This is a genomic window from Tardiphaga sp. vice154 (assembly GCF_007018645.1).
Lineage (GTDB): Bacteria > Pseudomonadota > Alphaproteobacteria > Rhizobiales > Xanthobacteraceae > Tardiphaga.
Genome location: NZ_CP041399.1, coordinates 4,056,885 through 4,114,555, shown reverse-complemented (window position 1 = coordinate 4,114,555; position 57,671 = coordinate 4,056,885). Strand labels below are relative to the sequence as shown.

At 60.7% G+C, this 57,671-nt stretch carries 48 protein-coding genes and 1 pseudogene (2 of these 49 cut by a window edge); 36 read left to right on the top strand and 13 right to left on the bottom strand.

Features of this window, described 5'->3' with window-relative positions:
- The 9 genes and pseudogenes from FIU28_RS19240 to FIU28_RS19200 form a co-directional block, all read left to right on the top strand.
- Positions 1-266, top strand: a pseudogene (locus FIU28_RS19240) (2-hydroxy-3-oxopropionate reductase) (it extends 625 nt beyond the left edge of the window).
- A 20-nt stretch (positions 267-286) separates the two neighbouring features.
- A complete protein-coding gene (locus FIU28_RS19235; protein ID WP_143574775.1) occupies positions 287-1,564 on the top strand; it encodes a glycerate kinase type-2 family protein in 1,278 nt (425 codons plus the stop codon).
- 99 nt (positions 1,565-1,663) lie between these two features.
- Positions 1,664-3,211 carry a galactarate dehydratase gene (gene garD / locus FIU28_RS19230; RefSeq protein WP_143574774.1) on the top strand — a complete coding sequence of 516 codons (1,548 nt, stop codon included), beginning with the start codon at positions 1,664-1,666 and terminating at the stop codon, positions 3,209-3,211.
- Positions 3,212-3,839: 628 nt separating this feature from the next.
- Positions 3,840-4,040 (top strand): hypothetical protein, encoded by a 201-nt coding sequence (locus tag FIU28_RS19225; protein ID WP_143574773.1) that lies wholly within the window; start codon positions 3,840-3,842, stop codon positions 4,038-4,040.
- A 78-nt stretch (positions 4,041-4,118) separates the two neighbouring features.
- Positions 4,119-4,745, top strand: a complete 627-nt coding sequence (gene nthA, locus FIU28_RS19220) for a nitrile hydratase subunit alpha (protein WP_143574772.1) — start codon at positions 4,119-4,121, stop codon at positions 4,743-4,745.
- The gene (nthB, locus tag FIU28_RS19215) at positions 4,745-5,401 is read left to right on the top strand and encodes a nitrile hydratase subunit beta (RefSeq protein WP_143574771.1); all 657 of its coding nucleotides are present in this window, start codon (positions 4,745-4,747) and stop codon (positions 5,399-5,401) included. Before nthA ends, nthB begins: the two co-directional genes overlap by 1 nt.
- The gene (locus tag FIU28_RS19210) at positions 5,401-5,787 is read left to right on the top strand and encodes a nitrile hydratase accessory protein (protein WP_143574770.1); all 387 of its coding nucleotides are present in this window, start codon (positions 5,401-5,403) and stop codon (positions 5,785-5,787) included. Before nthB ends, FIU28_RS19210 begins: the two co-directional genes overlap by 1 nt.
- Before the next feature lie 87 nt (positions 5,788-5,874).
- Entirely contained in the window at positions 5,875-6,108 is a 234-nt protein-coding gene (locus tag FIU28_RS19205; RefSeq protein WP_143574769.1) for a hypothetical protein, read from the top strand.
- A gap of 91 nt (positions 6,109-6,199) precedes the next feature.
- A complete protein-coding gene (locus FIU28_RS19200; RefSeq protein WP_143574768.1) occupies positions 6,200-6,850 on the top strand; it encodes a glutathione S-transferase family protein in 651 nt (216 codons plus the stop codon).
- Between the two features lie 47 nt (positions 6,851-6,897).
- Here the strand turns inward: FIU28_RS19200 and FIU28_RS19195 are convergent, their stop codons facing one another.
- Positions 6,898-7,329 (bottom strand): GlcG/HbpS family heme-binding protein, encoded by a 432-nt coding sequence (locus tag FIU28_RS19195; protein WP_143574767.1) that lies wholly within the window; start codon positions 7,327-7,329, stop codon positions 6,898-6,900.
- A gap of 30 nt (positions 7,330-7,359) precedes the next feature.
- Entirely contained in the window at positions 7,360-10,320 is a 2,961-nt protein-coding gene (locus FIU28_RS19190; protein WP_143574766.1) for an FAD-binding and (Fe-S)-binding domain-containing protein, read from the bottom strand.
- Between the two features lie 226 nt (positions 10,321-10,546).
- Between FIU28_RS19190 and FIU28_RS19185 the strand changes: the two genes are divergently transcribed.
- From FIU28_RS19185 to FIU28_RS19145, 9 genes are all read left to right on the top strand, one after another.
- Positions 10,547-11,743 carry a pyridoxal-phosphate-dependent aminotransferase family protein gene (locus tag FIU28_RS19185; RefSeq protein WP_143574765.1) on the top strand — a complete coding sequence of 399 codons (1,197 nt, stop codon included), beginning with the start codon at positions 10,547-10,549 and terminating at the stop codon, positions 11,741-11,743.
- Positions 11,744-11,829: 86 nt separating this feature from the next.
- Positions 11,830-12,624, top strand: a complete 795-nt coding sequence (locus FIU28_RS19180) for an enoyl-CoA hydratase/isomerase family protein (protein ID WP_143574764.1) — start codon at positions 11,830-11,832, stop codon at positions 12,622-12,624.
- 291 nt (positions 12,625-12,915) lie between these two features.
- Complete coding sequence (locus tag FIU28_RS19175) at positions 12,916-13,911, top strand: tripartite tricarboxylate transporter substrate binding protein (RefSeq protein ID WP_143574763.1); 996 nt, start codon at positions 12,916-12,918, stop codon at positions 13,909-13,911.
- 208 nt (positions 13,912-14,119) lie between these two features.
- The gene (locus FIU28_RS19170; RefSeq protein WP_143574762.1) at positions 14,120-14,659 is read left to right on the top strand and encodes a tripartite tricarboxylate transporter TctB family protein; all 540 of its coding nucleotides are present in this window, start codon (positions 14,120-14,122) and stop codon (positions 14,657-14,659) included.
- Between the two features lie 10 nt (positions 14,660-14,669).
- Entirely contained in the window at positions 14,670-16,187 is a 1,518-nt protein-coding gene (locus FIU28_RS19165) for a tripartite tricarboxylate transporter permease (protein ID WP_143574761.1), read from the top strand.
- Positions 16,188-16,272: 85 nt separating this feature from the next.
- Positions 16,273-17,043: a glucose-1-phosphate cytidylyltransferase gene (gene rfbF / locus FIU28_RS19160; protein ID WP_143574760.1), complete on the top strand. Its 771-nt coding sequence runs from the start codon at positions 16,273-16,275 to the stop codon at positions 17,041-17,043.
- Positions 17,007-18,134 (top strand): CDP-glucose 4,6-dehydratase, encoded by a 1,128-nt coding sequence (rfbG, locus tag FIU28_RS19155; protein WP_210247738.1) that lies wholly within the window; start codon positions 17,007-17,009, stop codon positions 18,132-18,134. The genes rfbF and rfbG overlap by 37 nt, the downstream gene beginning before the upstream one ends.
- Positions 18,134-19,363, top strand: coding sequence for a class I SAM-dependent methyltransferase (locus tag FIU28_RS19150; RefSeq protein WP_143574759.1), 1,230 nt, complete (start codon positions 18,134-18,136; stop codon positions 19,361-19,363). The genes rfbG and FIU28_RS19150 overlap by 1 nt, the downstream gene beginning before the upstream one ends.
- Positions 19,360-20,271 (top strand): hypothetical protein, encoded by a 912-nt coding sequence (locus FIU28_RS19145; protein ID WP_143574758.1) that lies wholly within the window; start codon positions 19,360-19,362, stop codon positions 20,269-20,271. The genes FIU28_RS19150 and FIU28_RS19145 overlap by 4 nt, the downstream gene beginning before the upstream one ends.
- Positions 20,272-20,430: 159 nt before the next feature.
- On the opposite strand, the gene FIU28_RS19140 is transcribed toward FIU28_RS19145, so the two are convergent.
- On the bottom strand, positions 20,431-21,621 hold the full coding sequence (locus FIU28_RS19140; protein WP_143574757.1) for a CaiB/BaiF CoA transferase family protein: 1,191 nt from the start codon (positions 21,619-21,621) through the stop codon (positions 20,431-20,433).
- A gap of 177 nt (positions 21,622-21,798) precedes the next feature.
- Positions 21,799-22,725, bottom strand: coding sequence for a class I SAM-dependent methyltransferase (locus FIU28_RS19135; RefSeq protein WP_143574756.1), 927 nt, complete (start codon positions 22,723-22,725; stop codon positions 21,799-21,801).
- Positions 22,726-23,073: 348 nt separating this feature from the next.
- On the opposite strand from FIU28_RS19135, the gene FIU28_RS19130 reads away from it, so the two are divergent.
- Both FIU28_RS19130 and FIU28_RS19125 read left to right on the top strand, forming a co-directional pair.
- Positions 23,074-23,958, top strand: coding sequence for an NAD-dependent epimerase/dehydratase family protein (locus FIU28_RS19130; RefSeq protein WP_246660735.1), 885 nt, complete (start codon positions 23,074-23,076; stop codon positions 23,956-23,958).
- 90 nt (positions 23,959-24,048) lie between these two features.
- Complete coding sequence (locus FIU28_RS19125; protein ID WP_143574755.1) at positions 24,049-24,978, top strand: glycosyltransferase family 2 protein; 930 nt, start codon at positions 24,049-24,051, stop codon at positions 24,976-24,978.
- A gap of 12 nt (positions 24,979-24,990) precedes the next feature.
- Here the strand turns inward: FIU28_RS19125 and FIU28_RS19120 are convergent, their stop codons facing one another.
- The 4 genes from FIU28_RS19120 to FIU28_RS19105 all read right to left on the bottom strand — a co-directional run bounded on the left by FIU28_RS19120 (position 24,991) and on the right by FIU28_RS19105 (position 29,926).
- On the bottom strand, positions 24,991-25,980 hold the full coding sequence (locus FIU28_RS19120; RefSeq protein ID WP_143574754.1) for a rhamnan synthesis F family protein: 990 nt from the start codon (positions 25,978-25,980) through the stop codon (positions 24,991-24,993).
- 18 nt (positions 25,981-25,998) lie between these two features.
- Positions 25,999-26,784 (bottom strand): ABC transporter ATP-binding protein, encoded by a 786-nt coding sequence (locus tag FIU28_RS19115; RefSeq protein ID WP_168209966.1) that lies wholly within the window; start codon positions 26,782-26,784, stop codon positions 25,999-26,001.
- Between the two features lie 2 nt (positions 26,785-26,786).
- On the bottom strand, positions 26,787-27,560 hold the full coding sequence (locus FIU28_RS19110; RefSeq protein ID WP_143576283.1) for an ABC transporter permease: 774 nt from the start codon (positions 27,558-27,560) through the stop codon (positions 26,787-26,789).
- A 266-nt stretch (positions 27,561-27,826) separates the two neighbouring features.
- Positions 27,827-29,926, bottom strand: coding sequence for a glycosyltransferase family 2 protein (locus FIU28_RS19105; protein ID WP_143574753.1), 2,100 nt, complete (start codon positions 29,924-29,926; stop codon positions 27,827-27,829).
- Positions 29,927-30,302: 376 nt separating this feature from the next.
- Between FIU28_RS19105 and FIU28_RS19100 the strand changes: the two genes are divergently transcribed.
- The 16 genes from FIU28_RS19100 (at position 30,303) to FIU28_RS19025 (ending at position 50,122) form a co-directional block, all read left to right on the top strand.
- A complete protein-coding gene (locus FIU28_RS19100) occupies positions 30,303-31,733 on the top strand; it encodes a UbiA family prenyltransferase (protein WP_143574752.1) in 1,431 nt (476 codons plus the stop codon).
- Positions 31,730-33,058 (top strand): FAD-binding oxidoreductase, encoded by a 1,329-nt coding sequence (locus FIU28_RS19095; protein ID WP_143574751.1) that lies wholly within the window; start codon positions 31,730-31,732, stop codon positions 33,056-33,058. The genes FIU28_RS19100 and FIU28_RS19095 overlap by 4 nt, the downstream gene beginning before the upstream one ends.
- A complete protein-coding gene (locus tag FIU28_RS19090) occupies positions 33,055-33,807 on the top strand; it encodes an SDR family NAD(P)-dependent oxidoreductase (protein ID WP_143574750.1) in 753 nt (250 codons plus the stop codon). Before FIU28_RS19095 ends, FIU28_RS19090 begins: the two co-directional genes overlap by 4 nt.
- Before the next feature lie 4 nt (positions 33,808-33,811).
- The gene (locus tag FIU28_RS19085; RefSeq protein ID WP_143574749.1) at positions 33,812-34,741 is read left to right on the top strand and encodes an NAD-dependent epimerase/dehydratase family protein; all 930 of its coding nucleotides are present in this window, start codon (positions 33,812-33,814) and stop codon (positions 34,739-34,741) included.
- 10 nt (positions 34,742-34,751) lie between these two features.
- The gene (locus FIU28_RS19080; RefSeq protein WP_143574748.1) at positions 34,752-36,065 is read left to right on the top strand and encodes an NAD(P)/FAD-dependent oxidoreductase; all 1,314 of its coding nucleotides are present in this window, start codon (positions 34,752-34,754) and stop codon (positions 36,063-36,065) included.
- Positions 36,062-36,448, top strand: coding sequence for a GtrA family protein (locus tag FIU28_RS19075; RefSeq protein WP_143574747.1), 387 nt, complete (start codon positions 36,062-36,064; stop codon positions 36,446-36,448). The genes FIU28_RS19080 and FIU28_RS19075 overlap by 4 nt, the downstream gene beginning before the upstream one ends.
- A 110-nt stretch (positions 36,449-36,558) precedes the next feature.
- Entirely contained in the window at positions 36,559-38,556 is a 1,998-nt protein-coding gene (locus tag FIU28_RS19070; protein WP_143574746.1) for a hypothetical protein, read from the top strand.
- Positions 38,557-38,618: 62 nt separating this feature from the next.
- Positions 38,619-40,163, top strand: a complete 1,545-nt coding sequence (locus tag FIU28_RS19065) for a hypothetical protein (protein ID WP_143574745.1) — start codon at positions 38,619-38,621, stop codon at positions 40,161-40,163.
- A gap of 163 nt (positions 40,164-40,326) precedes the next feature.
- Positions 40,327-40,896: a dTDP-4-dehydrorhamnose 3,5-epimerase gene (rfbC, locus tag FIU28_RS19060; protein ID WP_143574744.1), complete on the top strand. Its 570-nt coding sequence runs from the start codon at positions 40,327-40,329 to the stop codon at positions 40,894-40,896.
- A 3-nt stretch (positions 40,897-40,899) separates the two neighbouring features.
- Positions 40,900-41,946, top strand: coding sequence for a dTDP-glucose 4,6-dehydratase (gene rfbB / locus FIU28_RS19055; protein ID WP_143574743.1), 1,047 nt, complete (start codon positions 40,900-40,902; stop codon positions 41,944-41,946).
- Between the two features lie 7 nt (positions 41,947-41,953).
- Positions 41,954-42,841 (top strand): dTDP-4-dehydrorhamnose reductase, encoded by an 888-nt coding sequence (gene rfbD / locus FIU28_RS19050; protein WP_143574742.1) that lies wholly within the window; start codon positions 41,954-41,956, stop codon positions 42,839-42,841.
- A 14-nt stretch (positions 42,842-42,855) separates the two neighbouring features.
- On the top strand, positions 42,856-43,725 hold the full coding sequence (rfbA, locus tag FIU28_RS19045) for a glucose-1-phosphate thymidylyltransferase RfbA (protein WP_143574741.1): 870 nt from the start codon (positions 42,856-42,858) through the stop codon (positions 43,723-43,725).
- Positions 43,726-43,755: 30 nt separating this feature from the next.
- Complete coding sequence (locus tag FIU28_RS19040) at positions 43,756-44,703, top strand: glycosyltransferase family 2 protein (protein WP_143574740.1); 948 nt, start codon at positions 43,756-43,758, stop codon at positions 44,701-44,703.
- Between the two features lie 202 nt (positions 44,704-44,905).
- Complete coding sequence (gene gmd, locus FIU28_RS19035; RefSeq protein ID WP_143574739.1) at positions 44,906-45,895, top strand: GDP-mannose 4,6-dehydratase; 990 nt, start codon at positions 44,906-44,908, stop codon at positions 45,893-45,895.
- An 8-nt stretch (positions 45,896-45,903) separates the two neighbouring features.
- Positions 45,904-46,875: an NAD-dependent epimerase/dehydratase family protein gene (locus FIU28_RS19030; RefSeq protein ID WP_246660734.1), complete on the top strand. Its 972-nt coding sequence runs from the start codon at positions 45,904-45,906 to the stop codon at positions 46,873-46,875.
- A gap of 142 nt (positions 46,876-47,017) precedes the next feature.
- Entirely contained in the window at positions 47,018-50,122 is a 3,105-nt protein-coding gene (locus FIU28_RS19025; protein WP_143574738.1) for a class I SAM-dependent methyltransferase, read from the top strand.
- A 72-nt stretch (positions 50,123-50,194) separates the two neighbouring features.
- Here FIU28_RS19025 and FIU28_RS19020 read toward each other — a convergent pair whose 3' ends face one another.
- The 5 genes from FIU28_RS19020 to FIU28_RS19000 form a co-directional block, all read right to left on the bottom strand.
- Complete coding sequence (locus FIU28_RS19020) at positions 50,195-53,095, bottom strand: methyltransferase domain-containing protein (RefSeq protein ID WP_168209965.1); 2,901 nt, start codon at positions 53,093-53,095, stop codon at positions 50,195-50,197.
- 114 nt (positions 53,096-53,209) lie between these two features.
- On the bottom strand, positions 53,210-53,989 hold the full coding sequence (locus FIU28_RS19015; RefSeq protein WP_143574736.1) for a PIG-L family deacetylase: 780 nt from the start codon (positions 53,987-53,989) through the stop codon (positions 53,210-53,212).
- Positions 53,979-54,860 carry a GNAT family N-acetyltransferase gene (locus FIU28_RS19010; RefSeq protein WP_143574735.1) on the bottom strand — a complete coding sequence of 294 codons (882 nt, stop codon included), beginning with the start codon at positions 54,858-54,860 and terminating at the stop codon, positions 53,979-53,981. The genes FIU28_RS19015 and FIU28_RS19010 overlap by 11 nt, the downstream gene beginning before the upstream one ends.
- A gap of 70 nt (positions 54,861-54,930) precedes the next feature.
- Positions 54,931-56,520, bottom strand: a complete 1,590-nt coding sequence (locus FIU28_RS19005) for a 4Fe-4S ferredoxin (RefSeq protein ID WP_143574734.1) — start codon at positions 56,518-56,520, stop codon at positions 54,931-54,933.
- Positions 56,517-57,671, bottom strand: the 3' portion of a protein-coding gene (locus FIU28_RS19000) for an NAD-dependent epimerase/dehydratase family protein (RefSeq protein ID WP_168209963.1). It continues 129 nt past the right edge of the window; the window shows 1,155 of its 1,284 coding nt (coding positions 130-1,284); the start codon falls outside the window, past its right edge; its stop codon occupies positions 56,517-56,519. The genes FIU28_RS19005 and FIU28_RS19000 overlap by 4 nt, the downstream gene beginning before the upstream one ends.

The following is a 57,671-nucleotide window of genomic DNA, read 5'->3' as shown; positions in this document are numbered from 1 at the left end:
TTGCGTCGTCCAAAATTCTTGAAGTACATGGCGATCGCATGGTCAAACGGACCTTCGACCCGGGCTTCCGGATTGCCCGGCACCAAAAGGACCTCAACCTCGCCCTGACCGCCGCACGCCAAATGGGCATTTCGCTGCCCAAACCCGCGACATGTCAGGAACTCTTCAACTCCTGCGCCGCCAACGGTGGCAGTGCCTGGGACCATTCGGGTATGGTCAAGGCGCTCGAATTGCTGGCCAACTTCGAGATCGGCCAGAAAGCCTGATCTCCACGAAAGACGACACCATGAGCTTCGACCCACGTGCCCTGTTGCGACAGATGTTTGATGCGGCGATCGAGGCGGCCCAGCCGTCGCATTGCATCCCGCCTCATCTGCCTAAAACGCCGAAAGGACGATTGATCGTCCTCGGCGCCGGCAAGGCGTCCGCCGCAATGGCGCGTGCGGTCGAAGATCATTGGTCCGGCGAAATGTCCGGGCTGGTCGTCACCCGCTACGGCTATGCCGTCCCGTGCGAGCGGATCGAGATCGTCGAAGCCTCGCATCCGGTTCCCGATGCTGCCGGCCTCGCGGCCGCAAAGCGGATCCGCGACATCGCGGTGGCGGCGGGGCCGGGTGACACCGTGCTGTGTCTGATCTCCGGTGGCGGCTCCTCGCTGCTGGCACTGCCGGCCGAAGGCATCACCCTGGAAGACAAGCAGGCGGTCAACCGCGCGCTGCTGAAGTCGGGCGCGACCATCTCGGAAATGAACTGCGTCCGCCGCCATCTGTCGGACATCAAGGGCGGCCGTCTTGCCGCGTTGGCCTATCCAGCCAAGGTGGTGACGCTGCTGATCTCGGACGTGCCCGGCGACGTCGAGGCCGACATCGCTTCCGGTCCAACTGTCGCCGACGTAACGACCTGCGCCGATGCGCTCGCCATCGTTACGCGTTACGGCATCGACCTGCCGGCCGCCGTTCGCGACACGCTGGAGAGCGGCCGCGGCGAAACGGTGAAGCCGGCCGATCCGCTGATCGCCGGCGTTGAGACCCATCTGATCGCGACGCCGCAGATGGCTTTGGAAGCCGCCGCCGCCGTGGCGCGCGAAGCCGGCATGCCGGTGCATATTCTGGGCGATTCCATCGAAGGCGAAGCAGGGGACGTAGGCACGGTATTGGCCGGCATCGTCAAGCAGGTCGCGAAGCGCGGCCAACCCTTCAAAGCGCCCTGCGTGCTATTGTCCGGCGGCGAGACGACGGTGACGGTCCGCGGCCATGGGCGCGGCGGCCGCAATGTTGAATTTCTGCTGTCGTTTGGCGTGACCCTCGACGGGCTGGCCGACATCTGGGCGCTGGCCGGCGACACCGACGGCGTCGATGGCATCGAAGAAACCGCCGGCGCGATCCTGACGCCGGATACGCTCGCGCGCGCCTCGGCTGCCGGCATCAAGCCGAGGCAGGCGCTCGCCGACAATGACGGTCACGGTTTTTTCGGCGCGCTCGGTGACGCCGTCGTCACCGGGCCGACGCTGACCAATGTCAACGATTTCCGCGCGGTCATCATAGGCCGACCGGACACGAAGTGATGCGTATGTGAGCCAACCGCGCAGGCCGGCCGCTCTCGAAATGTTTCGAGAGTGCGCGAGCAGGGGTGGCGAGCTGAACTGAAGATGGAGGCTATTGATATGACCAAAGCCGTGAATCCAGACGAACTGGCGACGCCCCGCTACATCAGGATCGACCCCCGCGACAACGTGGCGATCGTCGTCAATGATTTCGGCTTGCCGGCGAAGACGCGTTTTCCGGATGGCCTGGAGCTGCGTGATTTCGTTCCACAGGGTCACAAGGTCGCGCTGGTCGACATCGCCGAAGGCGATGCGGTCCGCCGCTACAACGAAATCATCGGCACCGCGATCCGCCCGATTTTCGCCGGCGAATGGGTCGACGAGTCCCGCATCTCCATGCCGGAGGCGCGCGAACTTGATCACCTCGAACTCGCCACCGCGGTGCCCGCGGCGCAGCCGCCGCTCGAGGGCTACACCTTCGAGGGCTTCCGCAATCCCGACGGTTCGGTTGGCACCAAGAACGTGCTGGCGATCAGCATGAGCGTGCAATGCGTTGCCGGCACCGTCGATTATGCGGTCAAGCGGATCAAGGAGGAACTGCTTCCGAAGTATCCGAATGTGGATGATGTCGTCGCACTCTCGCACAATTACGGCTGTGGCGTCGCCATCAATGCGCCGATGGCGATCGTGCCGATCCGTACCCTGCAGAACATCGCGAAGAACGCGAATTTCGGCGGCGAAGCGATGGTCGTCAGCCTCGGCTGCGAGAAGCTGGCGCCGGAGCGCCTGCTACCGCTGGATACGGATGGCAGCATCGTCCGCATGCAGGACGAAGCGTTCGATGGCTTTACTGCCATTGTCGATTCGATCATGGCAATGGCCGAAGCGCGGCTCGAAGTTCTCAACAAGCGCCAACGCGAGACCTGTCCCGCTTCGGATCTGATCGTCGGCCTTCAGTGCGGCGGCTCTGATGCATTTTCCGGCGTCACGGCCAATCCGGCCGTCGGCTTTGCCGCCGATCTGTTGGTGCGCGCCGGCGCCAAAGTGATGTTCTCAGAAGTGACCGAGGTGCGCGATGCAATTCATCTGCTGACGCGCCGCGCCATCGACGAGGAGGTCGGCCGAGCGCTCATCCGCGAGATGAAATGGTATGACGATTACCTGGCAAAGGGGGAGGTCGACCGCAGCGCCAACACGACGCCCGGCAACAAGAAGGGCGGCCTCGCCAACATCGTCGAGAAGTCGCTCGGCTCGATCGTCAAGTCCGGCTCGACCGCCATCGTCGACGTGCTGTCACCCGGCGAGCGCATCCGAAAGGCGGGCATGACCTTCGCGGCGACGCCCGCCAGCGACTTCATCTGCGGCACGCTGCAACTCGCCTCCGGCATGACGCTGCAGGTGTTCACCAGCGGACGCGGCACGCCCTATGGCCTGGCCGCCGCACCGGTGATCAAGGTGGCCACGCGTACCGAGCTGGCCAACCGCTGGAAGGATCTGGTCGATTTCGACGCCGGCCGCATCGCCACCGGCGAGAAGACGATCGAGGAAACCGGTTGGGACCTGTTCAAACTAATTCTCGACGTCGCCAGCGGACGCACGAAAGTCTGGTCCGACAAGTGGGGTATTCACAACAGCCTCACTTTGTTCAATCCCGGCCCGGTGACCTGAGCGGCGCAACCGATCAAGCATGAAGCGGGCGGCCCTTGGGCTGCCCGTTTTGCGTTTAGGCGTCATCGATCCAACGAATGCCGAAGGCAAAGCGGGATTTTCTCGCCCGCGTTTGCAAGGGCGGATCAATAGGCACAAAGCCTGCGTCGTGTAGACATCGGATGACGAGCAGCCGCGACCTCGTGCGAATGGCTCGCTGTCATCGTGCTCCGCGCGGGGCGTTGCTGGTGAGCCTGTTCGTCTGTTTGGTCGAATCTTTCCGCCGGACCGGCCGCATTGGAGCCAGCGCGCATTTTCCACCGCATTTCCGAAACTATCGTTCGCGGCTCCTCTTGGCCGAGAAACTCAACCGTCGCCGGCGCACGACGATGCGCAGAAGGAATTCCTTTATCGCGCAGGTTCTGTTCGAAATATTAGCAAGACGTCTGTCGTATTAATTATGTCGTCAACAATATCACGCCATTTGAACCGACTTTTGCGTCTCAATTCTCGAATTGTAGTTCAGTGATCTAGATCAAGGCAGTATTCGATGCATGTCTTATGACGACTTACGAGACATTCGCGTGCTTCAACTCGATCGTACAGATCGAAGAGGGGACGCCGATTTCGCGAAGACGGCGATTTCCAGATGTCGAGACAGAAGGACTTCTCCGACATGCGACGTCATCGCCGAGCCAAGATCGTTGCCACCGTGGGTCCCGCCAGCGCTTCGCCGGAGATGCTGAAAGCCGGCGAAAAATATCGGCTGGCCGATACGCCTCCGCCCTCGCACGAACTGCTCGCGCGCACCCGCGCCGCCTTCAGCAATCAGGGGCTGATCGTCACCTGAACCCGATTTCCGTGGGCCTAGGTGCTGCACCTTGATGTCCCGGACCGCTGCGCTACAATGCGGGCCGAAGGAGACATCATGTCCGGTCACGATCATCACCACGACCACGAGCATTCCGAACTGTCGGAGACCGAGCTGCGCGTGCGCGCGCTGGAAAGCATTCTGACCGAGAAGGGCTATGTCGATCCCGCCGCACTCGACGAATTGATCCAGACCTACGAGACCAAGGTCGGCCCGCGCAACGGCGCGCGCGTGATCGCGCGGGCCTGGAGCGATCCGGAATATCGCGCGCGGCTGCTGGCCGATGCCACGCCGGCGATCCTCGAATTCGGCTATGCCGGCCGGCAGGGCGAGCACATCGTCGCGGTCGAGAACACGCCGGACCTGCACAACATGGTCGTGTGCACCCTATGCTCGTGTTACCCGTGGCCGGTGCTCGGCCTGCCACCGGTCTGGTACAAGGCCGCACCCTATCGCTCGCGCGCGGTGAAGGATCCGCGCGGCGTGCTGAAGGATTTCGATGTCACGCTGCCCGAAGGCACCAGGATCAAGGTGTGGGATTCCACCGCGGAGATCCGTTACCTCGTGGTGCCGCAGCGCCCTGCCGGCACCGAGGGCATGAGCGAGGAAGAGCTTGTCGGTCTCGTCACCCGCGACAGCATGATCGGCACCGGGCTAGCGCTCTCGCCCGCCGGGGTGGCGTAATGGACGGCGCACATGACATGGGCGGCGTGGCCGGCTTCGGCGCGGTTCAGCTCGAGCCGAACGAGCCGGTGTTTCACGCCGAATGGGAACGCCGCGTCCTGGCGATGACACTGGCGATGGCAAGGCCCGGCCAATGGAACATCGACGCCTCGCGCTTTGCCCGCGAAAACCGTCCGGCCGAGGATTATCTGAGCAAGAGCTATTACCAGATATGGCTGGCCGGCATCGAACGTCTGATGGCCGAGCGCGGTCTGGTGGCGCCGGAGGAGATCGAAGCCGGCGAGCCCTTGCTGCCGCGCAAGGACGTTCCGGTGCTGAAGGCCGACGAGGTGCCCGCCATGTTGCGCAAGGGCGGCCCGACGGTGCGTCCGACACAGGCGCCGGCGCGCTTTGCCGTCGGCGACCGCGTCCGCGCCAGAATGATGCATCCGCCGACCCATACGAGGCTGCCGAACTATGTGCGCGGCCATGTCGGCGTGATCGAGCTGCTGCACGGCGCGCATGTGTTTCCCGATAGCCATGCGATGGGGCAGGGCGAACAGCCGCAGTGGCTCTATACCGTGGCGTTCGACGGTCGCGAGCTGTGGGGCGAGGACGGCGATCCGACGAGCTTGATCTCCGTGGACGCCTGGGAATCCTATCTGGAGCCGTTGTGATGGCGCTCGATCCGCAGGCCGCCGCAGCGGCGGTGATCGCGGTGCCCGGCATTCCGCGCGACCACGACGGCCCGGTGTTTCGCGAGCCGTGGGAGGCGCAGGCCTTCGCGATGGCCGTGGCGCTGCATGCGCGCGGGCTGTTCTCCTGGACCGAATGGGCGGCGACACTCGCCGCCGAGATCAAGCGCGCACAGGCCGCGGGCGATGCCGATACCGGCGAGACCTATTACCGGCACTGGCTGGCGTCGCTAGAAACGCTGGTCGCCGAGAAGGGCGTCGCCAGCGCCGACACGCTGCACCGCTATCGCGACGCCTGGGACCACGCCGCCGACCGCACGCCGCACGGCATGCCGGTTCTGCTGCAGCCGGACGATTTTCACGGCTGAGGCGTGTGGCCGGCGTCGTTGCGCCATATCGCAATGTGTGGGAAGCCGCACTGTCGCCAGCAGGGCGGGGCGGTGCCGGGAGCGGATATGAGCAAGGCCTTCGAAAAACTGATCGACAAATATGCCGAGCGGCGGGATTTCGATCGCCTGACGGCGTTTCACGCCAAGCGCGTGGAGATGCTGCAGCAGCTGCAGAGCGGCACCTATGACAAGCCGCACCTCGTCTCCGAGGAAGATCCCGTGCCGCTGATGGCAGAACTCGCGCGCGAGATCGCCTATCTGGAAAAGGCGCTGGCGACGCGGAGCGACCCCGCGACCTGACCCCGCGCGATCTTGACGTTGCCGCGCGCATGGGTCTCACTGCCCGCCAATGCGGCGAACGTCGCCGCGCGCTGAGGGGATGAACCGCCGCATGATCACGCTCTATCACTGCGCTCGCGCGCGCTCGTTCCGACCGTTGTGGACGCTGGAGGAAATGCAGCTTCCCTATGAGCTGAAGATGCTGCCGTTTCCGCCGCGCGCGCTCGCCAAAGAGTATCTGGCGGTCAATCCGCTCGGCACCATTCCGCTGCTGATCGACGGCGACACGCGGATGACGGAATCGGCGGCGATCACCCAATATCTCGTTTCGAAATATGGTCCGACGCCACTCGCGGTCGGCGTCGATGAGCCGGACTACGGCGCCTTCCTGAACTGGCTGCATTTCGGCGAGGCGACGCTGACCTTTCCGCAGACTTTGGTGCTGCGCTATTCCGAGATGGAGCCGGAAGAGCGCCGGCAGCCGCAGGTCGTGGCCGACTACGCCAAATGGTTTCTCGCCCGGCTGCGCGTCATCGAAACGCTGACCGCGACATCGGAATATTTGTGCGCCGGCCGGTTCACCGCGGCCGATATCTCGGTCGGCTACGCGCTACTGCTGGCGCAGCGGCTCGGCCTGTCCGCGCAGTTCGGCCCGGCCGTGACGGCGTACTGGGCGCGGTTGCAGCAGCGCGACGGTTACCTCCGCGCGGTGGCGGCGGAGAATGCCGCCGGCGACGCGCAGGGCTTGGCGCGTCGCGCGTAAGGCGTTCCGTAAGCAAACTTCCCGGGAATCGCTGACGTCGGGCGGCTTCAGCCGGCGTTTGCTTTCAGGCCGGCCGTTTCGATGCCGGCGATTGCACAGATCTCGTCATTGTCCGAGGTGTCGCCGGAGATGCCGACCGCGCCGAGCAGCGCGCCCGCGGCATCGTGAAACAGCACGCCGCCGGGCACCGGGATCATCGCGCCTTTGGCGAGCGTGTTGGCGGCGGCAATGAAATAAGGCTGCTCCTGCGCGCGCTGGAAGATTGCGCGCGAGCCCATGCCCATTGCGAGGGCGCCATAGGCCTTGCCGTGGGCGATCTCGCCCCGCATCAGGCTGGTGCCGTCCTGGGCGACCGACAGTTTCACGCAGCCGCGCGCGTCGAGAATGGTGATGACCATCGGCTTCAGCTTCTTCTCGACCACCTTGGCGAGAGCGGCGTCGAGGATCTTTTGGGCAACAGCGAGGGTCAGGTCGGCCATGAAGTCAGTTCCTTGTGATTTGGCGACAAACTAGGGGCGGGGGGCGGCGCTGTCGAGGCTCATCGCCAGCACGCGCGCGACGTGCATGGCCTGGCGCGACGCGCCGTCCTTGATCTGATGCCGGCACGAGGTGCCGTCGGCCACGATCAGCGTGGCGGCGTCAGCGCGGCGCACGGCCGGGAGCAGCGACGCCTCGGCCATCTGCATCGAGACCTCATAGGTGTCGGCGCCGTAGCCGAACGCGCCGGCCATGCCGCAGCAGCTCGATTCGATGCTCTCGACTTGAAGGCCGGGAATCAACCGCAGGATCTGTTCGACCGGCTTGAAAGCGCCGAATGATTTTTGGTGGCAATGGCCGTGCAGCAGCGCTTTGTCGGCGATGGCGTGCAGTGGCAGTTGCAGGCGGCCGGCCTCTGCCTCGCTTACCAGAAACTCCTCGAAAAGCAGTGCCTGCGCACTGACGCGCTTCGCCGCATCGTCCGAACGCAGCGACAGCAACTCGTCGCGCAAGGTCAGCAGGCAGCTCGGCTCGAGGCCGACGATCGGTACACCGCGCTCGGCGAACGGCGCGTAGGTCGCGACCAGACGGTCGAGTTCGGCCCGGGCATGATCGACAAGCCCGGCGGACAGAAAGGTCCTGCCGCAGCACAGCGCGCGGCCGTCGTCGGCCGGTTTTGGCAGATGCACGCGGTAACCGCCGGCGACCAGCACCTGGATCGCGGCATCGATGTTCTCGCGCTCATAGGCGCGATTGAACGTATCGGCAAACAGCACGACCTCGCGGCCATCGGCGGGGCCGACGGCTTCTGCCTCGGGGGCGAACACATCGCGCCGCCACGCCGGCAGGTCGCGCTTGGCGCTAATCCCCGCCGTGCGCTCGAGCAGCCGGCGCAGCCACGGGCGCTGGTTGCGTGCATTGGCCAGGGGCGCGATCCTCGCGGCGAGGCCGGCATAATGCGGGAGATAGCCGACCAGACGGTCGCGCAGCGTCAGACCATGCTTCTTAACGCGTGCGGCCAGCACCTCGATCTTCATCTTCGCCATGTCGACGCCGGTCGGGCATTCGTGGCGGCAGGCCTTGCATGACACGCAGAGCTCGAGCGTGTCGGCCATCGCGTCCGAACTCAGCGCATCCGGCCCGAGCTGGCCGGAGATCGCGAGACGCAGCGTGTTGGCCCGGCCGCGGGTGACATCCTTCTCGTCGCGCGTAGCGCGATAGGACGGGCACATCACGCCGCCCTCGAGCTTGCGGCAGGCGCCGTTGTTGTTGCACATCTCGACCGCACCCTGGAAACCGCCGCCGGCGCCCGGCCAGGCCGACCAGTCCAGTTCGGTCTGCAAGCCGTCGATGCGATAGCCCGGCGGATAGCGGAACAGCGAACGGTCGTCCATTTTCGGGGGATCGACGATCTTGCCGGGATTGAGAATGTTGCGGGGATCGAAGCGCCGCTTCACTTCGGCGAAGTCGTTGACGATGCGCTCGCCGAACATCTGCGCGTGGAATTCCGAACGCACCAGCCCGTCGCCATGCTCGCCGGAATGCGAGCCCTTGTAGTCCCGCACCATCGCGAACGTCTCCTCAGCGATCGCGCGCATCGCGTGGACGTCCTTGTCGAGCTTCAAATTGAGCACCGGGCGAACATGCAGGCAGCCTTCCGAGGCGTGCGCGTACATCGTGCCGGTGGTGCCGTGTTTCGCAAAGATGGCGGTCAGGCGCTCGGTGTAGTCGGCGAGATGCGGCAGCGGCACGGCGCAGTCCTCGATGAAGGAGACCGGCTTGCCCTCCTGTTTCATCGACATCATCACGTTGAGCCCGGCGGCGCGGAATTCGGCAATGCCGGTCTGCAGCGCCGGCTGCGTGATCTCGACCACGCCGCCCCATTTGCGCTGGGAATTGTCCCAGCCGAAACCGAGCTCGCCCATCAGTTCGCCAAGCTGCTTCAGTTTCGCGATGTTGTCGCTGGCATCCTCTTCGGCGAATTCGACGATGAGCACCGCATCCGGATCGCCGCGCACCGCGGTGCCGATGATCGGCTTGAACATCGCGATGTCGCGGCCGAGCGCCAGCATGGTGCGGTCGACCAGTTCGACCGCGATCGGCTTCAGTCTGACCAGATGCTGCGTGGCGTCCATCGCCTCGTAGAAGCTGCCGAAGTGGCAGACGCCGAGTACCTTGTTGCCGATCAGGGGCCACAGTTTCAGTTCGACCTGCGTGGTGAAGGCCAGCGTGCCCTCGGAGCCGACCAGAAGATGCGCCATGTTGTTGGCGGTGTTCTTCGGTACCAGCGCGTCGAGATTGTAGCCGCCGACGCGGCGCTGCACTTTGGGAAAGCGTTCGGCGATTTCGGCGGCCTCGCGCTCGCCCAATGCCAGCATGTCGCGAAACAAAGCAGGGCCGTCATCGCCGGCATTCACGTCGCCGAAATGCAGCAGCGTGCCGTCGGCGAGTGCTGCGTCCATGGCGATCGTGTTGTCGCGCATCGTGCCATAGCGCAGCGATCGGCCGCCGCAGGAATTGTTGCCGGCCATCCCGCCGATGGTCGCGCGTGACGCAGTGGAGACATCGACCGGAAACCAAAGACCGTGCTTCTTCAATTGACGGTTGAGGTCGTCGAGCACGATGCCGGGTTCGACGACGCAGGTGCGGTTCGCAACATCGACCGAGATCAGTCTGTTGAGGTGCTTCGAGAAGTCGATGACGATGCCGTCATTGACGGTCTGGCCGCATTGCGAGGTGCCACCGCCGCGCGGGGTGACGATGCGGCCGTCGTCGTGGCAGATCGCCAGCGCGCGCAGCGCCTCGTCGATGCTGCGGGGCACAACGACGCCGAACGGGACGATCTGGTAGAACGAGGCGTCGGTAGCATAGCGCCCGCGGTTGAACGGATCGAAGAACACGTCGCCGGTAATTTCGCGGGACAGCCGGGCCGCCAGCGCGCTATCTGCCGCCGAACTCCGCACGATAGTGGCCTTCCGGCTGGCTTTGGCCATTCGCTTCTTCCCGCACTGCAGCACCCTTGCGGTGCCCGCCTTTGTCTAGTTGTCTTGCATCCGGATTCCGCCTTGGCAAGCCACGGCATGGTGCACAGCGAGATAAGAAAACCTCATGGCTGCCCCACGTTTTTCTGTTGGCCTCTGGTATACCAGATGCGCGACAAGCCACCGGAAAAGTGATATCCGGTCGCCCGAACAAAAAATATTCCTGGGAGGACACCACATGACTGTGCACACCGGACGGCATTTTCTGCAGATTCCCGGCCCGACCAACGTTCCCGACCGGGTGCTCCGGGCGATGGACATGCCGACGCTGGACCACCGCGGTCCGGAATTCGCCGAGCTCGGCCTCAATGTGCTGGCCGGCTCGCAGCGCATCTTCAAAACCAAACAGCCGGTCATCATCTACCCGTCCTCGGGCACCGGCGCCTGGGAAGCCGCTATCGTCAACACGCTGTCGCCCGGCGACCGCGTGCTGATGGCCGAAACCGGCCAGTTCGCCGCGCTTTGGCGCAATATCGCCGAGAGATTCAAGCTCGACATCGAGCTGGTTCCCGGCGACTGGCGCCACGGCGCCGACCTCGTCCAGATCGAGGCCCGGCTGCAGGCCGACAAGGCCCACGCCATCAAGGCGGTGATGGTGGTCCACAACGAGACCTCGACCGGCTGCGTTACCCATCCGCAGGAAGTGCGTGCGGCGATGGACCGCGCCGGGCATCCCGCACTCCTGATGGTCGATACGGTGTCCGGCATCGGCTCGCTGGAATATGAGCACGATTCCTGGGGCATCGACGTCACCGTTGCCGGCTCGCAAAAGGGCCTGATGCTGCCGCCCGGCCTCGGCTTTAATGTCGTCTCGGAGAAGGCGCTCGCCGCCTCCAAGGCCAACACGTCCTACCGCGCCTATTGGGACTGGCAGGACGTCATCAACGCCAACAAGCTCGGATCCTGGCCCTACACCCCCGCCACCAACGTGCTGTACGGGCTGAAGGAAGCCATCGCCATGCTGGAAGAGGAGGGGCTGCAGAACGTGTTCGCCCGCCACAAGCGGCACGGCGCCGCCGCGCGCGCGGCCGTGAAGGCCTGGGGTCTGGAGACGGTGTCGATCGAGGCGCACGACCACTCGCCGGCGCTGACCGCCGTGATGATGCCCGAGGGGCACGATGCGGATGCGTTCCGTAAAGTCGTGCTGGAGAATTTCGACATGTCGCTGGGCACGGGACTGGCGAAGTGGAAGGGCAAGATCTTCCGGATCGGCCATATCGGCCATTTCAACGATCTGATGCTGATGGGCACGCTGGCCGGTGTCGAGATGGGCCTCGACCTCGCCCGCGTCCCGCACCGCGCCGGCGGCGTGATGGCCGCGATGGAAGTGCTGAAGGGCAAGGACGTGGTGCAGTTGAAGGCCGCCGTCGCCTAGGCGCGCTGTCACTCAAACTTGGCTGGAGCGCCCGCGCTCCGGCCGCTATCGTGCGGCACCAGACCGCACCAAAAGAAAGAACAATCATGGACGCCCCGGTACCGACTGAAGACCTGATCCATTCCGTCGAGAATGGCATCGCCCGCATCACCTTCAACCGTCCGCAGGCGCGCAACGCGATGACCTTTGCGATGTATGAGCGGATGGCGGAAATCTGCGAGGCGGCCAACACCGACCACTCGATCAAGGCGATCATCCTGACCGGCACCGGCGACAAGGCGTTCGCTTCGGGCACCGACATCTCCCAGTTCCGCGCCTTCAAGACGGCGCAAGACGCGCTCGACTATGAATCGCGGATCGACCGCGTGCTGACCTCGCTGGAAACCTGCCGGGTGCCGACCATCGCCGCGATCGCCGGCGCCTGCACCGGCGGCGGCGCGGGCATCGCCGCCTGCTGCGACCTGCGCATCGGCACCGCCGCGACCCGCATGGGCTTCCCGATCGCGCGCACGCTCGGTAACTGCCTGTCGATGTCCAATATCAGCCGCGTAATGGCGCTGGTGGGCCCCGCCCGCACCAAGGACATGATCTTTACGGCGCGGCTGATCGAGGCGGACGAAGCGCTGGCGCTCGGGCTGATCAACGAGATCGTGCCGGATGTCGAGACGCTGCAGCGCCGCGCGCTGGAACTGGCGCAACTGGTCGCCAGCCACGCCCCGATCACGCTCGAAGTCACCAAGGAAGCGGTGCGCCGCCTGCGCCCGAAGCTGACCCGCGAGGAGGGCCACGACCTCGTGCTGAAAGCCTATATGAGCGAGGATTTCCGCGAGGGCATGGATGCCTTCCTGACCAAGCGCAAGCCGAACTGGCAGGGCAAGTAAGCGGAGGCTTTTCCTTCACCTCTCCCCACCGGGGAGAGGTCGACATCGTGCGCAGCACGGTGTCGAGTGAGGGGGTTATTGCGCGAAATCTTATCCCTCACCCGAAGCCTCGCTGGCGCGAGGCTCCGACCTCTCCCCGCAGGGGAGAGGTAAGGCAAAGCGCCCGCGTCGATCGACCAAAGTCGTCTTGTGCATGCCGCGCGCATGCTTGAAGTCACGTCCGATAAGCCGCACACTACCGACCATCAACGGGCCGTTCGAGCCCGGGTTAAGCGAACCAGGGAAGAGATGATGTCCAAGTTGATCAGGGCCGCAGCCGCGCTTTCCGCGGTGCTGCTGAGCGCATCCATGACGCCTGTTTCGGCCGCGTGGGAGCCGACCAAGCCGGTGGAAATCGTCGTTGCGGCGGGCGCCGGCGGCGCCTCCGACCAGATGGCGCGCATGATGCAGGCCGCGATCCAGAAGAACAATCTGATGAAGGCCCCGGTGATCGTGTCGCTGAAGGGCGGCGCGTCCGGTGCCGAAGCGCTGATCTACATGAAGTCCAGCGAGGGCGACGCCAACAAGGTGATGGTGGCGTACTCGCTGATCTACATGCTGCCGCTGTCTGCCAAGATTCCGTTCAACTGGCGCGATCTCACGCCGGTGGCGGTGGTGGCGATGGACCAGTTCGTGCTGTGGGACAATGCGGCCGGCGCCAAGAGCGTCAAGGAATTCATCGCAGCTGCCAAGGCCGCGCCGTCGCCATTCAAGATGGGCGGGACCGGCTCGAAGCGCGAGGACCATGTGCTCACCGTGTTCATGGAAAAGCGCACCGGCGCGAAATTCTCCTATTTGCCGTACAAGTCCGGCGGCGAGGCGGCAACGCAACTGGTCGGCAACCACACCGAAGCCAACGTCAACAATCCCTCCGAAAATCTCGAAGTCTGGCGCGCCGGCCAGGTCCGCGCGCTCTGCGTGTTCGACAAGGAGCGCATCGGCTACACCGCCAAGGTCACCGAGACGCAGTCCTGGGCCGACATCCCGACCTGCAAGGAAGAGGGCCTCGACGTGCAGTACCTGATGCTGCGCGCGATGTTCCTGCCCGGCAAGGTGACGCCGGAGCAGCAGGCGTTCTATGTCGACCTGTTCGAGAAGGTGACCAAGACCGCCGAATACAAGGACTACATGGAAAAGCAGGCGCTCAAGCCGATCTTCCTGAAGGGCGAAGCGATGCTGAAATTCCTCGAAGAGGATGACGCGCTTAACAAGTCGCTAATGACCGAAGCGGGCTTCGTCGCGAAGTAGCGGGAGGCACTATCTTTCTTCCCTCTCCCCTTGTGGGAGAGGGTGGATCGAACCGCGAAGCGGTTCCAGACGGGTGAGGGGCGCCACAGACTCCGTCGCCCAGTAAACCCTCATCCGTCACGGCCTTCGGCCGTGCCACCTTCTCCCACAAGGGGAGAAGGAAGAGTACGGCGCTTCGGCTTTTCTACAATCAAGACAGAAACATCTCATGTCCAATACCGACCTCGAAATCATCGTCGACGATCCCACCGCGCCCGAGCCGGATTCCCCCGCCGTCTGCAGCACGCGCACCGTCGAGATCGTCGTCTCGTTGTTGCTGCTGGCGCTGGCCGTGACGCTCGGCATCGACAATTACGCCACCGGCATCTCATGGGACGACACCGGCCCGCAGCCCGGCTACTTCCCGTTCTATCTTTCGGTGATCCTGGGCGGCGCCAGCCTGTTCGGCCTCATTACCACGCTGCTGGCGCGCGCGCCGTCGGACACCTTCGTCACCCGCGCGCAATTGCGCCGCGTGCTGCTGGTGTTCCTGCCGACCGCCGCGTTCTGCCTGGCGATGCAGGTTCTCGGGCTCTACGTCGCGAGCTTCCTGCTGATCTCCGGCTTCATGCGCTTTGTCGGCAAGATCGCGTGGTGGAAGTCGCTGCTCACCGCCTTCGTCTTTACCGCGATCATGTTCGCGACCTTCGACATCGCCTTCGACGTCATCATGCCGAAGGGCCCGCTCGAAGCGGCCTTCGGCCGTTAGGATCGATCTGATGGAAGCTTTTGGATTGCTACTGCACGGCTTCGCCGTGCTGATGACGTGGAAGATCATGGCGCTGATGGTGATCGGCCTGGTGCTCGGCATCTTCGTCGGCGTGCTGCCGGGGCTGGGCGGCCCGAACGGCGTCGCCATCCTGCTGCCGCTGACCTTCACGATGGACCCGACCTCGGCCATCGTGATGCTGTCATGCATCTACTGGGGCGCGCTGTTCGGCGGCGCCATCACCTCGATCCTGTTCAACATCCCGGGCGAGGCCTGGTCGGTCGCCACCACCTTCGACGGCTATCCGATGGCGCAGCAGGGGCGCGCTGCGGAAGCGCTCACCGCGGCCTTCACCTCGTCCTTCATCGGCTCGCTGGTCGCGGTGCTGCTGATCACCTTCCTCGCACCGATGATCTCGTCCTTCGCGCTGAAATTCGGTCCGCCCGAATTCTTTGCCGTCTATCTTCTGACGTTCTGCTCCTTTGTCGGATTGGGACGCGAGGCCAAGCACAAGACCGTCATCTCGATGGCGCTGGGCCTGCTGATTGCCGGCATCGGCATGGACACGGTGTCCGGTACGCTGCGCATGACCTTCGGCTCCAACGAGCTGTTGCGCGGCATCAACTTCCTGGTCGCCGTGATCGGCCTGTTCGGTATCAGTGAGATCCTGCTGACCATGGAAGAGCGGCTCGCGCTGCGCGGCCATGCCGCCAAAATCAGCCTGCGCACCGTCATCAATGTTTGGAAGGACCTGCCGAAATACTGGATGACGCTGCTGCGCTCCTCGGTGATCGGCTGCTGGCTCGGCATCACGCCGGGCGGCGCGATTGCGGCTTCGTTCATGGGCTACAACCTCGCCAAGCGTTTCTCCAAGGACCCGGAAAGCTTCGGCAAGGGCCGCATCGAGGGCGTCTTCGCCCCGGAGACCGCGGCGCACGCCTCGGGCACCGCGGCGCTGCTGCCGATGCTGGCGCTGGGAATTCCCGGCTCCGGCACCGCCGCGATCCTGCTCGGCGGATTGATGGTGTGGGGTCTCAATCCCGGGCCGCTACTGTTCGTCGAGCACAAGGATTTCGTCTGGGGCCTGATCGCCTCGATGTATCTCGGCAATGTCGTTGGCCTCGTCATCGTGCTGACCACGGTTCCCATCTTCGCCTCGATCCTGCGGGTGCCGTTTGCCGCGGTCGCGCCAATGATCGTGGTGTCCTGCGCGATCGGCGCCTATGCGATCCAGAACGCGATGTTCGACATCTGGCTGATGCTCGGCTTCGGCGTGGTCGGCTACATCTTCAAGAAGATCGGCATACCCCTGGCGCCGTTAACGCTGGCGTTGGTGCTCGGCAACCGCGCCGAAGACGCGTTTCGGCTGTCGATGATCGGCTCCGGAGGCAGCGTCGGCGTGTTCTGGTCGAACGGCCTGGTCGGCACCATCACCACCATCGCCATCACGCTGCTGTTCTGGCCAGTCATCGACCGGGTATTCGCCGGCGTCGGCCGCATGATGCGGCCGGCGAAGGCGATGGGATAGGTCGAATCCTGCCTCCGGCGGCCATAGTCTCTAAGATGCCCGTGTCGCGCTGATTCGCGCGCAAGGGCGGTGCGACGGTGGAAAAATGAAAATTGTCATACTCGCCGGTGGTCTCGGGACCCGGATTTCTGAGGAAACTGTCGCACGGCCGAAGCCGATGATCGAGATCGGTGGCCGGCCGATCCTGTGGCACATCATGAAGATCTACAGCCATTACGGCTTCAACGATTTCATCGTCTGCCTGGGGTATCGCGGCTATCTGATCAAGGAATACTTCGCCAATTACTTCCTCCACATGTCGGATGTGACCATTCATCTGGCGGAAAACCGCATGGATATCCATCGCGAAACCGCAGAGCCTTGGCACGTGACACTCGTCGATACCGGCGAGAACACCCAGACCGGCGGCCGCATCAAGCGTGTGCTGCACCACGTCAAGGACGACGAGCTGTTCGGTCTGACCTATGGCGACGGCGTTGCCGACATCGATATCGCCGCACAAATCGCCTTCCACCGTGCCCATGGCCGGCGGGCGACGGTGACGGCGGTGCGTCCGGCACGGCGTTTTGGTGCGCTGGCGATCGAGGGTGACCGCGTGCTGACATTTCAGGAGAAGCCGGAGGATGATGGCGGCTGGATCAATGGCGGCTTCTTCCTGCTGTCTCCGTCGGTCGGCGATCTGATCGCCGACGACACCACGGTGTGGGAGGAGGGCCCGATGGGTTCACTGGCGCAAGGCGACGACCTGCGTGCTTATGTGCATCGCGGGTTCTGGCATCCGATGGACACGATGCGCGATCGCACGTTCCTCGAACAGCAATGGGCCAGCGGCGACGCGAAGTGGAAAACGTGGTGATCGACCGCGCGTTCTGGTGCGGCAAGCGCGTTTTCCTGACCGGGCATACCGGATTCAAGGGCGCCTGGATGACGCTGCTGCTGCATTCGTTGGGCGCGGACGTGTTCGGCTTCGCGCTGCCGCCGGAGCATGAAGGAGGGGTCTTCAACGTCGCAGGCGTCGTCGGGGATTGTGTGAACCAATACGGCGATATCAACGACCCGGCCGCACTGGTGGCGGCGATGGTGCAATGCCAGCCGGATGTCGTGCTGCATCTGGCGGCGCAGGCGCTGGTGCGGCGGTCCTATGCGAGGCCTGCCGAGACCTGGATGACCAATGTGATGGGCACCGTGCATCTGCTCGAGGCGGTGCGGCGGGTCGCGGGGATTCGCGCCGTGGTCATCGTCAGCAGCGACAAGTGTTATGAGAACGTCGGCCGCGCGCGTGGCTACGACGAGAGCGATGCGTTGGGGGGCGCGGATCCCTATAGCGCCAGCAAGGCCGGCACCGAACTGGTCGCGGCAAGCTATCGCCGCAGCTATCTGGTGGATGCTGCCGGTCCGCAGCTTGCTTCTGCACGCGCCGGCAATGTGATCGGCGGCGGCGACTGGGCCGCCGACCGGCTCGTTCCCGACGCAATGCGTGCATTTCAGAGCGGCGAAGCGTTGCACATTCGCAATCCCGCCTCGGTAAGGCCGTGGCAGCATGTGCTCGACCCGGTGCTGGGTTATCTCCGGCTTGCGGAACGCTTGGCAGGCGGTGACGGGTCTGTCTCGGAGGCCTGGAATTTCGGTCCTCGGTCGGGCAGCGAGGTGAGCGTCGGAGAGATTGCCGAGAATCTGGTGCAGCGCTGGGGCGGAACGGCGCGGTGGAACCGCGACACCGCTGAAGACCATCCGCATGAGGCGGCCTATCTGCGGCTCGATTGCGCCAAGGCCAATGCCCGGCTGGGCTGGCATCCCGCACTGTCGCTGCAGCCATCGCTGGATTTGACGGTGGATTGGTACAGGCTTTATGCCGACGGCGCGGCGATGCGAGATGTGACGCTGGCGCAGATCGATCGGGTCCTGAAGCTTGCGACAGCGCAGGCGTCGCAATTAAAGATCAAGTGATGACGAATTCCGGACTGACCGAAATCACCCGCTGCGAAGTCTGTAGGGGGCACACGTTGCGCCCGGTGCTCGACCTCGGTCGGCATCCGATGTGTGACGATCTGGTCGCGGTCGGCGATGCCCGCATTTGCGTGGAGTATCCGATTGAAATTCTGTTCTGCGACACCTGCCGGACGGCGCATCAACGCTTCCAGATCCCGAAGCATGAGCTGTTTCCATCCACCTATCACTACCGATCGCGGCAGACGCTCGACGTGTTGAACGGCATGCGCCGCCTCGTCGAAGCCTGCGTCGCCCATTACGGTGATCTCTCCGGCAAGAAGGTATTGGACGTCGGCTGTAACGACGGCAGTCTGCTGTCGATCTTCCGGGAATACGGCGCCAAGACATTCGGCATCGAGCCGACGGGAGCGGCAGCCGATGCGATGGCAGCCGGTCACAAGGTCCTGAATGCGTTCTTCAGCGAGGAGGTCGCTGGCGACTTCGTTGCGCAGTTCGGACAGCCGGACATCATCACCTTCACCAATGTTTTCGCCCATATCGAAGATCTCGGTGCGGTGGTCCGCGCGCTGAAGATCCTGCTCAAGTCCGATACCAGGATCGTGATCGAGAACCATTATCTTGGTTCAATTCTTGCCAAACGCCAGTTCGACACCTTCTACCACGAGCATCCACGGACCTATTCAGCGACATCCTTCGCCCATATTGCCAGGTCTCTGGGCATGGCGATCTCGGACGTCGCGTTTCCTGATCGCTACGGCGGCAATATCCGGGTTTTCCTCAGTGCCCACGATACCGTCGAGGAAGATCACACCAGGCTGATCGAGCGGGAGCGCGAATTCGGCGATGATCTGTCCAGGATGGCGGAGGAAATCGCGCGTTGGCGGGAGCGAAAGACGTTGCAGATCGGGGCGGCGGTGGCGGCGCATGGCGCGTTGGCCGGCAAGGCGTTCCCCGGCCGTGCCGCCATTCCCATCAAGATGCTCGGTCTCGATCGCAACAGCATCGACGCGGTGTATGAGAAGCCCGGCTCGAGCAAGATCGGCCACTACGTTCCAGGGACGCGAATTCCGATTCTGTCCGACGATGATTTTCCGGCGGCGGAGCAAACCAAGCCGGTCGTCAACATGGCCTGGCACATCGCTGCGGAGATCGAGCCCTATCTTCGAGCCCGCGGCTTTTCCGGGGAACTCATCGACATCATCGCCGAGAGTGATTTCACCACATGAAGGTGGCCATTCTCGGCTCCGGTTTCGGGCTGTACGGCTATCTTCCGGCCCTGTTGGGACTGGGCTGCGCCGTGGTGCTTCCGGAGCGCTATCGTGCAGTTTTAGAGGGCCGTAGCGAGCTTGCGGACTTTGCTCGTGGTATCGAATGGGTTGCCGACGAAGGCGCTGCGCTCGACCGCGCCGAAGCCCTGGTGCTGGCGCGAAGGCCTGCCGACCAGGCGGCGCTGATAGCCGACCTTCTTCGCCGCCCACGCCTGTTGCGCCTGCTGCTGGAGAAGCCGTTGGCGCCTAACCCGGAAGAGGCCGAGCGCTTTCAGGCGCAGTTGCTGGCATCGGGAAAATTGGTTCGCATCGGCTATATTCTTGGCTTCACGGATTGGGGGCAGCGACTGATCGCGCAATCCCTGGAGCCGCAATCCCGGAGCGATCTGTCTATCCGCTGGAGCTTTCGGGCCCATCATTATGCGACCGGGCGGCAAAACTGGAAGCGCTCGCACGCCGAAGGCGGCGGTGCGTTGCGGTTCTACGGCATCCAGTTGATCGCTCTCGCGGTGGAAATGGGATTCGACAGGGCACTCCGTTCGACAATAACAGCCGTACAATCCGGCGAAGTTGAATCGTGGTCGGCCAGCCTCTCCGACAAGGCGGGCCGTCGCTGCGAATTGCTGGTCGACTCCAATACCGAGCCAAATCGTTTTGAAGTAACGTCGTTGGCAACGGCCGAAACGTGGCAACTGGACAATCCCTTTGCCACTACAATCGCGGAAGGGGCGGATCGGCGTGTTCCGCTCTTGTCGTCGATGTGCGCGGAGATGCTGAGCAGCGCGCAACCAACGCTGGAGCATCACCTGCAAACGGTGGAGCTATGGCAGGCGATCGAAGCGATCACTACGAACCAAAGCAATTAGGCTGTTCGCGCTTATTTGCGTCATTCGGTATTCTTCGCGACAACCAGACCCGCCGCCATATGCTTGAGATCGCGGCGCTCAGGCCGTTGGTGGTCACCGCCATGGCGATGACCAGGCCGGTAGTGTTCGACGATTCGATAGCCGCGCTATGGGGCCGGTCTAGACCACCTTGTCCTTCTTCAGCGCCGCGATCTCCGCGGCGCTGAAGCCGAACTCGGCCAGCACCTCTTCGGTCTGCTCGCCGACCTCCGGAGGACGTGCGGCCATCGTGCTCGGCGTGCGCGACAGCGTGTAGGGTTGGCCGACCAGGCGGATGTCGCGGTCGTCGTCGGTGGGAACGTCCTGCGCGATGCCGAGATGTTTGACCTGCTCGTCGGCAAACATCTGGTCCACGGTGTAGATCGGCCCGCACGGCACACCGGCGGCGTTCAGTTCATTGACCCAATCGTCGGTCGATCGCTTTTCGGTGCGGGCGCTGATCGCGGCGTTCAGGGCATCTCGGTTTTTCGAGCGCGCCGGGCCGGTGGCGTAATCCGGGTTCGTCACAAGCTCGGGGGCGCCGATCGCCTGGGCGCAACGCTCCCAGATCTTGCCGCCGGTGGTGGCGATGTTGATGTAGCCGTCCGAGGTCTTGAACACGCCGGTGGGGATGCTGGTCGGATGGTTGTTGCCGGCCTGCTGCGGCACTTCCTGCTCCATCAGCCAGCGCGCGGCCTGGAAATCCAGCATGAAGATCTGCGCCTGCAGCAGGGAGGTCTGCACCCACTGGCCCTGGCCGGAGACATCGCGCTCCAGCAGTGCCGTCAGAACGCCCATCGCGCAGAAAAGCCCAGCGGTGAGGTCGGCGACGGGGATGCCGACTCGCATCGGGCCTTCACCCGGCGCGCCGGTGATCGACATCAGACCGCCCATGCCCTGGGCGATCTGATCGAAGCCCGGCCGCTTGTGATAGGGCCCGTCCTGGCCGAAGCCGGAGATGCTGCCATAGACAATGCCGGGATTGATGGCACGCAGGCTCTCATAGTCGATGCCGAGCCTTGTCTTCACGTCTGGCCTGAAATTCTCCACGACGACGTCGGCTTTCGCCGCCAGCCGTTTGAACACGGCCAGACCCTGCGGATCTTTCAGATTGAGTGTCATTGCTCGCTTGTTGCGGTGCAGGTTCTGGAAATCCGAGCCCTGGCGGGGGCCGCCGGGCTGCTCGCCGGCGTCATCGGTCAGCGCGTCGATCTTGATGACATTGGCGCCCCAGTCCGCGAATTGCCGCACGGCGGTGGGACCGGACCGGATCCGGGTGAGGTCGAGCACGGTGAAGCGGGACAGGGCCTGGGAAGCGCGCGGGAAGGACATTGATGGCTCCGAGGGGATTGGAGATTGACGGAAGGTGGTGACGCAAGCGTCCCGCTAATCTTCGCGCAAAGTCGGCCCCCTGTCATGTGCGGCGTCTCGAACGACGCGACAGGGCGCTCTGAGTGTCAGCGGCTAGGCTGCAGCAATTGCAAAATAACGTTTGCGCTGGAGACTGGCCTAACAGCGAACTTGACGCACGTCCTTGCCGACCAGAACGAGGGCCGGAACCGGCGCAGATCGCTTAGGTCGGGGCGTGAGCGTTGGTTGCAAACGCGAAGCGGCCGATTTCATCAAGCGGAGTGCCAGCCTGAGCGGAGCGGTCAGACGCCATGACGTGCTTGTCTGGTAAGCGTTTATCGAAGCGGTAAGCCGCTGCACTTCCTGCCCGTTGATAACCGCGTTGCCGAGCTGTTCATACGCGTCGCGGACCGAATTCGACAAGTCGCCGAGTTCTGTAAGCTCAAAAAGCTGCTGAAGCTGAACGGGCAAATCCGAACCGACGCCCAATACCCCCAACCCGTGCGCGTGCTTGAATTCGAAGTGGGGGAAATCCGCGGCTAGCTCGTTCCAGAAACGGCTGACACCAAAGCTTGCCTCGTTGGTGTCGTGGAACAGGACGACCGCTCGCTTCGACAGTTTCGGCTTCCAATTCTCAAAATCGCTGCGCACGTCTTCGTAGCGGTGACGACCGTCGATATGCAGAAGATCAATCGATCCATCCGCAAACTGCGGCTGCGCCGCATCGAAGGTCGAGCGGATCAGCCGCGACGTCGATACGTAGGGCTGACGGTGAACCAGCAGATTGTCGTAGACGGACTCCTCATAGAAGCCGGCATGCTCGTCACCTTTCCAAGTATCGATTCCAATGCACTGGCAATCGCTGCCCATCTTTTTTACGGCTTGGCAGAAAACTAAGAAGGAGAAACCGCAATGCACGCCCAGTTCCACGATGTTGCGGGGCTTCAAGACGTTGACCAGCCAGTACGCAAAAGGCGCGTGGCCAACCCATGCGGATGGCACGCAGTGCTGCGGGGTCCAAAATGAGGACGCGCGCAAGAAGTCCTGCACCGCGATTTCGGGAAATTCACGAACTATCATGTTCATAGCCACGTTCTTCCTACCGTCGATCTCGAAGTATCAGCTTCTTCCACTACGTCCCCCCAGCGAGATCAGGTGGTAAGGATCGCATTCAGCCGTTAACGAGTGGTTAACCATAATCACATGCATCAGAGTCCCCCGACACGTGCGGTCGTTCAGTCTGATAATTTGAATAATTGTTTGAATTGTGATGGTTATTTTCTGTATGAGTCTGGGAGGAAAGGCTGCCGCCAGTATGGTATTCAGTGGTCCCCCCGCTAAGGTTGCACCGAATTTTCTCCTCGATTAAGAAATTCGTCAGACAACAGCCGGTCGCGTTTTAACTTGCCGAGCCATCCTGAAAGCACGCAGCGTATGATTGAACCGGTCAAAATGCAGGACATGGTCGTAGGCGGCACAGGCATCGTTGGCGGATACATCGTCGAGCAACTTGTGAAAGCGGGCCGGCGACCGATCGTGTTGTCTCGTTCGCCACGTAGCGGCGTCGGCGTCGACTGGGTGCAAGGCGATCTTGTCGCCGCCGATGCGTTACAACTGCCGCCGGTTGAGACGCTTTACTGCACTGCAGAGATCGGCCTGCTGGCCGACGCGCTGCCCTGTATTTACCAGCCATCGATGAAGCGCGTGGTAGCATTTACATCCACCAGCATCGTCACCAAGCTCGAATCGGAGATTGCTTCCGAGCGTGAACTCTTGCGCCGCCTCGCCGAGGGCGAACGGCGCCTCATTGCCGCCTGCGAACAGCGGTGTATCAGCTGGACGATTCTGCGGCCAACGCTAATCTATGCTGAGGGCAGGGACGGCAACGTGTCACGGCTGGCGCGGCTGATCAGCAGGTTCGGCGTACTGCCGCTGATGGGCAGCGGCGCCGGCCTGCGCCAGCCGGTGCATGCGGAGGATCTAGCGATCGGCGCGATCCAGGCCGCGGCAAGTGGAGCGGCCGCCGATCGAACCTATTCGCTGCCCGGCGGCGAGACGCTGAGCTACCGCGAGATGGCGGGCCGGGTGTTTGATGCCCTTGGCCTACCGCGGCGGATCATCGCTGCGCCGCCCTGGATGTGGCGGATCGCCTTTGCCGCTGCCAAGCCGTTCTTCCCCCAAGCAAATGTGGCGATGGGCAACCGCATGGCCAAGGACATGGTGTTCGATGCCACGCCAGCGGCGGCAGATTTCGGCTGGGCGCCGCGCGTGTTTCGTCCTGATTTCCGGACCTCTAAAGCATCCGCCGTCAGCGGCTAATTTCCTGTCGCCGGAAAATGGTCTAGACACCGCCGATCGGTGGCCATTGGCAGCCGCAGCAGCCTTCATCATCAGCAGGACGGTCTCGCATTGCCTTCCCTTCCTCCCAAAGTCGTCATTCTGCTCGCCACCCGGAACGGCGCTGAATTCCTGCAATCGCAACTCGACTCGTTTCGCGTGCAGACCTACGCCCATTGGGAACTGCTGGTGTCCGATGATGGCTCGACCGACGCCACGATCGAGATCGTCAACCGCTTCGCCGGCAGCGTTCCGCAGCGCGTGGTGATCGTGCCGGGACCGCAAAAGGGCTTCTGGCAGAATTTCGTCGCGCTGGTGCGCAGCGAGTCGCTCGACGGTGACCTGTTCGCCTACAGCGATCAAGATGACATCTGGTTTCCCGAAAAGCTGGCAAAGGCCGTCAACTGGTTTGCGCAGCGCGTCGTGCGATCGCCGGCGCTGTATTTCTCGCGCACCGAACTGATGCATGGCGACGGCACGCCCGCGGGCTATGCGCCGTTGTTCGTGCGCCCGCCGAGCTTTCGGAATGCGCTGGTGCAGAACATCGGTGGCGGCAATACCATGGTATTCAACCGCAGCGCTCGGGAAGCGTTGCTCGCGACGCCGGTCGATGCCGAACTGGTATCCCACGATTGGTGGACCTACCAGGTGGTGACTGGCATCGGCGGCGAGGCTTTTTATGATCCGTGGCCAAGCTTGAAGTACCGGCAGCACGGCCAGAACATCGTGGGCGCCAATATTGGCTGGCGCGCCCGCATGGTGCGCCTGAAGGCATTCGCCAATGGCCGAGTAGTGTCGTGGAACGATCTCAATCTGCGCTTTCTCCATCGGATACGCGATGCGTTGACTCCGGAGAATGCGAGCGTCGTCGATCTCTACGCCAAGGCCCGTCGTGCAGCCTGGCCGATGCGGCTGTGGCTGATCTGGAAGTCCGGCGTATATCGCCAAAGCCTAATAGAAAATATCGGGCTGTCGGTCGGCGCGCTGTTCGGCAAAATATAGGCAGCTTTGCCGTCACCGCGCTAAATGGCGTGCGATCATCCCGACGTCATAGCTGCTGTGCTCGGAAATTAAGTCCCCCCAACGCGAGGTGCCTGGTACGTTGTTCGGGTTCGAGGTTAGCAGGTCACGCTTGATAAATGGACAGGCGTAGTCGGTTATCAGCACGTCCCAAAAAAACTGCGTGGGATTCACGACGCCGTCTTTCATGATCTGCGCCCGAAACCGCTCGAAGGCGGCGTGCCCGACGTCCGGAGTGGCCTGGTGTGCGAGCCGCGCTTGGGCGATCTCGACGACAGCGCCGTAAGGCGCCAGCACGCCGACCTTCAACTGCGCGTCCTGCAGAACCTGCGTCAGTTTAACTTCGGCGTTTCGAATTACCCACATCCGATGATTGATGTAGAGCAGACGAGTCCAGAAATTCTTAAAGGCTGTGGATCGAAGCGCGTTCGGCATGAACACCATAAAGAACGTCTGGATGTGGTAGCGGTTCTCGAAGCTGTCGGTGATTCCCCAGAAATCGGTCGTCGCGAGGTCGATCTTTCCAAGCGTGTCCTTCAGGTTCCAGAACGGGCCGTAAACGCTGTCGTTCATCAGGATCAAGCTGTCGAGCCGGTCGAGATCGGGGATCGACGCAATGCCATCCTTATAGGCGCCGAAGTCGTAGCCGATATTGAAGCGCCAGATCAGCTCCTTGCAGAATGGTTGCACGCGCGCGCGGCTTTCGGCGGGCAGATAGGGCGCGTTGGAGACGAAGGTTACCCGGTAGCCGGCGCCAACCAGTTCGCACAATTGATGTACGACGTAGTCGTGCACGATTCCGGATTTGTCGAAATGTACGAAAACAGCTGCGTGGGGGGCGTCGCGCAGCGGGTCATTCCCTTCGATCCTTTCGCGGACGTAATTTCCGCGACGGCCGAATTTCCCGAACAGACCGATCGCCCAATCTTGGATTGGCAAATATAGCCGGCGCCCGGCGCGAACGACGTCCTTCAGACGATCCATCGCGCTGCTGTCTCCGGGTTAGGCCGTGCCCGCTTCGGCAGAATAGGCGTCCAGCACGTCGTCGATCGGGCCGGATGCCCTGATCTGACCCTGGTCCATCCAGATTCCCTGATTGCAAAATTTACGACAAGTTTCGATGCTGTGGGAGGCCAGCACCATGATGCTGGCCTTTTCCACGAAGGATTGCACGCGATGCTGCGCCTTGCTCAGGAAGCTGGCGTCGCCGGCCATGATCCATTCGTCCATCAACAGAATTTCAGGCGCGAAGCAGGTCGCTACCGCAAAGGTCAGCCGTGTCATCATGCCCGACGAATAGGTGCGCACGGGAACATCGAGATAATCACCCAGTGCGGTGAACTCTGCAATATCAGCCATACGATCCTCGATTTCGTCGCGCGACAGGCCTAGGATCATCCCGCGCAGCCGGATGTTGTCGTAGCCGCTGATCTCGTTGTCGATGCCGAGGCCGATATCGAACATCGGCGAGATCCGGCCGCGGCTTTCGATTGTGCCGGTGACCGGCTCGTACACGCCGGCCATGACGCGCAGCAATGTGGTCTTGCCGGCGCCGTTGGAGCCTATCAGCGCGACCCGGTCGCCGGCGACGAGCTGCAGTGAGACGTCGCGCAGGGCCTGCACGATGATGCGATGGCTGGCGTCCGCCGCCATATGGCCGCCGGAGCCGCGGAAAAGCAGGCTCTTCTTCAGCGACCGCGACCCGCCGTGATAGATCGGAAAGGATACGTTGACGTTGCGAAGCGTCAGTTCGGCATTCATGACGGGGACCGATTTAGGAGCGTTCATGATCAGACCCAATAGGCGATGCGGGCGCGGAAGCGCGCGAAAAAGGCGCTCGCGATTGCCAGATTGATCAGAGTGATCAGAAGCACGGCAAGATAGTGTTTCGAAGTGGGCATCTGGCCCAGGAGCGGCGCACGGACTATCTCGATCAGATGATAAAATGGGTTTAGGTCGGCAAGATAGGCGCGGCTCTGCAGCAGTTCGGGCTTCCAGAAGATCGGCGTGACAAAGAACACGATCTGCACGACGGAAACGACGACCTGCGGGACGTCGCGAAAGCGGGCCGAGATGATGCCGATATAGAGATTGGCCAGCGCGCCGTTTATCAGCACAAGTACTAGACCCGGAATGGCCAGCAGCATCACCGCACCGGGCCAGAACTGGAAATAGAGCAACACGCCAAAATAGATCACGAAGTTGTGGGCGAAGATAACGAACTTGCTCCAGGTCGAGCGGTAGACGTAGACAGAATAGGGTAGCCGGATCTGCTTGATGTAGGATTCTGAGCCGGTAAACAGTGTACCGCCGTCCGAAAGAAACCCGGACAGCAGATTCCAGACGAGCAGACCGACGCAAAGGAACGGCAAGAACTCGCGGATCTGCATCTTGAACAGTTCAGCGTAGAGCACTCCAAGCGCAATCACCATGATCGCCATGCTCGCCGTCAGCCAGAACGGCCCAAGAATCGAGCGCCGATAGCGCTGCAGTATGTCGTTCCAGCCCAGCGTGACCCATAGCCGCCACAGCGAGAGACCCTCAATCGCGTCGGCCCACGCAATCGCCGCCGCGGTGCGCGGTTTGCGCGCGGAGGTCTGATCGAAAAAATTTCTATCTAGGCTAGTTTTCAAGGGTGGCCGATCTGAGTCTTGATGTCTTGCTGCCGTAGCAATGGCGAATTCACTTGCTGCGTTCGAATTCGAGCAAAGGAACACCCTATCTCGGCGGTCCTGTCAACGGCGGTTTCGCTGCTGCATTCGCACAATTCGGCCGTTATTGATGCCTCAAGATCCGTCAAAAAGTGGACCGAGCGTGCACTTCGATGCCGTCAGACCTTCCACGGCTTTCGCAAGCGCGGTGGGCGCGCCAGCTCGGGCGTGATGGCATTTAGCGACAGGTTTGGATTGTAAAACGGGTCAGACATCAGCCGATTACCCCATTTGCGGCGCATGAACCGCGACTCGCGTAGGAAGCGTTCCTGCTTCTCGCCGGAGGTATCCAGACCGCGCGATTTGGATTCGTGATGAGCAAGAACTGAGTAAGGAGTCCAGATGATGCGATAGCCCGCCGCGCGTACCTGCATACAAAGGTCAATGTCGTTAAACGCTACCGCCAGATTGGCTGCATCGAGGCCGCCCAGTTTCTGAAACAACGCCCGGCGAATGAGAAGACAGGCGCCCGTTACCGCGCTGACGTCCTGCGCGAGGGCCAATCTTCCGAAGGCGCCGGGTTCGTCGCCAGCTTCTCTGGCGTAGCGATGACCGGCCACGCCGCCGATCCCCAGAACGACGCCAGCATGTTGCAACGTTCCGTCCGGGTAGAGCAGCTTGGGTCCGACGATGCCGACTTCAGGATTGGACAAATACCGGACCATCTCCTTGAGCCAATCGGAATTGATCATTGAGATGTCGTTGTTGAGCAGCAACACGTATTCGCCCGTAGAGACGGCGATGGCCTTGTTATTGATGGCCGAATAGTTGAAAGCGCCTTTGCACTCAACGATGCGAACGCCACGAGTCTGTACTTCAGAGAAAAATTTGAGCGTTTCGGGCTTCGTGCTCTCGTTATCCGCGATGATAATCTCGAGGTCGGGATAATCGGTGGTGTGTTCTAGGCCATCGATCGCCACCCGCAAGACGTCGAGATAGTCTCGGGTCGGCACGATGACCGAAACTTTGGGCCAGTCGGCCGGGTCGGGACGCAGGATGCGGTGAAAGCTCCCCAGGACGTCCTCGACCGCCACAGTCTCACCATGTCCGGAAAAGTAGTCAATCAGGGCACGACGCGCGGCTTCGGTGGCCTTGCGCAGGTTGTTGGAGGACATGGTGCTGGCGCCATCAAAGATACGCCAATGGTAGAGGACGTAAGGGATGTGAACGATCGGCGCTCGCGTCTTCGCAATCACTCTGAGTGCGAGGTCGTAATCCTGGCTTCCCTCGTAGCCGATGCGGAAACCGCCAGCTTGGTCCACGGCGGACCGCTTGTAGGCCGAGAGGTGGTTGAGGTAATTCTGGCCGTAGAAAAGTTCAGGGCTCCACTCAGGCTTAAAGTGTGGATCGCATCGCTGTCCGCTGGAGTCCAGCTTATCTTCGTCGGAATAGAACACGTCGGCGTCCGGGTGTCGCTGGATCGCTTCGGCGATCATGTATAGTGCGTGCTCTGACAACACGTCATCATGGTCGAGCAGGGCGACGTAGTCACCGGTTGCAAGTGCTAGAGCGGAATTACTAGCAGCAGAGATGTGCCCATTGGTTTCGCGGTAGATCGGTCTGATCCGACTATCCTGCTCTCTATATTCTTCTAGTATCGTGCGAATGTGCGGCGCGGTCGACCCGTCGTCTGCGATGCAAAGCTCCCAGTGCGGGTAAATTTGATTGAGTACGCTAGCGACAGCATCACGAAGGATGCGCTCCGGCGTGTTATATACCGGCATTATAACGGAGATTAGCGGCAGTGTCTGGAACTTTGCGATATGGGCCGCGATTTCGCTGCGGTCGGCCGCTGATATCGTGTCGAATTCACCAATCCATTTGGTGTACTGCTGCGCGATAGAGCGGTTCATTCCCGGCGTCGTCCGCCTCAACATGGCGACGAGCCGCGGCCCTGCCATCATACGGAATAAAATGGGGGCCTTGTACCGTAACACTCTGTATCCGGAACGGAGTATGTGAAACGTTTTGCGTCTGACGCCAGGCGGAAACTTTCCGGCTATGTTTTGAAGCCGCATGCCCATCAGCCATGCAGGCGAACGAGTTATGCTGTCGATCTCGTCCTGCAGTCGAACGATCTGGACCTCGGCTTGCGCCAAGTCGCGTTTTAAATTTTCTATTCTTTTCCTATCGTGATCATGGGAGTAAGCCATGGTGCGGGTTTCGCCCCCAATGTCCTTCATCAGTTCCCGAGCTTCCTGCCGGACAGAATCGACCACATGACCTCTTTTGATTGCCTCTGTACTCACGAAAGAAGACCTGGTGTCATAACAATTTCTTATATATCGTCAAAATGGAAAGTCGTGCGCTCGGTTTAGCACCAATCAGTCGGAAAAGGTTAGTTCTGATAGTATTAGCTCAGCGCTTGTCGTTGATCCATCAAAACGTTGAATTTTTCATCAACAGCGGCCACGGCGCCTCACGATTTCGGGCGCCAAAGCGGACGTTGCGCTCCACCGGTTTTTCCCCTACACAATTCCCGGCCGTAAGGGTCGTCAATATCAGCTTGTTTTTCCTCGGATCGTTCATCGAACCCGACGGCCCCGACGAGGAAATCGCTTGTGCAAATGTGCTATTTTCGAGTTTAGCCCAGTCATGATCGACGCGCGTAGGCTGCCGCTGGTGGTTGATCTCGATGGCACATTTCTTAAGGTCGACAGTCTGTTTGAAATCTTCGCCACCGGGCTTTTCGCCAGGCCCGGTAAAACGCTGCTCGCTTTGCTTGAGCTCCGAAATGGCATTGCCGCTCTCAAGCAGCGGCTGACGCGTGTGGCGGAGCCCGTTGTCGATAGTTTCCCGGTCCGCGAGGAATTGCTGGCCTATCTTGAGCAGGAATCTAAAGCGGGGCGAGAGGTGCATCTCGCCACCGCTGCCGATCAGGTTGTTGCCCTTCTAGTTGCTGAGCGTTTTCCGCTGTTTAAAACAGTTAACGGCACCTCAGGCGACTTTAATTTAAAGGGACAGAACAAGGCTGACCGGTTGCTGCGTCAGTTTCCCGACGGCTTCGTCTATGCCGGCGACAGTAAGGCCGATCTGCCGGTCTGGCGTGCCGCCCAAGCCGCCGTGGTAGTGTCGTCGAGCCGGTCGCTGACCGATGCCGTCTTGGCCGGCGGCACTCCGATCGAGCGCACGTTCGACGACAAATCCCATCACCGTGCGGTATGGCTGAAGTCGCTGCGCCCGCACCAGTGGGCGAAGAACCTGATCGTGCTGGTCCCGGTGGCGCTGGGCTGGCGCGATGTCACATTGGAGGGTCTACTCCGCACGATCGTGATGATGGGGTTGCTGTGCCTGGTTGCCTCGCTGACCTATCTCGTCAACGACATCGCCGATCTCTCGTCAGACCGCAAACATTGGTCGAAGCGCCGCCGCGGCTTCGCCTCAGGGGCAATTCCGGTCCGTGATGGCCTGCTGGCTGTCGGCGCCATCCTGCCGGTGGCGTGCATCGCCGCGCTGCTGGTCTCGCCGCCGGCCGGGTTGTGCCTGCTATTATACGTCGCCACGACGCTCGGCTATTCGTTCGGCTGGAAGCGCATTCCGCTGTTCGATACCTTTGTCATTGGCCTTCTCTTCACGATCCGCATCCTTATCGGCATTGCCGCCGCAGATCTCGTGCCGTCGGCGTGGCTGCTGACGTTTTCGATGTTTTTCTTCTTCTCGCTGGCGCTGGCCAAGCGCCATACCGAAATTCTGCGTGCCGCCGAGCATGGCCTGCAGAAACTGGAGGGGCGGGGATACCAGGCCGGCGACGAGAGCCTGACACTCGCCTTCGGCAGCGCGGCTTCGATGGCGTCCATCATCATCGTGGTGCTGTACCTCGTCGAGGAGATTTTTGCCCGCCAGATCTACCACACGCCGGCCTGGCTTTGGGTGGCGCCGATCGCCATCTTCCTGTTCAGTTGCCGCATCTGGGTGCTATCGCACCGCGGCCGGATGACCGACGATCCAGTGGCTTTCGCGCTGCGCGACAATGTAAGCCTCGGCCTCGGCGTTCTGGTCGCCGCCGCCATCCTGTTGGCGTTATGAGCGGTTTTGCCCCACGCGACGATATCATGCCTTGGAGCCGGACTCCGCGCACCCGGATGGAGGTGGCGCGGCCGGCGTTTCCGGACGAACTGGCCCCGTTGGCCATGGAGGGCGCCGAGCTGCAGGGTGGGCTGCTGGCCGGCGGCCTGCGGCGTTCGTATGGCGACAGTTGCATCAACGATGGCGGCGCCCTGATCGAGATGACCGGCCTCGACCGCTTCATCCGTTTCGACCGGACCAGCGGGCTGCTCGAAGCTGAGGCCGGCGTCAGCCTGGCGGCGATCCTGAAGCTGGTAATTCCTGCCGGCTTCTTCTTGCCGGTCACGCCGGGGACCAAATTCGTCACCCTTGGCGGCGCCATCGCCAATGACGTGCACGGCAAGAACCACCATCGCGCCGGCACGTTTGGACGTTGGATCCGCAGCCTCAGCCTGCTGCGCAGCGATGGCAGCGAGCCTACCGTCACCGATGACGACACCTCCGGCTTGTTCGCGGCCACGATAGGCGGTCTCGGGCTCACGGGAATCATCACCCGCGCCACTTTGCAAGTGATGCCGATCGCAAGTTCGAACATGGCTGTGGAGACGATTCCGTTCGGCAACCTCGCCGAATTCTTCGCGCTGTCGGCGGTAAGCGACGCCAGTCACGATTACACGGTGGCGTGGATCGACTGCCTGGCAAAGGGCGACCGGCTCGGCCGAGGCATCTTCACCCGGGCGGGCCATGCCAGCGATGGTGAGTTGCGCGTCAAGCCGCCGGGCGGCCCGTCCATGCCGATCGACGCCCCGGGCTTTTTGCTCAATCGGTTTTCGATTGCTGCATTCAACGAGGTCTATTTCCGCCTCGCCGGCCGGGCTCGGCAGTCTACCATGTCGTACGATCCGTTCTTTTATCCGCTTGACGCCATCGGCAACTGGAACAGGATGTACGGGCCGCGCGGCTTCTATCAGTATCAAAGTGTGGTCCCGCCAGAAGTGGCGGCAGAGGTCACGGCTGAGATGCTGCGGGCGATTTCCGACGCCAGGCAGGGCTCGTTCCTCGCGGTGCTCAAGACCTTCGGCGACATGGCATCGCCCGGTCTGCTTTCGTTTCCCCGGATGGGCACCACGCTGGCACTGGATTTCGCCAATCGGGGCGGGTCGACCCTGTGGCTGCTTGACAGACTCGATGCGATTGTCCGAGAAGCCGGTGGCCGACTTTACCCGGCCAAGGACGGCCGTTTGCCGCCAGCTATGTTCAGGGCTGGCCATCCCGCGCTGGATCAGTTCACAACGCACCTGGACCCCGGAATGTCATCGACATTCTGGCGGCGGATGACCCTATGACAACACCCAATCCACTCCGCGTCTTGATCCTGGGTGCCGGTTCCGGGATCGCCCAGGCGACCGCCAGGCTGTATGCCGCCGAGGGCGCCACGGTCGGACTTGCAGGCCGCAAGGTCGAGCGGTTGGCTGTCATCGCTGCCGACCTGAAGGCGCGCGGCGCTGCCGCCACCGAGATTTTCGATGTCGATTTTACCGCCCCTGACGCCGCCTCCACGCTGGCCGGCATGGTCGCGAAACTGGGCGGGCTGGATCACGTCATTCTCGCTTATGGCGTGCTCGGAGATCAGGCGCTTGCCGACCGCGATGAGGCCGCCGCGATGGCCGTCATCGACGTTAACTTCCGCTCCGCCGCCGCCTGGACGCTGGCGGTTGCCAACCTGCTGGAAAGCCAGGGAAAAGGATCGCTGGTCGTGATGGGCTCGGTCGCCGGCGACCGCGGTCGACGCTCCAATTACGTCTACGGCGCCGCCAAGGCTGGCCTTGCCGTGCTGGTGCAGGGCATCAGCCATCGCTTCCGCGGCGCCGGCCCCCGCGCCGTTATCGTCAAGCCCGGGCCGACCGACACCGCCATGACCGCCGGCATGGCCAAGGGCGGCCCGATGTGGGCGACGCCCGAGGCGGTTGCGGCGGTCGTGCGCAAGGCGGCCGATGGTGGCGGTCCGGTGGTCTACGCGCCCGCCCGCTGGTGGCTGATCATGGCGATTATCCGTAACATTCCGGCCGCCATCTTCAACAAGATGAATTTCTAGGGCCATGCGCAAGATCATCATCACCGGCGCGGCGGGCCTGGTCGGCCAGAACCTGGTGGCGCGGCTCAAGTCGCGGCCGGAGTTTGAGCTTGTCGGCATCGATAAGCACGCCGCCAACGTAGCACTATTCCGCCAGGCGCATCCCGACGTGACGATGATCGAGGCAGACCTCGCCGTGCCCGGCGCCTGGGCCGAGTGCTTTGACGGCGCGGATACGGTGGTGGTCAATCACGCGCAGATCGGCGGATTGTTCATCGAGGAATTCGTCGCCAACAACGTCGCCGCCACCGAGCACATTCTGGCTTCCGCGCAGGCTTATGCGGTGCCGTACGTGGTTGGTATTTCGTCCTCGGTGGTGAATTCCTCGGCTGATGATTTTTACACCCGCACCAAGACTGCGCAGGAAAAACTATTTAACGCCTGCGCCATCCCGCATGTGACTCTGCGGCCGACCTTGATGTTCGGCTGGTTCGATCGCAAGCATCTCGGCTGGCTGCGCCGATTCATGGACAAGGCGCCGGTGTTTCCGATCCCGGCCGACGGCAATTTCACCCGCCAGCCCCTCTATGTCGGCGATCTCGTCTCGATCATTGTGGCGTCCATCGAGCAGCGCAAGACCGGTACCTACGACATATCCGGGCTCGATAAGATTTCCTATGGCGCCCTGATCGGCATGATACATGACATCGTCAAGCCGCGCGCGAAAATCGTGCATATTCCCTACGCGCTGTTCTGGGCGCTGCTGTGGGTCTATGCCATTGTTGACAAGAAGCCGCCGTTCACCACCGGCCAACTTGAAGCGCTGGTGATTCCGGAAACCTTTCCAGTGATTGACTGGCCGGGCGAATTCGGCGTTGCGTCGACACCGCTGCGCCAGGCGCTGAGCGAAACCTACCTACACCCCGACCATTCCAAGATCATTCTGTCCTTCTAGGAGTTCTGCCATGGGCCGCATCGTTGTGTTGGGAGCAGGGCCGATGGGCCTCGCCGCCGCGCAGCGCGCGGTCACCCTGGGCAACGAGGTCGACCTGATCGAGGCCGATAGCAAGGCCGGTGGCATGGCCGCGCATTTCGACTTTTCCGGCGTCTCGATCGAGCGCTTCTATCACTTCGTCTGCAAGTCTGACGCGCCGACTTTTAAGCTGATGGCCGAACTCGGCATCGGCGACCGGATGCGCTGGGTCGACACGTCTATGGCGTATTTCACCCACGGCAAGGTGCATAAATGGGGTGATCCCATATCTCTGCTGACCTATCCGCATCTGACCTTGATGGAGAAGATCCGGACCGGGCTGCAGATGTTTCTGACCACCAAGTCAAAAAATTTCGACCGCATCGAGCACCTCACCTCGCGAAAATGGATCGAGGGTGGCTCCGGCGTGTCGGTCTACAATAAGTTGTGGAAGCGGCTGCAGGAGCTGAAGTTCTACGAATATGCCGATGAGGTCGCGGCGTCGTGGATCGCAACCCGCATCAAGCGGATCGGCAATTCGCGCAAATCGATCTTTCAGGAACAGCTCGGCTATATCGACGGCGGCTCGAAAACGCTGGTGGAAGCCATCGCCGATGATATTCGGCGCAAGGGCGGTCGCATCCATCTTGGAACACCCGCGGAGCAGGTCTTGGTTCACAACGGCCGCGTCTTTGCGGTGCGCGCTGGTGGCCGTGAGTTCGCCGCCGACGCGGTAATCTCCACGGTGCCGGTGCCGCTGGTCAACCGGTTGGTGCCCGACCTGCCGCAGGAATGGCAGGACAAGTATGCCGCGATCAAGAACATCGGCGTGGTCTGTCTGCTGTTCAAGCTGCGGAAGTCCGTAACGCCGCACTTCTGGCTCAACATTGTCGCCGACGACATCGGGATTCCCGGCCTTATCGAGTTCTCAAACCTGCGCCAGGTCGGCGACACCATCGTCTACGTTCCCTATTATATGCCGGTAACTCAGCCGAAGTGGCAGTGGACCGACCAGCAGTTCATTGACGAGGCGTTCGGCTACATCAAGCGGATCAATCCGGCGATCACCGACGCTGACTTGCTCGACGCCAGGGTTGGCCGCCTCAAGCATGCCCAGCCGATCTGCGAGCCGCATTTCGCCGACAAGCTGCCACCGGTGCAGACCCCGATTGCCGGGCTGCAAATTGCCGATACGTGCTATTATTATCCAGAAGATCGCGGCGTCGCCGAGAGCATTCGGCTGGGGCGGCGCATGGCGGAACATGCCGGTGATGCCGCAAGGGCACCGCAGGGCGCTCGTCCGTGAGCCGTGAATTCATTCGCTTTGCGCTCGCGGGCGGCATTGCGGCAGCCGCGAACATCCTTTCCCGCTGGTCGCTATCATCGTTCATCCGCTTCGAGATTGCCGTCGTCATCGCCTATCTCATCGGGATGGCCGTCGCTTTCGTGCTGACGCGGCAATTTGTGTTCGCACGGTCCGATCGCCGGGTGCAGAGCGAAGCGATGCGCTTCGTGCTGGTCAATCTCGTCGCACTCGCGCAGGTGTGGATCGTCAGCGTCGGGTTGGCCGAATGGGTGTTGCCGTGGCTCGGCATTGTCTGGCAAAAAGACCTCATCGCCCACGTCGTTGGCGTCATCAGCCCGATAGCGACGAGCTATTTGGGGCATAAGAAATTCACGTTTGGATAGTCGATGGCGTATGCCTCGATGGATGCATCGTTTGCTGAGGCCTACCTGACAAATTCCTGGGGGGCCGAACGCGTGACGGGCGTTCGAATTCTGCAGAGGACGTAACTGCGATGAACTGGCAACGCTTGAAAGCTTCCAATCTTGGTCCAAGCGCGGCTTGCATCGTTCTGTCTGGCGTGCTGCTGCTGGTCGCTGTAGCGAGCATTCGGCCGGCCGGTTTCGGCTTTTTGACCGCGGGTCTCGATTCTTCATGGGTTGCTGCGGTGGCTTACGCCGTGGAAAAGGGCCTCGCTTTCGGCTCGGAGATCGTCTTCACGTCAGGACCTTTCTCAAGCATTTACCACCGCTTGTATTCGCATCAGCTCGCTTCGGCGATCGTCGTTCTCGATTGCCTGTGGGTATTGGTGTTTGTAGTCCAACTGCTGGAAATGTTGACGCCACTGTTGAGACGCCGGGAATCGCGCTGGCTTTTTGGGTTATTTTTCGCCGGATTGATCCTGCTCGCCGAGCGACTTTTGCGCGATGGCCTGATGCTGTTTTTTGTGTTTGTCACTTGCTACCGCTATACGCGTGGGCACAGCGGACCGCTGATGGTGATGGCGTCCATTGCCGTGATCGCGGCGTTCGGTATGGCCAAATTCTCGTTGCTGGTGCTTGCGCTACCGGCCTTCGTTATCGTCGATGCTTTGTCGGTTTCACGACGCGAAATACCTTACAAGACGGCCGTTCTTTCGCTGGGCCTCGTGGTCGCCTTTGTGGCAACGGGGCAGCCGCTCTCGAATTTGCCCGCCTATCTGCGAGCTTCGCTGGAAGTGTCGCAAGGCTACTCCGCCGGAATGAGCATCGACGGCGCTCCGGACTCGATCTGGCTGTGGATAATCTTGAGCCTTGTTGTTGTCGTGACCGCCGCTTGGGCCGCCTGGCCTATCATCAAAGTCCGCGGGCCGGGCCGGGCGACGGCGATCGCGCAATTGCTGCTGCTGCTCGGCTATCTCTTCATTTTGATGAAGGCCGGTTTTGTCCGCCACGACGGCCATTCCCTGATCGCTTGGACAGGGTTGTTTCTCGCCATTCCCGCGGTGGCGCTGGCGAGTGGGCCGATCTGGACAAAATATCGTCCTTTCGAAGTAACGCTGGTCGTGAGCTTCCTGTACCTGTACGCGCCCTACGTCCAGAAGATGCCGTTGAGTGTGCTGAATCCTGTCGGCATCGCGGCGCGTTCGATCGCGACCCTCGGGGACGTGGCCGATTTTGCGCGATGGCCATCGGCCTGGATGGCCGAGAAGGACCGGCAGTTCGCGGCAGCTCGCGACCAGCTTCGCGCGGCGGCATCCTTGCCGACGGTATCCGGCATCGTTGACATTATTCCGTCACGGCAAAGCGAGGTGATCGCCGCGCAACTCGACTACCGTCCGCGTCCGACAATACAGGAGTACACGACCTATACGCCCTCGCTCATCCAGCGAAACCGCGATTTCTATCTGTCGCCGAAAGCACCGGAGTTTGTCTATTTTGCGCCGGGATCGATCGACGGCCGTCATCCGGCTTCGGCGGAGGGCGCGCTATGGCCGCTGTTGCTGCAGCGCTACGAACCGGTCGGGACCAGCAACGATTTGCTGGTGCTGCGCAGGCGATCGCAACCGCTTCCGGAACTCCTAAGCGCACCGATCGTCCGCCAGGCGACGCTTGGCGAGTGGGTCGATGTCCCGACGTCGACAAAGCCGCTATTTGTCGGGATCGATGTGCAGTACAGCCCGCTCGGTCGGTTGGCCGAACAGGTTCTGAAGCCGCCTTCCATCTTGCTGCGTGCCTTGTATAACGGCGGACGGGCCGAAAGTTACAGATTGATTCCGGGCATGGCCCGGGATGGCGCCATCCTCGTCCCGACGGTCAAGTCCGCAAACATGTTTCTGCAGATGTACGAGGGGGCGGCGGCTGAAGACGGTACGCGCCCGCTGGCATTCGAGATCGTCGTTAACTGGCGGCAGTCCTGGGGATACAGATCAAAGGTGGTGATTTCATTCGCCGAAGTGGATACGGATACGCTGAACGCGCCGGGCAATACGGCTTGGAAAGCCTCGTTCGGGACAGGCTATACGACTCGATGACGAGCGGTGTCTCGCAAAAGACGAACTGCTGACCGCGCGAGTTTCGGTCTCTGGGAGATACAATGAATACGCAGCCGGTCGCGACAAAGCATGCCGCATTGAAGGTATTGCTAGAAAAAGCTCTGGCGCTAGTCGGGCTCGCGCTGATCGTCTTTGGCGCAAAGATGCTGTTCATCCGTTATTTTGGTTCGGCGCTACCTTACTGGGATCAGTGGGATGCTGAAGCCGATAGCCTGTACAAGGCCTATCTGAACTCCAGCCTTTCATGGTCGGCGTTGTTTGCCGCTCACAACGAACACCGTATTTTCCTAACCCGCGTGCTGTCGCTCGCGTTGTTCGAACTCGACGGCGGTTGGGACCCGATCCTGCAGATGATGGTCAACGCCGCGTTGCACGTGGTGGCTATCCTTCTCATCGTGTTCGCGCTGCAGCGGATCCTTCGCCCTGCCCAGTTGATCGCTTTAATTGTGTTCACCGCAGTGCTGTTCGTCCTGCCGATCGGCTGGGAAAACCTGCTGGCCGGTTTTCAGAGCCAGTTTTATCTGTTGCTGATTTTCTCCATTGTGGCGCTGTCCGGCTTTGCGGTGGCCGCCGTATTCAGTGTGCGCTGGTGGCTGAGCGTCGCCTGCACGGCGGCAGCCTTTTTCTCGATGGCATCGGGGGCGCTCATCGGTGCCGCGGCCCTAGCGATTGTGGCGGTGCAGTTGCTGCTACGGGTCCGTCATGGCAGCAAGGAATATGCCGGCGCCGCCATCTTGTTCGGGATGTCCACGGTGATGATCGCCTACGTTCCTCACATCGTTGGTCACGATGGCCTGAAGGCCCATAACATCCGCGAACTGTCGACGGCATTGCTCGCTTGCCTGCAATATCCGCGTGCTGGCTCATGGATCGCACTCCTGACGAACTTGCCATTGGTCGCCTATGCCTATTTCGTTGTGGCTGCGCGGCCGGCGCGGACCTCGCCACACTGGGTTATCCTTAGCGTTGTCGTCTGGTGGTTCGGGCAGATCCTGTCACTTTCCTACGGTCGCGCGGTGGCGCCGAATTCGTCTCGCTATCTCGACATCACGATCGTGGCGATGCCGGTAAACTTCGCTATCCTGCTGTTTTTCGCCACGCTCGTGCGCTTGACCGGCAAAAAGTGGGTGGTTTTACTGGTCACAGTGGGCTGGCTCGCGATGACCTTTGGCGGCCTCATGCTGGACATGGTGCGGACTACCTATCCGAACGTCATTAAGAAAGCCGCGCAAAGCCGCGAGCAGGAGGCAAATGTTGCGGCGTATCTCCGGACCGGCGATATTACCGCGCTACAAAACAAGTCGATGCTGGCGATCCCCTATCCGAGTGCTGACCGTCTGGCATCGCTGCTTTCCGATCCCACGATCCGCATGGCGTTGCCGCGGACTATCCGCCCCGAGGACATGGATGAGAAGGCGTTGCTGGAGCGCACGGTGCTGCGCGGGCGATCGCATGCGGCCCTTGAGCGGACCAAGCTGGCCATTATGAACCTAGCTCCGGTCGTGCTCGCGCTGGGCATGGCGTTGGCCCTCGGTGCCGGCTTCTCCCTGCGGCCGGCTCCTTTGAAGGACGAGGGCGCGGACTGAGCATCATGCGACCTCGAAAGATGTCGCGTCTTTGCCAAATTGACTAACCGCGACAAAGGCTTGTAAGGCTATGTAGCAGCCGGTGGCTGATGGTTCCAGGCGTTGCTCGGCGATGGTTTGAGCAAATCCAGGCCAACCGGCCGATGGCCCAGGGAAGCGAAGAATGTTGATCGAAAAGCTCGAAATTCCTGATATCTGGCTGGCCACACCTAAAAAACACGGCGACGCCCGCGGCTTTTTTTCAGAGACCTTCCGCACCGACGTGTTCGCCGGTCACGGCCTGTCCGTGCCGTTCGTGCAGGACAACCACGTGCGCTCGACGCAAAAAGGCGTGCTGCGCGGGCTGCATTTCCAGACTCCGCCGCATGCCCAGGGCAAGCTGGTGCGCTGCACCCGCGGCGCCATTCTCGACGTCGCGGTGGATATCCGGGTGGGCTCGCCAAGCTATGGCCGCCATGTGTCGGCGGAACTGTCGGCGGACAACTGGAGCCAGCTCTGGGTGCCGCCGGGCTTCGCTCACGGCTATCTGACGCTGGAGGATGACTGCGAAGTCATCTACAAGGTCACCGACTATTACGCGCCGGAATGTGACAGCGGCATCGCTTGGGACGACCCGGCGCTGGGCATCGATTGGCGGATTTCGGCCGCCGAAGTCATTCTGTCGGAGAAGGACCGGAAACAGCCGAAGCTGGCGGATGCGCCACCGGCTTTCAAATATATGGGTGAGGAGTAGCGGATGCGGGTTCTCGTCACTGGCGGCGCCGGTTTTATCGGTTCGGCCGTCTGCCGTCATTTCATCGTCGACCTCGGCTACGACGTGGTCGTGCTCGACAAGATGACCTATGCCGGCAATCTGGCGTCGCTGGCTCCGGTGGCGTCCAGCCCGCATTACGTGTTCGAAAAGCACGACATCTGCGATTCCGCGTCGGTAAACGCAATCTTCGCCAAATATGAGCCTGATGCGGTGGTTCATCTCGCCGCCGAGAGTCATGTGGACCGTTCGATCTCGGGCTCCGACGTATTCGTGCAGACCAACGTGATAGGCACCTTCACGCTGTTGGAAGCGGCGCGCAGCTATCTCAAGACGCGCAAGAGCGCGATCGATTTCCGCTTCATCCATGTCTCCACCGACGAAGTTTATGGCTCGCTGGGTGCCGACGGCCTGTTCACGGAGACCACGCCCTACGATCCTTCCTCGCCCTATTCTGCGACCAAGGCGGCCTCCGACCATCTCGCCAAGGCTTGGCACCGTACTTACGGCATGCCGGTGATCGTGTCGAACTGCTCGAACAATTACGGGCCGTATCACTTTCCGGAAAAGCTGATCCCGCTGGTCATCCTCAACGCCCTGGATCGCAAGACGCTGCCGGTCTATGGCGATGGCTCCAACGTGCGCGACTGGCTATATGTCGAGGACCATGCGCGTGCGCTCGGTGTTATCCTTTTGAAGGGCGTGCCGGGCGAGACCTACAACATCGGCGGTCGCAACGAGCGCAAGAACCTCGACGTGGTCGAGCAGATCTGTACCTGGATGGACGAGCTGCGTCCGGCGAACTCCTCGCATCACGACCTGATTTCCTTCGTCACCGACCGACCCGGCCACGACCAGCGCTATGCCATCGACGCCAGCAAGCTGGAGAACGAGCTCGGTTGGCGCGCGCAGGAGACGTTCGAGACCGGTATCGAGAAGACGGTACGCTGGTATCTCGACAACGCCCACTGGTGGGAACCGTTGCGCCATAAGGTGTATGGCGGCGAGCGGCTTGGCCTGGTCAAGGCATGAGGTCGGCATGCGCGTCTACGTAATCGGCGGCGAGGGCCAGGTCGCCCGCGCGCTGCTCGAGGCCGCGGCCGGCCGCGAAGATATCGTGTTTGGCAGTAGCAGTCGCGTCGAGGTGGACCTGTTGAATACGGCCTCGGTCGACCGGGCGCTGGACGCGTTTCGGCCCGATGTGGTGGTCAATCCGGCGGCCTATACCGCGGTCGACAAGGCTGAATCCGAGCCGGAGCAGGCATATGCCATCAACGGCGCCGGCGCCGGCGCCGTGGCCACGGCGGCAGCACGGCACGGTGCGCCGATCATCCATTTCTCGACCGATTACGTCTATGACGGCCGGAAGCCGGACGCCTATGTGGAGAGCGACCCCGTCGCGCCGCAGGGCGTTTACGGTGGGTCCAAGCTAGCCGGCGAACGGGCGGTGGCCGCCGCCAATCCGCACCACGTCGTGCTGCGCACAGCCTGGGTCTATGCGCCGTTCGGCGCCAATTTCGTCCGGACCATGCTGCGGCTGGCGGCCGAGCGCGACCGGCTCCGGGTGGTGGACGACCAGGTCGGCTGCCCGACCTATGCGCCCGATATTGCCGATGCGACGCTGGCAATTGCTTGGCAGATTGCCGGGCAGCGCTGGCGCCCCGAACATGCCGGGGTGACGCATCTCGCCGGTCCCGACGCACTGAGCTGGTGCGGCTTCGCCCGCGAGATCGTCCGGCAGTCGGCGCTGCGGGGCGGCCGTTCCGTGCCGGTCGATCCCATCACCACGGCAGATTATCCGACGCCGGCGGCCAGGCCGGCCAATTCGCGGCTGGCAACGGCCCGGCTGGCGGATGTATTTGACATCCGGCTGCAATCGTTGGAAACGTCCCTTTCGAATTGCTTGGATCGTCTCCTGCAATCGTAGACGAGGGTAGGATATTGAAGGGCATCATTCTGGCCGGAGGAAGCGGCACGCGGCTTTATCCGATGACGCTAGTCACCTCGAAGCAGCTTCTGCCCGTCTACGACAAGCCGATGATCTACTACCCGCTCAGCACCCTAATGCTGGCGGGGATCCGCGAGATTTTGATTATCTCCACCCCGCACGATCTGCCGCTGTTCAAGGCGCTTCTCGGCGACGGCGCGCGCTGGGGCCTGTCGCTGTCCTACGCCGAACAGCCGAAGCCCGAAGGCCTGGCGCAGGCCTTCATCATCGGCGCCAAGTTCGTCGAGGGCGGCCCATCCGCGCTTATCCTCGGTGACAACATCTTCTTCGGTCACGGCCTGCCGGACCTGATGGCCAGCGCGACATCGCGGCCCTCAGGCGCCACGGTGTTTGCCTACCATGTTTCGGATCCGGAACGATACGGCGTGGTCGCCTTCGACGCTGACGGGGGGGCGACCTCGATCGAGGAAAAGCCGCTGCAGCCGAAGTCCAATTTTGCCGTGACGGGGCTGTATTTCTACGACCAGCAGGTGGTCGACATCGCCGCAAACATCAAGCCGTCGGCGCGCGGCGAGCTGGAGATCACTGACCTCAACCGGGTCTATCTGGAGCGCGGCGAACTCGGCGTGCAGAAGATGGGCCGCGGATTCACCTGGCTTGACACCGGCACGCCGGACAGCCTGCTGGAAGCCGCAGAATTCGTCGCCACACTTGAACGGCGCCAGGGTTTTCGCATCGCGTGCCCGGAAGAGGTGGCCTTCAACCAGGGCTATATCGATCGCGCGCAGCTGGAGAAGCTTGGGCAGGCGCTTGGCAAGAGCGACTACGCGAAATATGTGCTCGGGCTGGCTGCGACGAGCTAGGCAATGCCAGGTCTCGCTAAAAGGTAAGAAATGAAAGTCGCGGCCGTCATCCCTTGCTTTAGGGTTAGCAAGCACATCATCGACGTCGTCGAGCGAACGCTCCCGGTCGTCGACATGATTTACGTCGTCGACGACCTATGTCCCGAAGGGTCTGGTGCCCTTGTGGCGGAGCATTTTCCGTACGTTAATGTCCGCGTCATCCAGCATCAGGTCAATCGGGGCGTTGGCGGTGCCGTCGTTTCGGGTTATCGCGCTGCCCTAGCTGACGACGTCGATATCGTCGTCAAGGTGGATGGCGACGGCCAAATGGACCCCTTGCAGATCGCTTCTCTGATCGCGCCTATAGTGGCGCGCCGCGCCGACTACACCAAGGGAAACCGGTTCTTCAATATAGAGGACCTGCGTCAAATGCCCTTCGTAAGGGTGTTGGGCAATTCCGCACTGTCGTTCGTCAACAAGATCTCGACCGGCTACTGGAACATTATGGACCCGACGAACGGCTTCACCGCGATACACAAATCGACGCTGAAGCTGCTCGATCTGGAAAAGCTTGCCGCGCGTTATTTTTTTGAGTCGGATATGCTCTTCCGGCTCAGCATCGTTCGCGCTACCGTGCGCGACGTCTCGATGCCGGCATTCTATGGCGACGAGGAGAGCAATCTGCGGATCAGTAAGGTACTTTTCGACTTCCCGGGTAAGTATTTGCTCAATTTCTTCAAGCGTTTTTTTTACAATTACATCCTGCGCGACGTAAGCATCGGGACCATCGAGACCATCGTGGGAATACTGCTGATGTGTTTCGGTTTGACTTGGGGAGTTTACAACTGGATCGGCAACGGCATGAACGGCGTCGAGACGCCGGCCGGGACGGTTATGCTGGCCTCGTTGCCTATCATCCTGGGCTCGCAACTCCTGCTGGCCGCAGTTGCCTACGATATATACAATGTTCCCAGCGAGCCGCTGCAGGGTAGCTCTTGACCAAGCGCTTACGACTGTTGGAGACTGCAAAGTCGCTACGGCCCGCGCTTCTCGCTCGGCCGGATACGTCAATACAGCGCTGCATTTACACTCTTTGCGACAATAAGCGGCTGGGCTCCCAATGCCGAGGTGACAACCTTAGACACAAACGATATTAAAATGTCGCCGGCAGGTTTGCTGACCGGGTTGCAAAGCTGAGCCTATGACCGAGAATATTGCATTTTTGACTGGTATCACGGGCCAGGACGGAGCCTATCTGGCAAAGTTCCTGGTCGATAAGGGCTATGCGGTGCACGGCCTGTTACGCCGGAGCGCGTCGGCCGATGTGATCGCGACCCGGCTCAAATGGATCGGCGTCTATGACAAGGTGACGTTGCATGACGGCAATCTGACAGATATCTCCAGCCTGATCCGGATTCTCAGTGACGTCCGGCCGTCGGAAGTCTACAATCTCGCGGCGCAATCTTTCGTCAAGTCATCTTGGCAGCAGCCGCTGTTGACGGGCCATGTCACCGGACTCGCTGCCGCCAATATGCTGGAAGCGGTTCGTATCATTTGTCCGGAGGCGCGTTTCTATCAGGCTTCTTCCTCGGAAATGTATGGTTTGATACAGGAACCGGTACAATCGGAAACCACGCCATTTTATCCGCGCTCGCCCTATGCCGCGGCAAAACTTTATGCGCACTGGATGACGGTGAACTATCGCGAAAGTTTTGGTATGCATGCCTCCAGTGGTATACTTTTTAATCATGAATCTCCGCTGCGCGGTATCGAGTTCGTAACTCGTAAGATTACGGCCGCAGTAGCGCAGATCAAGCTCGGAAAGCAGAAGACGCTTTCTCTGGGCAATCTCGATGCCAAGCGCGATTGGGGGCACGCACGCGACTATACTAAGGCCATGTGGCTGATGCTGCAGCAGGACGTTCCGGACGATTACGTGATCGCGACCGGCAGAACGACGTCGGTTCGAGAGTTTTGTTCGCTGGCGTTTTCCCACGTCGGACTTAACATGGATGATCACGTGGTGATTGACCCGAAGTATCTGCGGGCGGCCGAAGTCGACGTGCTGCACGGCGATGCTTCGAAGGCCCATGCGCGGCTTGGCTGGAAGTCCGAAACAACGCTGGAGCAATTGGTCACGGAGATGGTGGAAGCCGATCTCACGCGATTCAAGCTCCACGAACATCTGTGATCGGCAGAATGTCCTCGCCCCATCGGGTCCTGATCACGGGCGCCGGCGGATTTGTCGGGCCGCATCTGGTCACCGCGCTGCGCCGGGCTTTTGGCGGCGCCGTTTCAATTCTTGGTACCGGGCTTAAGCAGCGCGATGATCCGCTTTGCGGACGGATCGCCGAACTCGACGTCACCGACCCACAGGCTGTGCGCGCGGTTGTCGCGCAATATCAGCCGACCCATGTCGTTAACCTGGCGGCGATCGCTGCCCCCGCGGCTGCCAATGCTGACCCCACCGTCGGCTGGCAAGTTCACCTCGATGCTACCCGCAACATGGCAAATGCCATAATGAGCGCGGTGCCAGAGTGCGTTTTGGTGCATGTCGGGTCAGGTCTTGTCTATGGCGAGAGCGCCGGGTCCGGATTGCCGCTAGACGAAGATACGGTGCTGGCGCCGAACGATGAATATGGCGCTTCAAAAGCGGCGGCCGATCTGGCACTGGGCGCGATGGCCATGAAAGGACTGAAGTGCATTCGGTTTCGTCCTTTCAATCATACAGGGCCGGGACAGACCGAAGCGTTTGTTATTCCCGCATTCGCCATGCAGATCGCACGCATTGAAGCCGGCCTTGCCCCTGCCGTCATGCGGGTGGGAAATCTCGATTCTCGACGGGATTTTCTCGATGTCCGCGATGTCGCTGATGCCTACGTCCTGGGCATTCAGCGTAGTGACTACTTGGAGCCCGGCGTGATCCTTAATGTGGCGTCCGGCATCCCTCGCAAGATATCCGATATTCTGGCGCTCTTGTTGTCCGAAACCGAGGTCAATATTACGGTGGAGACCGATCCGGAGAGAGCGCTGGCTTCAGGCCTCGCTGTTGTTGTCGGCGACGCCAGCAAGGCGCGCCGCATGCTCGACTGGTGTCCGGCATACGATTTCGAGACAACGGTTCGGGACGTTCTGAACGACTGCCGGTCTCGCTTATTATTGCGAGTATAGACAACCATAGAATGTATTTTCCGCATCTGCTAAGACCGCGCGCAACAGCTGCTATAACGTTGATCCGAAACTATGCTGATCCTATAAAGCCTCTAAGAGAGATCCAAACTTTTTTGGCAATCGTTCGCGTAAAGGATTTCGCGTGTCAGGTAATTTGATTTCGCCTTGTTCGTTCTGGCTTCCCGAACGTTCAAGTGTGGGTTCCGGTTGGGCCCAGCACGCCCCCTTCGCCTTCTGGTTGATCGACGCCTATCGACCAAAAACCATCGTGGAGCTTGGCACCCACAAAGGATATTCGTTCGCGGCCTTTTGCCAAACGGTCAAAAAGCTGAACATCGATACTCAATGCTATGCCGTGGATACTTGGCAAGGAGACGAGCACGCGGGCCACTACAGCGACGAAGTGTATGATGAACTCAAAGAATACATAGACAGCCGTTATTCAGGCTTCTCACATATGATACGATCAACCTTCGACGACGCGCTTCCCAGCTTCGCAGACGGGTCGATCGATCTCTTACACATCGATGGGCGCCACTATTTCGAAGATGTTAGCCACGACTTCCAGTCGTGGATTCCGAAGCTGAAACCCAATGCGGTGGTTCTGTTTCATGACACCAATGTCCACGAACGTGGCTTTGGCGTCTATAAGCTTTGGGCCGAGCTGGTGCAGAAGTATCCGCATTTTGAGTTCCTGCACGGCAACGGTCTTGGCGTGTTGGGAATGGGGAACGAATTTCCGCCGGCCGTTCGTGATTTATTCGATGCCGCCAGCAGCCCGGCCGCAGATGTTATCCGCGATAGTTACAGCAGGCTTGGCGCTGCCGCGTCGGACCATTTCGAGATGACCGTTGTCATGGTCGCCGAAGCGAAGGCGCGAAGGCTGGAAATACTTCTCCAGGAGGCGTCGAAGCGCGAGCAGGAGGCGTCGAAGCGCGAGCAGGAGGCGTCGAAGCGCGAGCAGGAGGCGTCGAAGCGCGAGCAGGAGGCGTCGAAGCGCGCGGTTGAAGGAGTAGAACGGGAAGCCCACGCCGTAAGAGTCATCGAGGCGCTTACGATCCGGGCTGATGCCGCCGAGCATGCGCTCCGAGTCGTGCAGGGCAGCATCGCGGTGCGGATCGTATCCCGATTGCGCGGCGTTGTCATGCGATTTCCCCTCGTCGCAAAAGCGCTCCGTTGGTTAATGCTATCAGCTTGGCGGGTGCTCACGGCGTTGCGCGGTCCAGCTCGTGGTACGTTGCGTGGCGGCCAGTCTGAAGTTTTGATTGAATCTGGAAAAACGTACTCGTCCGCAGATCCCGCGGCCATCCGAGTTCCGAGCGCGCCGGAACCCGTGGTGTCGATCATCATCTCCACCTATGGCCAGGCAGATCTGACACTGGCCTGTCTCGCGTCGATTGCGGAATATCGACCACGCGATCCGATCGAAGTCCTAGTTGTCGACGATGCTTTTCCGAATGAGGTGGAGGCATCGCGGCTCAAAGCCGTGAGCGGAATTCAACTTTCACGCAACGAAACGAATCTCGGCTTTCTGCTGAGCTGCAACCGCGCCGCCGAGAGAGCCAAGGGAAAATATCTATACTTTCTGAACAACGACACCGAATTGCGCCCAAACACTATCGATGCCTTGGTCGATCGGCTGGAATTGAGCGCCCACGTCGGCTTGGTTGGCTCAAAGCTGCTATTCCCCGATGGAAAGCTGCAGGAAGCCGGTGGAATCATGTGGAAGGATGGATCTGGGTGGAATTACGGCCGCGGTCAGGATCCCGCGGCGCCAGAGTTCAACTATGTCCGCGAAGTCGATTACTGCTCCGGTGCGTCGATAATTGTTCGCCGTGATTTGTTCGCCGAACTGGGCGGTTTCGATGAATCATTTGTTCCCGCCTATTACGAGGACGTCGATCTGGCTTTCCGGATTCGCGCCCGCGGATTGAAGGTGCTTTACGAGCCGCAGTCGGTGGTCGTCCACCACGAAGGCATGTCGCATGGCACCGACCTTCAGCAGGGCGTAAAGGCTCACCAGGTCGTCAATCAGGCGCGAATGGTCGAGCGTTGGGGCGCCGATCTCACGCGCAATAGTTTTGCCAATGGCGAGCGAGTGATCCGAGCTAAGGACCGGGCAGCCGCGCGAAAGCTCATGTTGGTCATCGACCACTATATTCCGCAACCCGACCAGGATGCGGGCTCACGCAGCATCGTCGGAATTATCGACAGTCTGGTGGATGCGGGCTGGCTGGTGAAGTTTTGGCCGCACAGCCGCGGTTACGACGAGACCTATACGCCGTTGCTCGAACAGCGGGGCATCGAGGTGCTGGACAGCCGTTCGCCCGGCGACCTCACGAGCTGGATGAGGAAGTACGGCGAAGAACTGGACCACGTTCTTGTCGTTCGTCCGGATGTCGCCGCCTACGCCATCCCTTGCTTGCTGGGAAACACCGATGCGGTTCGGAGTTTTTACGGCGTCGATTTGCACTTCGCTCGCATACGTCGTCAGGCCAAGCTGGACGGAAGTCGGGATGGCGAGATCGCGGCGAATAGAATGGAGCGGCTCGAACGCCACGTCTGGCGCAACTTCGACATCGTCATCTATCCGTCGGAAGAAGAGGCCGCCGTAGTGCGTCAAATGTCACCGGGCACGGTCGCGTGCGGGATCGTGCCCTTCTCCTTCGACCAGCATCCGCAGCGGCTGGTGCCTCCTACAGAGCGAACCCTCCTGTTCGTGGGGGGCTTCGCCCACGCGCCAAACGTCGATGCTGCCAGGTTCTTGGTGGATCAGATACTCCCTGAGCTCGAGCGTAAGGTCGGTTCCGTTAAGGTCATTCTGGCTGGCTCGCGTCCGACAGCTGAAGTCCGGGCTCTGTCGGCGTCGAACGTGGAAGTTACGGGCTATATTTCCGAGGCCGCTCTGGAAGAGCTTTATCAAAGGTGCCGTGTTGCGGTGGCTCCGCTTCGATTTGGCGCCGGCGTCAAAGGCAAGGTGATCGAGGCGCTTAGCCGCGGCCTGCCGATGGTGACCACGTCCATCGGCGCGCAGGGCATACCGGGCCTTGCGGACATTGTCCCGGTTCACGACGATGTCGCGCGCCAGGCCGAGGCCTTGGCTATCCTGTTGACGGACGCCCCGGCTTGGATTGCCCAGTCCGCCACCCAGCAAGCATTTGCACAGGAATTCTACTCTCGCGAAAGCATGGCACGATCCGTTCTCTCGGCGCTTGGCCACGGCAAGAACGAGCGGCCGGCCCCCTGATCCCGAAATGTCAGAGCAGCCGTCCGCCAGATACTGGCGGGCGACCGCTAAGGATGGGGCTTGCGGTGATTCTCAAGGGCGAGCCTCCAATGCGTAAACGGCGATCCATCCGACGCGCGTGATCAAGCGTCCCCTAGTCTGCATGTAGGCATCGGCAACCTTTTCCAACGGCGTAACCCCTGTAGCGTTGACGATGACATGGGACGGCGCGATCTGATCGATCAGCTTTTTCAAATCCTGTTCGTCCTTCACGGCGGCGAAATCGGCGGCATAGCTCGAATTGTGCCAAGTGCTGTAAATTGCAGTGCCGGTCAGCAACGCACCGAATGGATTGCTGATATAAAGAACCCGTGAGGTGGAGCCTGCCTGTTCGTTGACAATGCGGTTGGCAATGCGATCAGGCACTTGAAAAAATTCAAGCTGACGTCGCGCATTTTGGTCGCAACAGGCGCTCAGATCAGAGATACCAAGCACGCCTGCGCCAGCCGGCATCTTGTAGAAATTGAGCCCGACGATGGCGACCACGAGGCAGGCGAGGGGGACCGGCATGAAACGAATTTTACAAATGTGCTCGATCGCCAGTGCGACGGGCACCATCAACAGCGGTACGAAGATCAGCAGATAACGCACATATTGAATCTGCGACGCAAAGGCGATTACGAAGAATAGTCCGAGACCGCCGCAAAACAGTACTACCCGGTTGCGCACCACCAGCGCCGCTGCAAAGCCGGCGGCAAGAAACACAAACAGCGTGAAGCCCAGCGCGCCGTTATAGGCCTCGACGAAATTACCAGTGGCAAATGTTGCGTCGTAGGGAAACGTCACCGAGAATTTGCCGATCCAGCGTCCGTCGACAAAGTTGACCGGCGGAAAGAACGGCGACTTAAAAATCTGGTTGTAGAACGGGAACACCGGGTTTCCCGTCTTCAGCCATGCGTAGTAGTACGGCCACAGCGCAATGATGCCGATGGCGAGGGTGATCGCGTAAATTGTCATGAGGGACCGCGGCGTTCTTCTGCCCCGCAAGCAGAGCGCGAGGCTGATCGCTCCGATCACCACCGCAGCAATCGCGCCGTGCAGTTTGACCATGGTGGCGCCGGCGAGGAGCAGCATGATCGCCAGATGATCGCGCCCCAGCAGTCGAAACCGAGCGACGACTACGGCCATGACGGCGGTTGTCAAAAACAGCGCGAGCGTGTTCTCGACAAACAGCGTCGATGATTCGATGAAAGTCATCGGGATCGAGACCAGCAGCGCAATGGCCCAGACCGAAACCGAACGGGAACAGAACCGAGAGATGATTTGGAACGTCGCTACGCAGGTAAAAAAGAACGCGGCAAAGTTCAGCAGTCGCGCCGCAGTTTCGCCCTGCAGCATGAACATGTCGGCATAGAGCATGTCGGCGGCGTTCGGCATGAACGAAAAGGCATTGCCGGGATCGTAGCTCCAGGCGCGATGCGCCGACATGTAAGACGGAATGTACAGGTGAGACAGCAGCGCGTCGAAGAAGCGATCTGGCAACGCGACCATCGCCAGATGCATCGACAGGATCACGACGCAAACCACCAGACCCGCGTTCCGGACGACGTCTCCATAGCCAGGTTTCACCGGAGGGCCGAATGCCCCGGCAAACGACAATCGAAGCTGACCGCGAATCGCGGGCATCGTGGCGGCCAGCAGGATTGGCAATCCCAGTACGGCCGCGTGGGTCGCAGCCATGTTGACGGGGATCGATGCGACTAATGTGAACAGCATCGCGTAGATCGACCAGCCCGTTACAACAGCAATCACGGCATCGGCCGGATCCTGCCGGGTTTTGAAGAGCTGCAAGATGACCATGCCGAGGCACCACGACGACAGCAGGAAGAAAAGCACGACGGAGGTCGCGGCTGGTCCGCACACCATCATGGTGAATGCCAGCAGCAACAGGGCCAGGACGCTTTCCGCCTTGCGCCGGAATCTGGCCGCGGCAAAGCACGCAGCGGTCGCAAGCATACCGACACCGGCGAACAGATACTTTGTCTGGTCAACCAGCAGTTTTTGCCAGAGCGATTCGGCGAGCAGGTTGGATTGCACGATTCCGAAGATGCCGATCGCGACGCAGGCAATGAGGACGAGGGTCGGAATGTCGCGGACCAAGCTTGCCCGGTCCGGTGCGAGCATTGAAGATGCGGCAGAGGGGGGCGGCGATGTCGTAGACGGCGTCGCCTTCGCGGCAGGCTTGGCTGCCACACCGTCCGTCGCGGCGACCGTCGAGCCCGGACGCCTGGCCAGGATCGGCAGGCTCCATGGATGTTTGTGCAGGATTCCCCATTCCGGCACGTCCTGATCGAAGAACTGGATATCGACGAAACCTGCGGCGTCGAGATGGCGTTGCAACGCGGCGCGGCTGTAAACCCGCATTTCCAGCGTCGTGCCTGGGCCGCCATGAAACACCAGGTTTTCATGAAGAGTATGTCGGCCATCCCGGCTGCGGTTGACCATTACAAATTCATCGTCAAACCGTACGATCTCGAAATTGTGCAGTTCCGGGTAATGCTCTCTGGTTTGTTCTTCGTTGGTGAACGGAACGGTCAGGATCAGTACGCCGCCGGGCTTAAGTACGTCAAGCGCATGCTGAAAAGCGATCTGTGCCGGCGGAGGCACATGCTCGAAGACCTCGGTGGAAATCAGGAAGTCGCAACTAGCATTGCGATCGCCGACCGGCTTGCAAATGTCGAAGAACGGCTCCTGGTGATAATAGGTGTTAGTATAGTCAAGCTTGTAGGCCAGCGGCACGGCGTAGCCATCCCAATCGGAAAGCCCGATCCCGGTGATCTGTGGGCTCACCGGGAAGTCCGGCAGCGCCATCGATCTGCCGAACAGGCTGAGGCTGAGCAGATGAACAATGCTGCGGAATCGAACCGAAGATCCGCAGTGTGGACAGGACGAGACTTCCCGGTCGATGGCCTCGATTGCGATCCCGCTAGCCATGTGCCCGCAGACGTTACATTGAAAGTCCATTTAGTCTCCGGTGGTCATTGAGCGCGACGATTATCCTGCGTACCCGTGATTGTGCATCGGCTACGTACGCTTGATCGAATATACTTAAAGGCCGTATTTCGCGCAAAATGCACCTACAGCCTCACGAAAGATGCTGTAGCTTACATGAGCTCTATTTTCGTAAAGCAATTTTCCTTCGTGTGGGCGCTCTTGCACTCTCTCCAGATTAATCGGCTGTAGCTGTTGCGTGCCTCGAGTTAAGTAGTGCCACGCGATAAACGGACCAAGACCAAGGATGGAACGTTGCTGACTCCGATAGCGGAGAAGAAGAACGAGCTGAAAAACACGTTGCCATACTGGAACGGATGCCTCTATTACAGCGCCATTTGATTTGAGAGGTTTAAACATCACGAACGGCAGATAGGAGCTTGGATCATTTCGATAGAGCGCAAATTGTTGGCTCGTATGGGTTAAGCTCAAGGTTTTAGCAATTGCTAAGCCTAGGACGTGTGCAGCATCATGATCTTGGTGTCCTCCCTCCCAGGCGTGGATCACAAGTTTGGCTATCTTGAAAAATCCATGCATTGTTGAAAGGGCGGCGGTAAAAGCTATCTCAAGGTGGTCGAACAGCTTTCCGTCGGGAATGTTGTATTCGGTCCCGACAAAAAAGAGGCTGTCGTAGGGAACATTTAGTGCCGCCATCACCTTCCGCGATTCGGCGTTCCTAGTTTCGGACGTCGCGTGCGCGGTCTCACCGTTTGTTAAGTAGAAACAAGCAACGCAGTCTCCGCGTGACAGGGTGCTTTGAATCTCGGCGAAAACGCCCATTTCGTCGTCTTGGTGAGCAAACAAAAAAACAGTTACTGGCCGCGAGTTAGTACGCATCAAAATCCAAAAAAGTGAACAGCACTGAATCCGGATCCAATTTTTCCGATGGATCCTGCAGATTCCTATAAATGAATCGCAGGGGGGAGGGTTTCAGCCTATCAGGAATGGGTAACGAAAATCGATATCTTGCTGTGCCTTTTGGCTCCGATCCCAAGACCAAGTGAAACGGTCGGCAGGAGAGACTTGTTTGATCGGTTTTCACAACTAAAGAGTTGTTATATATATTAGCACGAACATCGATCAGCGGAAAATTGGTTTTTCCGGATACCCTTATGCTACCGTCGTGGTCTTGGGATTGTTTTAGCGTGTTGGAAGGATTGCGCGCTCTCCACCGGATGGTCTCCGTTTTCCATATACGTTCAAAGCATGCTTTGGCTTTCGCTTCCTTCCAGTCCATGCGAGGAAAAGATCCAACCCCGAGGCGGGCCTCAAGCCCAAGGACGTTTTGAAATCCGAGCTTCCTCGAAAAACCTCCAACACTATTCTGGTTTGCAACGCCAAACACTGCAGCGAACTGCTGTATCTTAGCCCTTTCATAGGTTGCATTTGCAAGAGCCGTAAAAAGTCCGCGCCCCTGGTGACTTGGGAGGGTCGCCGTGTTCAGAGACAGTAAAGCTTTTACAGGATTTGCGCTTTGATTTGTCCGTATCAATGCGGGAGCGCAAACGTAGTGTGCAACGACTCTTCCATTTTCAAGGGCATCAGTACCGACGATGGTGCCTTCCGGATTTTCCTGATAGAGCCACCGCAAATATGGCTCGCTAAAGTGACCGGCCGTTGGAAAGCAAGATTGGAATAGTCGAAGGTATTCTGATAGGGATTCTGGGTCTGTCTTGGTTGCCTGAAATTCCAGGTTTGTTTCACTCATTACGGTCTCCCCGCTTGCAGCTTAATTCGAAATCGTAATTTGGGACGCGGCAGTTTCGTTAAAGAGCAGGCTAGTTAGCGGCAACAGATATGCCAGCTGCGATCCTATCAGAATTTGCCATTATAGTCAGCGTGTGTGACTTCACAGGCAGGCTAGGAAGGCTTGCTCCATCGATTGCAAAGGCACCTCTCATTCCCTCTATTTCGCCTGTCGGATGACATTCTCCTAATTGAGGTTTTGCCCTCATTGGGAGGGAGCCGACGTAGTGCACGTCAGTTCCGGGAGCTCCCAAGACACAGCCTCCTGGTGGAATGATTCCTCCAAGCAGCCATATTGCTTTGGCCATACTTCTGCTTATCATCTTCTGCTTCAAAGCGAGGTCTGGCGAAAAGCCACCCGTGATATGTAGCTCGCGCTTATCACTAAGCACCATTCGGTGGTCGGAAAGCGACCCTGGGAAGAAGATATTTCCCGCGACACACGATGGAAGAAACGTTTTCAGAAAATCGATTCCGTAGCGGCTACTGATAGGTAGGTAACGAAGGAATTCACTGGTTGGCAGTCCTCGAGTTGGAAACAATGCTGCAAATGCAGCTAATTCGCCGCTTTCGGACGAAATGGATAAAGACAGTTGTGAACCTGTGAAGCCCGTCTGTTGGACAGCACCTAGAGCCCTTGGAAACCAAGCCAGAAAACCCGCGGTCGGGTTTGAAACCAAACGCACAGGTTGCTGAACGAGATTCAAATAGTCTAGCACCAATCGAGTGCTGGCAATGCACCCGGCTGCAAGCAGGATTTTACGTCCGCGCAACGTTACCGGTGTGCTGGTCCTTCTGTCGCGACAGTCGACGGTCCACCCCTCGACGTTATTGGACAAGGCCCCGGCGATAATTCCATCGATTCGCTGAAAAGTTGGAATCCGCGCCAAGCGTTCGAATTCAGATCGTGAGTTGTACAACGCGCCTCTAGAGCATCCCCAGAGGCAGTTGCCGGATAGGTTGCAGCCTTTACGAGTTGCCAAGTCAGCGGATAGCACGGCCAATCGGGAGCGCCCCATTTTGATATGAAGGCGTTGAAATTTATCGCGATTTTTGGTGTACTTGGCGAGTAGATCGACTTGTAGCCTATCCAGCGGAAGCGCATCTTGCGCCCATTGATCAAGCCCGTGAAATTGCTCTAAGTCGTCGTTACTGCGGCCACTGATTCCGATTCTGCGTGCGACCCGTTCATACGATGCCTGGAGCGCAGTGGGCGGGAATGGAAATTCTGCCAAATCCTTTTGGTCAAACTGCGTTACCCCACACCCCCATGCATTGGACAGCCCGCCCGCTGCGAGCGATCCAACTGCGGTAAAGTTATGGGTGTGGATGCGATTCTCAGCCTGGAAATCCGAAAAAACTGATTCCAGCGCAGGAACTCTGAATTTAGGTGACGCAATTTCGCGAGCTTTCATTGCGTAGAATTTGCTGCCTAACATCCACCGCCATTGGTCAACATCGGTTTGTCTTGCATCCGAAAAAGCCGCTGATGGAAACAGCGGAGATCCACCGACATCTCCATCGATCATCAAAACACGATGACCACTTTCCAACAATGGAAATGCCGCCGAAGTGCCGGCTGGGCCCGAACCAATAATGATAGCATCATAAACTTCTGTCATCGGGTTTCGCGCTCAATCTTCTTCAGTGCGATCTTTAATGGTGCAGCCAGGGCGACGCAAACGATCCGCATTAAGCCCTCCTTTGTTACAGCAATAGCCATCTGGAACAGTGCAGTGATCGGATGTATTGCATGGCTGAGCATAAATCGCCGCGCCCCGAGCGGCGACGCCTCCGCGATCAGGATGGCGCTGGATAGCCGGAATCTGAATTTCGAATTCTTCTGATTGCCGGCCGCCCGCTCGTAGGCAGCGAGCAACATCGGAAATCGCCTAACTAGCGCAGGTAAAGCCAGCGGCTCGTCGGCTACGTAGAGCGCGTCGATCGCATGGACGTAGCGGCGCAGCAGCGAGGAAGGCGGCGCCTGCCGGAGAACATAGGTCAGCAAGGCTTTTGCTTCGCGCAGCTGGCGTCGCCGGCGACCGCAGCCACTGCAGTGCATGCCGTCGTCAAGGCTGCGGAGTCGGATCCCTAGCTTTTGCAGATCCGCGACCGTCCGCATCTCCTTCATGGCATATAGCGACCGGATGCGGCCGAGATCGGGAGTACCCGGGACGGCCGCCGCTATCGGGGCAATCAGGGACAACACAAAGGCCGGAAACGGCACGAAAATCCTCGGCCTTCGTAGGCGGTCGCTGGCCAGGATGCGCAGGAAATCGGTGAACGTGACGGCGTCGTCCTGCGCCAGGCTGATGACACCGGTGCTGCGTTGCTCGACCGCCTGTACAAGGCCTGCGGCGAGATCGTTGACGTGAATGGGCTGTATCACGGGCGCGGGCAGAAACGACGGCAGCACGGGCAGGGTTTTCACCAGCCCAAATAGCTGGCCGAACAGCCCTCTTGGTTCGCCGCCATAGACGAAGCCCGGTCGCACAATGCAGCCGGATGCTTGCAGGACGATTTGCTCGACACGCCACTTCGCGCGTCCGTAGTCGGTCGCCGCGTTAGGAGCGGCCGTCTGGCTCGACACGAAGACCAGCGGCATGCCGTATTCACGAGCCGCGTCAACGATCCGGTTTGCTGCTTTCATTTCCATGTCGATATCGGCGCGGCTTCCAGCGCGGGTATCTGCGGCCAGATGCAGTATCGCGACGCATCCGGGCGGGATGACGAGAGCACCGTCATCCTGCAAGTCGTAGCGTTGAAATTCGAT

Bases quoted from the DNA above. Each gene is read 5' to 3' on its own strand.
- FIU28_RS19235 (WP_143574775.1), top strand. From the start codon at position 287: ATGAGCTTCGACCCACGTGCCCTGTTGCGACAGATGTTTGATGCGGCG.
- garD (WP_143574774.1), top strand. From the start codon at position 1,664: ATGACCAAAGCCGTGAATCCAGACGAACTGGCGACGCCCCGCTACATC.
- FIU28_RS19225 (WP_143574773.1), top strand. From the start codon at position 3,840: ATGTCGAGACAGAAGGACTTCTCCGACATGCGACGTCATCGCCGAGCC.
- nthA (WP_143574772.1), top strand. From the start codon at position 4,119: ATGTCCGGTCACGATCATCACCACGACCACGAGCATTCCGAACTGTCG.
- nthB (WP_143574771.1), top strand. From the start codon at position 4,745: ATGGACGGCGCACATGACATGGGCGGCGTGGCCGGCTTCGGCGCGGTT.
- FIU28_RS19210 (WP_143574770.1), top strand. From the start codon at position 5,401: ATGGCGCTCGATCCGCAGGCCGCCGCAGCGGCGGTGATCGCGGTGCCC.
- FIU28_RS19205 (WP_143574769.1), top strand. From the start codon at position 5,875: ATGAGCAAGGCCTTCGAAAAACTGATCGACAAATATGCCGAGCGGCGG.
- FIU28_RS19200 (WP_143574768.1), top strand. From the start codon at position 6,200: ATGATCACGCTCTATCACTGCGCTCGCGCGCGCTCGTTCCGACCGTTG.
- FIU28_RS19195 (WP_143574767.1), bottom strand. From the start codon at position 7,329: ATGGCCGACCTGACCCTCGCTGTTGCCCAAAAGATCCTCGACGCCGCT.
- FIU28_RS19190 (WP_143574766.1), bottom strand. From the start codon at position 10,320: ATGGCCAAAGCCAGCCGGAAGGCCACTATCGTGCGGAGTTCGGCGGCA.
- FIU28_RS19185 (WP_143574765.1), top strand. From the start codon at position 10,547: ATGACTGTGCACACCGGACGGCATTTTCTGCAGATTCCCGGCCCGACC.
- FIU28_RS19180 (WP_143574764.1), top strand. From the start codon at position 11,830: ATGGACGCCCCGGTACCGACTGAAGACCTGATCCATTCCGTCGAGAAT.
- FIU28_RS19175 (WP_143574763.1), top strand. From the start codon at position 12,916: ATGTCCAAGTTGATCAGGGCCGCAGCCGCGCTTTCCGCGGTGCTGCTG.
- FIU28_RS19170 (WP_143574762.1), top strand. From the start codon at position 14,120: ATGTCCAATACCGACCTCGAAATCATCGTCGACGATCCCACCGCGCCC.
- FIU28_RS19165 (WP_143574761.1), top strand. From the start codon at position 14,670: ATGGAAGCTTTTGGATTGCTACTGCACGGCTTCGCCGTGCTGATGACG.
- rfbF (WP_143574760.1), top strand. From the start codon at position 16,273: ATGAAAATTGTCATACTCGCCGGTGGTCTCGGGACCCGGATTTCTGAG.
- rfbG (WP_210247738.1), top strand. From the start codon at position 17,007: ATGGGCCAGCGGCGACGCGAAGTGGAAAACGTGGTGATCGACCGCGCG.
- FIU28_RS19150 (WP_143574759.1), top strand. From the start codon at position 18,134: ATGACGAATTCCGGACTGACCGAAATCACCCGCTGCGAAGTCTGTAGG.
- FIU28_RS19145 (WP_143574758.1), top strand. From the start codon at position 19,360: ATGAAGGTGGCCATTCTCGGCTCCGGTTTCGGGCTGTACGGCTATCTT.
- FIU28_RS19140 (WP_143574757.1), bottom strand. From the start codon at position 21,621: ATGTCCTTCCCGCGCGCTTCCCAGGCCCTGTCCCGCTTCACCGTGCTC.
- FIU28_RS19135 (WP_143574756.1), bottom strand. From the start codon at position 22,725: ATGAACATGATAGTTCGTGAATTTCCCGAAATCGCGGTGCAGGACTTC.
- FIU28_RS19130 (WP_246660735.1), top strand. From the start codon at position 23,074: ATGATTGAACCGGTCAAAATGCAGGACATGGTCGTAGGCGGCACAGGC.
- FIU28_RS19120 (WP_143574754.1), bottom strand. From the start codon at position 25,980: ATGGATCGTCTGAAGGACGTCGTTCGCGCCGGGCGCCGGCTATATTTG.
- FIU28_RS19115 (WP_168209966.1), bottom strand. From the start codon at position 26,784: ATGAACGCTCCTAAATCGGTCCCCGTCATGAATGCCGAACTGACGCTT.
- FIU28_RS19100 (WP_143574752.1), top strand. From the start codon at position 30,303: ATGATCGACGCGCGTAGGCTGCCGCTGGTGGTTGATCTCGATGGCACA.
- FIU28_RS19095 (WP_143574751.1), top strand. From the start codon at position 31,730: ATGAGCGGTTTTGCCCCACGCGACGATATCATGCCTTGGAGCCGGACT.
- FIU28_RS19090 (WP_143574750.1), top strand. From the start codon at position 33,055: ATGACAACACCCAATCCACTCCGCGTCTTGATCCTGGGTGCCGGTTCC.
- FIU28_RS19085 (WP_143574749.1), top strand. From the start codon at position 33,812: ATGCGCAAGATCATCATCACCGGCGCGGCGGGCCTGGTCGGCCAGAAC.
- FIU28_RS19080 (WP_143574748.1), top strand. From the start codon at position 34,752: ATGGGCCGCATCGTTGTGTTGGGAGCAGGGCCGATGGGCCTCGCCGCC.
- FIU28_RS19070 (WP_143574746.1), top strand. From the start codon at position 36,559: ATGAACTGGCAACGCTTGAAAGCTTCCAATCTTGGTCCAAGCGCGGCT.
- FIU28_RS19065 (WP_143574745.1), top strand. From the start codon at position 38,619: ATGAATACGCAGCCGGTCGCGACAAAGCATGCCGCATTGAAGGTATTG.
- rfbC (WP_143574744.1), top strand. From the start codon at position 40,327: ATGTTGATCGAAAAGCTCGAAATTCCTGATATCTGGCTGGCCACACCT.
- rfbB (WP_143574743.1), top strand. From the start codon at position 40,900: ATGCGGGTTCTCGTCACTGGCGGCGCCGGTTTTATCGGTTCGGCCGTC.
- rfbD (WP_143574742.1), top strand. From the start codon at position 41,954: ATGCGCGTCTACGTAATCGGCGGCGAGGGCCAGGTCGCCCGCGCGCTG.
- FIU28_RS19040 (WP_143574740.1), top strand. From the start codon at position 43,756: ATGAAAGTCGCGGCCGTCATCCCTTGCTTTAGGGTTAGCAAGCACATC.
- gmd (WP_143574739.1), top strand. From the start codon at position 44,906: ATGACCGAGAATATTGCATTTTTGACTGGTATCACGGGCCAGGACGGA.
- FIU28_RS19030 (WP_246660734.1), top strand. From the start codon at position 45,904: ATGTCCTCGCCCCATCGGGTCCTGATCACGGGCGCCGGCGGATTTGTC.
- FIU28_RS19020 (WP_168209965.1), bottom strand. From the start codon at position 53,095: ATGGCTAGCGGGATCGCAATCGAGGCCATCGACCGGGAAGTCTCGTCC.
- FIU28_RS19015 (WP_143574736.1), bottom strand. From the start codon at position 53,989: ATGCGTACTAACTCGCGGCCAGTAACTGTTTTTTTGTTTGCTCACCAA.
- FIU28_RS19010 (WP_143574735.1), bottom strand. From the start codon at position 54,860: ATGAGTGAAACAAACCTGGAATTTCAGGCAACCAAGACAGACCCAGAA.
- FIU28_RS19005 (WP_143574734.1), bottom strand. From the start codon at position 56,520: ATGACAGAAGTTTATGATGCTATCATTATTGGTTCGGGCCCAGCCGGC.